Genomic DNA, 47,375 nt, shown 5'->3' on the forward strand with positions numbered 1-47,375 from the left:
CTAGGTTGTACCACGGCCGTGGCCGATGTGTGACCCGTTGCCTTCTCGGCGGGCTCAGCTCAGCTTGCGCGGATGCGCAAAGACGATACGAAAGCAGCTGCCTCCCTCGTCTCGCTCTCGGTAATCCAGCCGCGCCTGATTGCTTTCGCACAGTTCGCGAGAGATATACAGCCCCAGCCCCGTGCCCTTGTTCTCGGTAGTGAAGAACGGCTCGAAGATGTTCTGGACCTGCTCGGCCGGCACGCCTGCACCATCGTCGAGTACCTCCAGTACGGGGAGGTCGCTCGTCTCGTCTCGGAAGAGTGCCAGCCATACCTGTGCCTGGTCATGTTTCTGGCCACTGTAGCGCAGGCCGTTCTGCACCAGATTGGTCAGCACCTGAATCAATTGATTCGGGTCCATGCGGGTCTGCAATGAGCTGCCCTGGGTCTCCACGTGGACAAAGTGCCGAGCGGGCAGTGTCTGGCGAAATTCGCTGGCGAATCGATGCACCCAGTATTTCAGGTCCAGCAGTTGCGGCTCGGCCTGGCGTCGGCGCGAGAGCTGCAGCACGTTCTCGATCACCAGGTTCATGCGCCGCGAGTGATCCTGAATGATCTGCGTCAGCCGCAAATCCGCAGCGTCCAGCAGCTCTGATTCCTGCAACAATTGCGCGGCATGGCTGATCGCCCCGAGCGGGTTGCGGATTTCGTGGGCGATGCTGGCGGTCAGCCGCCCGAGCGACGCGAGTTTCAGCTGCTGGGCCTTCTGCGCAATCTGCGAGATGTCTTCGAGAAACACCAGCGTGTCCTGCTTCACGCCATGCTGCAGCGTAGCGAAGCTCGGCTGCAGCGTGGCGCCGTCAGGCGTGGCCTTGAAGTTGCGCGGCCGCAGGGTCGGATTGTCACGCCAGCGTTGCAGGCCCTTGATGATGTCCGGGCAGCACGGCGCCAGTCGTTCCCCAGTCAGTGACTGTTGTCCGAGCAGCTCGAGGGCGCCCTGATTGGCAAGCAGCACACGTTCCTGTGGATCGAGGACAAGGATTCCGGTGCGCATGCGCTGCAGAATCTGGGCGTTCAGCGCTTCGAGGTTGGCGACCTCTTCGGCGCGCTGGCGGGCAAGGGTTTCGCTGACTTGTAGCCGTCTGGTCAGACCCTGCACCAATAGTGCGGCGGCGAAGCACAGTGTGCCAAGTGCGGCGGCCTGGACGTACTGACTGCTTGCCGCGCTGTCGCTTAGGCTGAGGTAGAACGTCAGATAGATAAGGCCGGTTGCGGCGACTGCGGCGATGAAAAAGCCGACACGGCCGTGCAGCAGGATATTCGCAATGGCGACCGCGACGATCAGCAGGTTGCCGATCCCGCTGGGTGTGCCGCCTGCGAAGTAGAACAGTGCGGCGAGTAGGCTGACATCCGACAGCGCGAGCGCCAGTACCGGTAGTTCTCGCTTGGGATTCTGCAGCAAGACGGCGGCGAAGATGTTGAGGATCAGATAGAGCCAGGCGCCGTAGTGGAACGCCGTCGGGTTGGTCATGCGCATCAGATCATGGTGCAGGTCGCTGCTGATGAGCAGAACCAACACCAAGCCGATTACGACGCGATAGAGATGATAGAGCCGAAGAATTCGTCGGCCCTGGTAACCGAAAAACGTCAGGCGTTCAGTTCCCACCCGACTTGCTGTCCTGTTCCAGATGCGCCTGGCTGCAGTACCAGCGGTCATGGCTCTGCAGTGCTTGCTCACGGGGCAGATGTACGCCGCATTGAACGCAGCGCACTGTCATGACAGTGGTCTGTTGGGGCTTGCCTGGGGCTGCGGGCTTGCTGGTCAGGCGACGCCAGAGCCAGAACGCAGCCGCAATGAGGATGATCCAGAACAACAGTCGAAACAGACCCATATCTCTACTTCCTGGCTAAGCCATGCGGGCCTGCCGATCTGGCAGGCTGCGGTAGGGTACTCAGTCGAACAGGCCGAAGGTCAGATAACTCCACCATGAGCGGTCTTCGTCTTGCTCTTCCTTTGCGGCTTCGGTTTCCGCTTCTCTCAGTACGGGTCGCAGTTCATCCGGGAGATCCTCGGCGGCATTCTCATACTGACGCACCACGTCGCGGTTGGATTGCGAGCGGTCTGGGGCTTTGTTTTCCGTTTCGATCAGGCCGAGGGTGACGCGGGACAGCCAGCTGCGATTGTCGGCTTCCTGCTGGCGCGGCACAAATTCTCCCTCTTCCAGGCTGGGATGTTGCGGGTAGTTGAGCTTGAGCGTTTCCAGGCTGGTGTCAGCGAGCTCCTCGAGACCAAGGCGTTGATAGGCTTCGGTCATGACGGCCAGGCCGTCGCCAACAGCAGGCGTGCCCTGGAAGTTTTCCACTACATAACGACCGCGATTGGCCGCGGCCACGTAGGCCTGGCGGCGCAGATAATAGTCGGCGACATGGATCTCGCTCGCCGCCAACAAGTTACGCAGATAGATCATCCGTGCCTTGGCATCTGGGGAGTAGCGGCTGTTCGGAAAGCGAGTGGTCAGCTGGGCGAACTCGTTGAAGGAATCGCGCGCAGCGCCGGGGTCACGCTTGGTCATGTCCAGCGGCAGAAAGCGCGCCACCAGGCCGCGATCCTGGTCGAAGGAGGCCAGGCCCTTCAGGTAGTAGGCGTAGTCGACACTGGGATGCTGCGGATGCAGGCGGATAAAGCGTTCAGCTGACGAGCGCGCGGCTTCCGGCTCAACATTGCGGTAATAGGCATAGATCAACTCGAGCTGTGCCTGCTCGGCGAAGCGGCCGAAGGGGTAGCGGGAGTCGAGAGCCTTCAGCTTGTTGATCGCACTGGTAAAGCTTTTATTGTCCAGGTCGGCCTGTGCCTGCCGGTAGAGTTCCGCTTCGCCGAGGTTTTCATTGATGGTTTCGTTGGACGAACAGGCAGCGGTAAGGGCGAATATGGCGATCAGCAGCAGGTGTTTCACTTGCATGGCGGCTTGCGTCCCTGTGACGGCTGGCTGTCTTGCGCTGAGCCGTCCTGTTATGATGAGCGCCCCGGCTGACCGGGACAAAGACGCAGTATTTAAACACAAGCGTGTTGCTGAAACCAAAGGCTGCACCCGTGTCGCTGTCGAGGGGCTGCTCAGACTCAGGATCTGCCCATGGGCGTCCTGCCTGTCGATCAGAGTCGCTCCCCTTCCTCATGGAGCGGCTCATCGCCGGTCGCAATCGGTCGAATCGCACGGTTGCCTCTCCAACTATTGAAGCGCCCTTTTATTATGTCCACGATCACCACCCAGGCCATTCATCTCTGCGCCGAGGTGCCCTACGACCTCGGTGGGCAGCGCCTCGATCAAGTTGCGGCACAGCTGTTCTCCGAGCATTCCCGTTCGCGTCTCGCTGCCTGGATCAAGGAGGGTCAGCTCACCGTAGACGGCGCTGTCCTGCGTCCACGGGATACAGTGCATGCGGGTGCCGTTCTGGAGCTTTGCGCCGCGCAGCAGGCTCAGGGCGAATGGGTGGCGCAGGACATTCCGCTGGATATCGTTTTCGAAGACGAACACATTCTGGTACTGAACAAACCGTCCGGGTTGGTGGTGCATCCTGCCGCCGGGCACGCCGACGGCACCTTGCTCAATGCCTTGTTGCACCATGTTCCCGATCTGATCAACGTGCCGCGTGCCGGTATCGTGCATCGTCTGGACAAGGACACCACCGGCCTGATGGTGGTGGCCAAGACCCTGCAGGCGCAGACGCGTCTGGTCGAGCAGTTGCAGGCGCGCAGCGTCAGCCGCATCTACGAGGCGGTCGTCATCGGTGTGATCATCACTGGTGGCACCATCGATGCGGCCATCGGTCGGCATGGGCAGCAGCGTCAGCGCATGGCAGTGGTCGAGGGCGGCAAGCCTGCCGTGAGTCACTATCGGGTGCTTGAGCGCTTCCGGTCGCACACCCATGTTCGGGTCAAGCTTGAAACCGGGCGTACGCACCAGATCCGTGTGCATATGACGCACATCGGCTATCCGCTGGTGGGTGACCCACTTTACAGCGGGCGTTTTCGGATCCCGCCGGCAGCGAACCCGACCATGGTGCAAACGCTGCGCGATTTCCCGCGCCAGGCATTGCATGCGCGTTTTCTGGAGCTCAACCATCCGATCAGTGGCGAGCGGCTGAAATGGGAATCGCCGTTGCCGGATGACCTTGTCTGGCTGCTGACGTTGTTGCAGCAGGATCGCGAGGCGTTTAGCGGGTGACCGACTGGCCGGAGAGCTGGATCCGCCCTGACTGGCCCGCGCCTCGCCGTGTGAGAGCGTGCATCACTACGCGCAGCGGTGGCGTGAGCCAGGCGCCTTTCGATGGCTTCAACCTGGGCGATCATGTCGGCGATGTGCCCGAGCGGGTGGCTGCAAATCGACAGTACTTGCAGCGGCTGCTCGGTTGCGAGCCTGCCTGGATGAGCCAGGTTCATTCCAATAACGCTGTCGAAGCCGATCCGCGCGGTTGCCCCACCGCCGATGCCGGCTGGACGGGTGAAGCGGGTATTGCCTGTGCGGTACTGACCGCCGACTGCCTGCCGGTATTGTTCTGCGACCTCGACGGGGCGCGTGTCGCGGCTGCCCATGCAGGATGGCGTGGGCTGGCTGCCGGCATGTTGGAGGCTACCGTGGCGGCCATGGCGGTGCCTGGGCCGCAATTGATTGCATGGCTCGGTCCTGCAATAGGCCCTTCGGCATTCGAGGTCGGCGGCGAGGTGCGTGATGCGTTCATCTCTCGCCACCCCGCTTGTTTCGAAGCCTTTACCCCCAGCCATCGCCCAGGCCACTTCTTGGCCGACATCTACCAGCTCGCCCGAATCCGTCTGGCTGCATGCGGCGTTACGGCTGTCTTCGGCGGCGGTTTCTGTACCCTCAGCGATCCCCGTTTTTACTCCTATCGCCGTGCCGCCCGCACAGGGCGCTTCGCCAGCCTGATCTGGCTGGAATAGACAGCAGCCAGCGACAAGCGACAAGCGACAAGCGACAAGCGACAAGCGGCAAATTAAAAGCAGAGCCGAGAAAAGCGCTGGAGCTGGAGGAGTCAGTATTGACGCTGGCAGCCGTCATGCTGATTCGCTTGCAGCTTGCAGCTTGCAGCTTGCAGCTTGCAGCTTGCCCGACTTGAATCTCCAACAATCAACCTCATCTAAGGACCATCTCGCAGGCTTTCGTTCGAGTGCGTTTCAATGCACGGCCTGCCTTTACCTAGAAAGGTGATTACATGCGTATCGATCGTTTGACCAGCAAGCTGCAGCTTGCACTTTCCGATGCCCAATCCATTGCTGTTGGTTTCGACCATTCGTCCATCGAGCCCTTGCATCTGATGCAGGCGCTGCTTGAACAGCAGGGCGGGTCGATCAAACCGCTGCTGATGCAGGTGGGCTTCGACATCAATGGGTTGCGCCAGGCGCTGAGCAAAGAGCTTGATCAGTTGCCGAAACTGCAAAACCCGACCGGCGACATGAACATGTCTCAGGATCTGGCGCGTCTGCTCAACCAGGCTGACCGCCTCGCGCAGCAGAAAGGCGACCAATACATCTCCAGTGAACTGGTACTACTCGCTGCACTGGATGGCAGCACCCGTCTGGGCAAGCTGCTGCTCGCCCAGGGGGTGAGCAAGAAGGCTCTGGAAAACGCCATCAGCAATCTTCGGGGTGGCGAGGCCGTCAACGACCCCAACGCCGAAGAGTCGCGGCAGGCGCTGGACAAGTACACCGTCGACATGACCAAGCGCGCCGAGGATGGCAAGCTCGATCCGGTGATTGGTCGCGATGACGAAATCCGCCGGACCATCCAGGTGCTGCAACGGCGCACCAAGAACAACCCGGTGCTGATCGGCGAGCCCGGGGTCGGCAAGACCGCTATCGTCGAAGGCTTGGCGCAGCGCATCATCAACGGTGAGGTCCCGGACGGGCTCAAGGACAAGCGGTTGCTCGCGCTGGACATGGGCTCGCTGATTGCGGGGGCCAAGTTTCGCGGCGAATTCGAAGAGCGCCTGAAGGCGGTACTGAACGAGCTGAGCAAGCAGGAAGGCCGCGTCATCCTGTTTATCGACGAGTTGCACACCATGGTCGGTGCGGGCAAGGCCGAAGGCGCGATGGACGCTGGCAACATGCTCAAGCCAGCGCTGGCGCGTGGCGAGCTGCATTGTGTCGGGGCCACCACCCTTGATGAGTACCGTCAGTACATCGAGAAGGACGCCGCGTTGGAGCGTCGCTTTCAGCGTGTGCAGGTCGACGAACCGAGTGAAGAAGACACCATTGCCATCCTGCGCGGCCTGAAAGAACGCTATGAGGTGCATCACGGCGTCTCCATCACTGACGGCGCAATCATCGCGGCGGCGAAACTATCGCACCGCTACATCACTGACCGGCAGCTGCCGGACAAGGCGATCGACCTGATCGACGAAGCGGCCAGCCGCATCCGCATGGAGATCGATTCCAAGCCGGAGGAGCTCGATCGTCTTGACCGGCGTCTGATCCAGCTGAAGATCGAACGCGAAGCGCTGAAGAACGAGGACGACGAGGCCACCAAGAAGCGTCTGGCCAAGCTCGACGAGGAAATCGTCAAGCTCGAACGCGAATATGCCGACCTCGAGGAGATCTGGAAGTCGGAGAAAGCCGAAGTCCAAGGCTCTGCCCAGATGCAGCAGAAGATCGAGCAAGCCAAGGCCGAGCTGGAGGCTGCGCGGCGTAAGGGCGATTTGGCGCGCATGGCTGAGCTGCAGTACGGCATCCTGCCTGACCTCGAACGCAGCCTGCAGATGGTCGACCAGCACGGTAAGACCGAGAACCAGCTGCTGCGTAACAAGGTGACCGATGAGGAAATTGCCGAGGTTGTCTCGAAGTGGACCGGTATCCCTGTTTCGAAAATGCTCGAAGGCGAGCGCGAAAAGTTGCTGAAGATGGAAGACCTGCTGCACCAGCGCGTGATCGGGCAGCACGAGGCAGTGGTGTCGGTGGCCAATGCGGTTCGCCGGTCGCGGGCCGGGTTGGCCGACCCGAACCGTCCCAGTGGGTCGTTCCTGTTCCTCGGCCCGACCGGTGTGGGCAAGACCGAGCTGTGCAAGGCTTTGGCCGAATTCCTCTTCGACACCGAAGAGGCCATGATCCGCATCGACATGTCCGAGTTCATGGAGAAGCATTCGGTTGCACGCCTGATCGGAGCGCCGCCGGGCTACGTGGGCTATGAAGAGGGCGGCTACCTGACTGAGGCTGTGCGTCGCAAGCCCTACTCGGTGATTCTGCTCGATGAGGTGGAGAAGGCGCATCCTGATGTGTTCAACATCTTGCTGCAGGTGCTTGAGGATGGTCGTCTGACCGACAGTCATGGGCGTACGGTGGACTTCCGCAACACCGTGATCGTGATGACGTCGAACCTGGGTTCGAGCCAGATTCAGGAGCTGGTCGGCGATCCCGATGCGCAGCGTGCGGCAGTCATGGATGCCGTGAGCCATCACTTCCGGCCGGAGTTCATTAACCGTATCGACGAAGTGGTGGTCTTTGATCCGCTGGCTCGCGATCAGATCGCTGGCATCGCGCGCATTCAGCTGGGCCGCCTGCGGCAGCGGCTGGCCGAGCGCGAGCTGAGTCTGGAGCTGAGCGACGAGGCCATGGATAAGCTGGTTGCAGTAGGTTACGACCCGGTCTATGGCGCGCGGCCTTTGAAGCGAGCCATTCAGCGCTGGATCGAGAATCCGCTGGCGCAGCAGATACTCTCTGGTGCCTTCGAGCCGGGCTCGAACATCTCGGGGAGGGTGCAGGATGACGAGATCGTCTTCGCCTGATCGACGGGTGCTGGCGCCGTTCCGTCGAACGCTGCCAGCGGCTCTGTCGCCCGCACAGCGGGTCGGACTGTCGCATCGTGCAAATCATTGTACTAAATCGTATTTTTTCTGTTGACAGGCGCGCCGAGAACCGTAAAATGGCGCGCCTCTGAGGGGGGAAAGCAAGCAGTAACGCAGACCACCTGAGGAGCTGGAAATGAAGTTCCGCGATAGCTCAGTCGGTAGAGCAAATGACTGTTAATCATTGGGTCCCAGGTTCGAGTCCTGGTCGCGGAGCCAAATTCCATATCGGGGTATAGCGCAGTCCGGTAGCGCGCCTGCTTTGGGAGCAGGATGTCGGGAGTTCGAATCCCCCTACCCCGACCATTTCTGGGTCGTTAGCTCAGTTGGTAGAGCAGTTGGCTTTTAACCAATTGGTCGTAGGTTCGAATCCCACACGACCCACCATTTTCAAAGCGGATGTGTGTTTTTTCAGAGTCGAGTTAAGCGGTATCTACTCAATAGACATGCAGCCGTCTGCGGCAGACATTAGTTTCGATGCCGCATGATGTCAATATGCACCGGTTTTTTCGGTGCATATACCGGGGTATAGCGCAGTCCGGTAGCGCGCCTGCTTTGGGAGCAGGATGTCAGGAGTTCGAATCCCCTTACCCCGACCAGCCTTCATAAAAAACGCCTTAAGGGCGTTTTTTTTGCTTTACGCAAGCACCTCTCCAAAATTTCGCCTTCGTGTTGGCGAGCTCATGCTCCTCGTGTCGAAAACAAGGCTGGGCTAGAATCCAGAATAACCGACGAGCGGTCAGAGGCCGTTTTTTGTAGGCCCGGCTGCGTAAACCATCGCGCCTGAAGTGCTGGCGGTTGTGTTTTTGAACGGTGAGGTTAAAAGCGCGTTGATGGCGCTAAGCTCTGAGGGAGGGGGCGTTTCTCTGCTGATCAGCTCATTCGGCCGCCCAACACGGGCCGCGACGTAGCTCAATATCTGTTCTAGCTCAAATCCGCATGATAGGCCTATCGCCTTTGACATCTGCTCCAAGGCTTTAGGCGGAGGTAGCTGCGCCGTAGAGTCGTTCGATAATCGATGAGATTCTGTATGGGGCAGTGGCTTGATGGATGTATCTTCTCGTCGAACGCGTCTTAGCGCCCCTTGCACCACGCTGCGCTCATGAAGAACCTCTCTCATGTGTCCGTAGTCCACCTCGATGTAGCTCATTGTCGTGGCCAGGTTCGAGTGGTTTAGCAGGTTTTTTGTCAGGTGGATATTGCGCTCGGGCTGCTTCATCAGATCAGAGGCTAACGTGTGTCGAAAGCGGTGTGGTGTGATACGAGCCCCCATCTTCGTTGTGAGCTTTGTATACATCGCCTCGACTTGGTCCAGAGTCATTTCCTTCCCACGGTAGTACCTAGAGAAACGGTTTACATTGAACAACTGATCGTCCGCGCAGAAGCCTGCACGTTTCGCCTTGTCCAGGATGAGTCGTATGTGAGGTGCCAGGCCCGGCATGATAGGCACTGAGAATTCTCGATGCGTTTTTTCCGTTTCTCCCCGTATCAAGATCATTTGCGCGTCCCAATCAATGTCCTTGTAGCGCACATGCAATAAAGCATTGAGCCGAATACCGGTGTAATAAAACACCTCGAAAACTGCGAGCCAGAACCATGCCGGGGTTATTTGGCTACGCTGGTGCGTACAGCGCTCTTCCCCCTCCATAGCATTAAGCCAGTTGCGCGCTTGCTGGATCACGTCGCCATCAATTGTCTTGCTTGCTCGTTTTGCCGGCGTAACGCAGGTTTCCTTGAACGGGTTAGTTTGGGTATGAGTTAACATTCCATGCTTTATGGCATATCCCCATATGGTGCGAAGGTGACTCGAGTACGTGTTCCAGCTACGCTTTGATTTGTCCTTCGTCAGAAAGGTTTTCCTCCATGACAGGACTGCCCTGTGATCGATCTCTTCAATCGGGGTCGCGCCGAAATGCTTGAGTAGCGCTTTGGTCGAAGCGTGATAGATCTTCGCAGTGGCTTCCCTGAGGTCACGAGCAAAGATGTAATCCTCCGTCAGTTGCAGGGGAGTAGTCATTTTGTGGGCTCCATTGATTCTGATCTGAGCGACAAGCTGAGGTTGTCGAAAGGGACTTCCGTGAAAATCGTTCGGGGATCCCGAAGCAAATAACCCTTGAGCTGTCTTGATTTGCGGGGGCCAACCACGTCACACGTCCAGATGTTCAAGCTTTTGTCCGTTTTTCGATGAAGCTTCTGTTTCTCGAAGCTGCGTTGGACTAACTGCCAGGCGGTGACCTGCTGTGCTTTGGCTAGCCGCTCAATCTGGGGGTGTTCTAGGACGTAACGCTTGAAAACGCCTGGGGTGACCAGTAGGGCCGTTCCCGCCACGGTGTGAACCAGCGCTTTGGCGTCATTGATGACGAGGGTGTGTGAGGCGACGCTATTTTTAAGCCATTCGACAAATCCCTGGCCTAGCTCGACATGACTATTCGGCACTGGGCCGACCTCCTGTATGGCTTCTGGGAATACACCTCCTGACTCGTGGGCTTGAGAAGGCTGGAAATTCTCCGGCGCCGAGAGGTCTGTATTGGCCGGAGATACGTGTGGGTTGTTTTGGTTATTAGAATCGTATGGTGGCTCAGCGATACTACCAAGAAGGGAGAGCAGTGCGTCAATCTCATCGGGATCGCTTGCAGGAGGGAGAAGTGTTGTCGCAGAGTTCGTTGGCGTGAATGGTTCGGCTGGGGCAACCTTGGGTTCGATGTGCTTAAGCGTCGTTTTATTGGGCTCTGCGATCAGTATGTTCTCTGATGGCTCCTCTGGCGGTTGGCCGACCTCTACCTCAACAGTGCCTATGTACGGGTCAGGCCGGTCATTGGGATCATTCCAGATCAGTGCCGGCGAGAGCTTCAATAGCGTGAGCGTGTTGCGCCAGCCTCGGCCATTATCAATCGTGGCCTTCCAAATGGCCTTGTCTTGAGCGTTCGTCTGAATCACGCCCTGATCCTGCAGCATGTTGAAGAAAGGGGCATTTGAGCTGGGAACACCCTCAACCCCTTGGGTAAGCAGATAAGCGCGTAACTGATCGGAAATAGGCTTGCTGACTAGCCACAAAGCCTCTTGTGTCAGCCATCCATCTGACGGCCCATCGGGCTGATTTAGCTTGTACGTGTCACGGACCAGATAACGTAAGCCGTCAGCCAGTTGCCGCTGCAGCGACTGTTTCGGTGCGGAGAGGGCGCGGGCAGGATTGCCGCCGAGCTCCTGGGCAACGGACGCTTGGTCGGCCTTGACTACAATTTCGCCCAAAATACCTGCGTGTTCGTACTGGCCGGCCAAGATGAAGATCAACTGCGACCACAGTTCGGGGAAGCCACTGAGCCAGTCTAAAATGTCCTGAGAGAGGATCTGCGTGTAGATCAGTGCGGCGGCGGCGCCGTGCAGTTGGTAGTTGCGGCCTTTCACGTATCGAAAGCGATAAGGACGGTTGATTGGGCCATGCCACGGGTGCCAGGTTTTGCCGCCTTCCAGTTCAATGTGCACGTCGACGGCGATCTTGCCGAGGTCGTGTATCAGGGCGCCATAAGCTGCTGCGGCAGTCCATGCCTCAGCCTGTGCTGATTGAGACTCCGGTGGTGCGCCTATGGGGAGCAGGTAGGTCTGTCGAATCTTCAAGGCATAGGCGACGATTTCAAGCCCGTGATCCAGCATGCCGCCGGGGTGTGCATGGTGATGGTTTTGCGAAGCAGGAAGCTGCTGGACCAACTCTGCGTAGCGCTCAAGTGGACGCCGGTAAAGTTCGGCAAACTGTGAGCGGGATAACGATGCACGCTGCCAGATGTTCTCCAGTAGTTTCTGGCGGCGCGGCGATGCCAACAGTGTTTGGCTGGAGGCCGGCTGCATAAAGCCATTAGGGGAGGGGCCCTGAGCGGGTCGCGCTTTACTACGACGGAAAATAGAGAACATCGCCTGCTCCAGAAAAGATTCATGGGGCGGGCTTTTCTCCTATCAGCGGGGTCGTGAACAAGGGAAAAGTATCATTGGCCGTCGCGAGTATTTCTTTTGGCAGAGTGCCACTTTATTGGAGTGACAATTCTGGAGGGAGTGCTGGCACTCAGAGGCTCAAGTTCCCTAAGTGGGTAAAAAACCGGGCTTTACGAGGTATAACGCCCGTGCCAAGTCTTAGCCGTGACAGATGACGTGTCACGGCTCCGTGCCGCAAAAGGCGCTGATGCCTTCGAGGTATTCGTGTCCAACTTCCCCGGCGTCGAGATTGAGCCTGCTCTTGCGGGCGGTTTTTACGGCGTCGCTTTGGGACTTGTGAAACTGGATCGCGAGGTTCGTGGCGAAGTGCTACGCGCCGGTGTTGCCGAGTCGGCGAATGACGTCCTCGTTACCCATAATGAACTGAACTGGGCTTAACTGAAAGGAACCCCGACATACCGATGATTGATAGCCAACCTGGGGATTCCATGCGCACTTGGACACCCAGTCCACGCTGACTTGGACACTCATTCCACGGCCACTTGGACACTCATTCCACGGCCACTTGGACACTGATTCCACAAGCACTTGGACAGTGATGTTCCACTGATCCGATCCATGCTCAGGCAGGCAGCAACGCAGGATTATTCACTACCATCGACCTCTTTTCTCGAAGCGAAGAGGTCATCGTGGAGCGTATATCCATGCGTAAAATCCGAGAGGTACTACGTCTAAAGTTCGACGCTGGCCTGTCCGTGCGCAAGATCGCCGCCAGCCTGCGCATCAGTAGCGGCAGTGCGGGCAATTACTTGCACCGTTTCAACGCTTGCGGGCTGAGTTGGCCGACATTGTTATCGGATGCCGAACTGGAGCGATGCCTGTTCCCTCCAGCACCAACAGTTCCCAGCGATCAACGTCCGATGCCTGACTGGTCTTGGGCGCATGCCGAGTTACGCCGCCCCGGCGTCACTTTGGCCCTACTCTGGCAGGAATATCGACTCGCTCACCCGCAAGGCTTCCAATACAGCTGGTTCTGCGAGCACTACCGCCTCTGGGCCGCCAAGGTCGACGTTGTCATGCGCCAGGAGCACCGTGCCGGCGAAAAGCTGTTCGTCGATTACGCCGGACAGACCGCGCCCATCATCGACCGACAGACCGGTGAAATCCGTCAGGCCCAGATCTTCGTCGCCGTCCTCGGCGCGTCCAGCTACACCTTTGCCGAGGCCACCTGGTCGCAGAAACTGCCCGACTGGCTGGGCTCGCACGCCCGCTGTTTTGCTTTTTTCGGCGGCACATCGCAGATCCTGGTGCCCGATAATCTGCGCAGTGGCGTCACCAAGGCGCATCGCTACGAGCCGGACATCAACCCCAGTTACCGCGATCTCGCCGAGCATTACGGCGTAGCCGTACTGCCCGCGCGTTCGCGTAAACCCAAGGACAAAGCCAAGGTTGAAGTGGGTGTGCAAGTGGTCGAGCGCTGGATCCTGGCAGTGCTGCGCAACCGCCAGTTCTTCTCGCTCGGAGAACTCAACACGGCAATCAGCCTGCTGCTCGAACGCCTCAATCAAAAGCCCTTCAAGAAGCTGCCCGGCTCACGCCGCTCGGCCTTCGAGACCATCGACCAACCCGCACTGCAACCGCTACCAGAACATCCGTATGTCTACGCCGAATGGAAAAAGGCGCGGGTGCACATCGACTATCACGTCGAGGTCGAGGGCCATTACTACTCGGTGCCGTACCAGCTGGTGAAGCACCAACTCGAAGTGCGGCTAACCGCTAAGACCGTCGAGTGCTTCCACGCCAACCAGCGGGTGGCCAGTCACCTGCGCTCGCTGCACAAAGGCCGCCACACCACCCAAACCGAGCACATGCCCAAGAGCCACCGGGAGCACGCCGAATGGACACCGCAACGGCTGATCCGCTGGGCCGAGCAGACCGGGCCTAACACCGCTGGCGTTATCGCCTACATCCTTGAGCGCCGAATCCATCCTCAGCACGGCTTCCGCGCCTGCCTGGGCATCCTGCGCCTGAGCAAGCAGCACGGCGAAGAGCGGCTGGAAGCCGCTTGCCAGCGAGCGCTGGCACTGGGCGCGTGCAGCTACAAAAGCCTTGAATCGATCCTGCGCCAAGGGCTGGAAAAGCTACCGCTGTCCCAGCAAAACCTGCCGCTACTGCCCGACGAACACATCAACCTGCGCGGCCCTGGCTACTACCACTGACCTGAAAAAGGAGCACCAAAATGCTGCCCAACCCGACACTCGACAAGCTGCAAACCCTGCGCCTGCACGGCATGATCAAGGCGCTGAGCGAGCAACACGCCACGCCCGATATCAATGATCTGAGCTTCGACGAACGCCTCGGCCTGATGGTCGACCGCGAGCTGACCGAACGTGAAAACACGCGTCTGAGCAGCCGCCTGAAACTGGCACGACTGCGCCATAACGCCTGCCTGGAAGACATCGATTACCGCAGCCCACGCGGCCTGGACAAGTCCCTGATCCTGCAACTGGGCAGCGGCCAATGGCTGCGCGACGGCCTGAACCTGATCATCGGCGGCCCAACGGGCGTAGGCAAAACCTGGCTCGCCTGCGCGCTGGCTCACAAGGCCTGCCGCGACGGTTACAGCGTGCGCTACCTGCGCTTGCCGCGCTTGATGGAGGAGCTGGGCCTGGCTCACGGCGACGGCCGTTTCGCCAAACTCATGGCCGGCTATGCCAAGACCGACCTGCTGATCCTGGACGACTGGGGCTTGGCGCCGTTTACCGCTGCGCAGCGGCGCGACATGCTTGAACTGCTGGACGACCGCTACGGCAACCGCTCGACGCTGGTCACCAGCCAGATGCCGGTGGACAAATGGCATGCGCTGATCGGCGACCCGACCTTGGGCGATGCGATCCTCGACCGGCTGGTGCACAACGCTTATCGGATCGAACTGAAGGGCGAATCGATGCGCAGACGCGCAACGAAATTGACGGCGACAGAGACTTCAGACTAACAATGCAAACCTGCGTCGCTGCGCTCCGACTGCCTGTCCAAGTGGACGTGGATCAGGTGTCCAAGTGAGCATGGAACGAGTGTCCAAATGATCGTGGGCTGAGTGTCCAAGTGTCGTGGAATCCGCAACCAACCCCTGGCCGAGCAACTGACCCGAATCCATGCCACCATTGCCCACTGGACGCCCTCGTTGAGGGTCCGAGGGCAACATGTGACTGACAGCAACGCCGAACACGTCGAGCGGATGCGCGGCATCGAGGGCGCCGAAGGCCAACAGTAGTCCTGCTGGACTATCACCGAACGAACGCAAGGGCGGAGGGCACAGGATGTACAACTACTTTTTTAGAGTGCTGCTTTGTGCGGTGATCCTCATCGGCGGCCAGTACGGCCTTATGCAATTAAGCCTGGCCGTCAGGGGGCACGCCTTCACCACTTGGCCTGATTGGTCGATGTTGGTGTCTGGCCTGGCGCTTTTTGGACTGGTTGGGTTGGTGTGGTGGTGTAGCAAACCAGTGTCTAAGTAGGGGTTGCACGCCCAAACCCTAGTTTTTTCCGTAAGGGCTTCAAACCTAGCAAATACGGGGCTGTCGGAAAACAAATGATATCCGATACTGCTGAGCTAAACACGGTGAAGGCACCTTTTCAGGGTTAAAATGATTTTTGGCTACTCAAAAAAATCAAACTAGAACAGTGTGTTACTGGCGAAGTGAGTGAATTTCCCCCTTATCTCGGCATAACCCCGTATTTGCTCGACGTTGCTACCTGGTGACGCGGCATTCGTCGGCTCACGTTGACGGAAACCAGGCTACACGCTTAACTGTTCATCCATACAGCATATTTCAGGCCAGCGTATGAGCGTGACCCTTCTTGGTCCAATTGTCAGCGGCGGCGTATCGCTACCGCTTTATTCCTCTCAGGTATCAGCGGGCTTTCCCTCCCCGGCTGCCGACCACCTTGAAAAACTGATATCACTGGATGAATTGTTTGATATTCGTGCACCGCACATGTACCTGGCCAAAATTCTTGGCGACAGCATGCAAGGCGCAGGCATTTTCAGCGGCGACCTGGTGATCGTTGACCGCAGTAAAACGGCGCGTCATGGCGATATCGTCATTGCTGCGCTCAACACTGAGTCGGTATGCAAGCGTCTGCATGTGCAAAACAACCAAGTGGTGTTGATGGCGGAAAACCCCAAATACCCGCCCAGGTACGTGATGGAAGGCGACGAGCTGATGATATGGGGAGTGGTCAACTACAGCGTGCGCGACCATGAGCGGTAAAACACCTCAAGCCGCAGGCTTACCCGTGTTTGCGTTGGTCGATTGCAACTCATCCGGACCCTTACTAACCGTTAGTATTGATTTTATTCTTACAATTCAATGCTTTACTGTTTGTAACTATTTATAGATTTTTCGAGGTCCGTATTCTACTGAATCCAGCCAATGGCAAGGATCTGCATTGCGCTACTCGAAATGCTGCTTCCTTCATCGGCAGCAGTCGACGCAAAGCTGCCGGCCATGACGGACAGCAATCGACCCGGAGCTGCCGGCTGCGGCAGGCAGAAACCGGCCAGAAGCAGCCAATTCATTAACTGAATAATCTAATCTGCCCCCCTTTTCACGGCGTCCTGAATGTTGCTTGGGTGCTTCACGTGTCGCCAGGAACGCGCTGCGGTTCTATTCCGGCATACCACATGCTGCGGGCCGATTTCAGCCGAGCGCGACGCCAGACTGAGCAGACCAGGCCTGACCGTGCATAGCGACAGCCATTGCCAGCCGCCCGATAGTTATTCTGCGGCTCATCGTGATCTCCTTTTCGAGCGTTTCCTCTTGCGGCGTGCCTGTGTTGTGATAAGTTAGTAATTGATTACTTACTTCTGGAAGCGCAAGTGATGAGCGGACACCCTAAGCATCTACCAGCCGATGAGCGGCGTGTGGCCACCATCGAGGCAGTCGTCGACCTGGCTGCCGAACAGAATCCCAGCGACATCACAACCACTGCCATCGCGCAGCGCATGGGGCTAACCCAGGGCGCACTGTTTCGTCACTTCCCGAATAAGGACGCCATCCTGCAGGCGGTGATGTCCTGGGTCACGGAACGCCTGCTGGCTCGGGTGGACAAGGCCGCAGAAGGCGCTACGTCACCGCTCGCAGCCCTTGAGGCGATCTTCAAGACGCACATTGACTTCGTGGCCGAACACCCGGGTGTGCCGAGGATGCTCTTCGGGGAATTGCAGCGACCGGGAGAGTCCCTACCCAAGAAAATGGTACAGACATTGACCCGCCAATATGGCGAGCGGTTGCGTCGACTGCTCGAAGCCGGCAAGGCGCGAGGCGAGCTGCATTCAGAACTGGATGTGGACGCGGCCGTCGTCTTATTCATCGGCACAATTCAAGGGCTGGTGATGCAGTCGTTGCTGGCGGGCGATGTGGCGCGCATCCGCCGTGACGCGCCTGGGGTGTTCGCCATCTACCGCCGTGGTGTCCGCCACTCGGAGGCCGGGCAATGAAGATCAACGGCCTTTCCAACAAAGCCAAACGTACCCTCGTCGTTGCCGCCATCGTCGCGATTGCAAGTGGTTCCGGCTTCTTCTGGATGCAGCGCGCAGGTACTGATGACAGTCAGCTGCGCTTGTACGGCAACGTTGACATCCGCGAGGTGCAACTGGCCTTCCGCCAGCCTGGGCGCGTGACTGAAATGGCTTTCGATGAGGGCGATGCCATACGCGCCGGCGAACGCATGGCGGCGCTTGATGCGCAACCCTATCGGGAAGCCCTTGCGGCGGCGCAAGCCCAGGTGCAGGTTGCACAGGCGGAACTGGCCAAGCTGCGCCGTGGTCTGCGGCCGCAGGAAATCACCCAGGCGCGCGGGGCTCTCAGGCAGGCACAGGCGCTCGCCACCGAGACCGAGCGTAATTTCCAGCGCCAGAATGGCCTACTGGCATCGGGCGCCAGCAGCCAGCGTACGGTCGACGCCGCCCGCACGGCACGAGACCAGGCAGCCGCTGGCGTCGAAGCAGCCAAGGCGGCCCTGTCGCAAGCAGCCGAAGGCTTCCGCAAGGAAGACATCGCCGCGGCGGAGGCTCGCCTCGCGGCCGCGCAGGCTGCCGCAGCGCAAGCCACGACAGCCCTGGCGGACACCGAGTTGATGGCGCCCAGTAGCGGAACCGTCATCGCACGAGTGCGTGAGCCCGGCAGCATGGTTGGAAGCCAGAGCGCGGTCTACAGCCTGAGCCTGGACAAGCCGGTTTACGTGCGCGCCTACGTGGGCGAGTCGGACTTGGGGCGCATCGCCCCCGGAACTGTGGTGCGCGTCAAAAGCGATTCATCTGAGAAGCTCTATCGCGGCCAGATTGGCTTCATCTCGCCACGCGCCGAATTCACACCCAAGACGGTCGAGACGACGGATTTGCGCACGGATCTGGTGTACCGCCTGCGCATCGTCATCGACGAAGCCGATAGCGACGGGGCCTTGCGCCAGGGTATGCCGGTGACGATCGAGGTCGATGCGAAAGCCGGCACCAATATCCCGGGGGAGCGTTGAAATGCAGACAAGCCCTGCCATCACCGCCATGCCTGCTGGTGCGGGCGAAGACGCTGCCGTCGTCATCGAAAACGTGGACAAGCATTTCGGCGACGTAAAGGCCCTGCGGGGCTTGAGCGCGCGCATCTACTATGGGCGGCTGACGGGTCTGGTCGGCCCCGACGGGGCCGGCAAGACGACGCTGATGCGGATTCTGACCGGCCTCCTGGTGCCTAACGCCGGCCGCGTCACCCTGGCCGGCTTTGACGTGGTCAAGGACAACGATGCCATTCACGTCGCCAGCGGCTACATGCCGCAGCGCTTTGGTCTGTATGAAGACTTGTCGGTGATGGAGAACATGCGCCTGTATGCGCAGTTGCGCGGCATGGATGCAGACCGCAATGCCGACCTGTTTGCCGAACTGCTCGATTTCACGCGGCTCGGGCCCTTCACCAAGCGCCTCGCCGGCAAGCTCTCCGGCGGTATGAAGCAGAAGCTGGGCCTTGCCTGTGCGCTCATGGCGCGGCCCAAGGTGCTGCTGCTGGACGAGCCCGGCGTGGGTGTCGACCCGGTCAGCCGCCAGGACTTGTGGCGCATGGTGCAGGCGCTGACCGATGAAGGTATGGCCGTGGTCTGGTCCACCGCCTATCTCGACGAGGCCGAGCGTTGCGAGAGCGTGCTGTTGCTGAACCAGGGACAGCTCCTGTTCGATGGTCCGCCGCAAGCACTGACCGCGCAGCTCGAAGGCCGCAGCTTCCGGCTAGAAGACGTTGGTGCCGAGCGCCGAGCGGTCCTGACCCAGGCACTCGATCTGCCCAGTGTCAGCGATGGCGTCATTCAAGGCGCCGGCGTGCGCTTGGTGCTGCGCGACGGTGCACAATCCCGGGAGATCCAGTCGCTGGCGAATCAGGCACAAGTGCGGCTGGCACAGGTGCCTGCGCGCTTCGAAGACGCCTTCATCGATCTGCTCGGTGGCGGCCCCGGCGGCACTTCGACGCTGGCCGAGCGTCTGCCGCCGGTTGAGCTGGGTTCCGACATTGCCGTGTCGTGCCGCAATCTCACCAAGCGCTTCGGCGAATTCACCGCTACCGACAACGTCAGCTTCGAGGTGCAAAAGGGCGAAATCTTCGGTCTGCTCGGTCCCAACGGCGCCGGCAAGTCCACCACCTTCAAGATGCTGTGCGGCCTGCTGAAACCCACTGCTGGCGAAGCGCATGTGGTGGGTCACGATCTGCGCCGCGCCACCGGCGCAGCCAAGAGCCAGCTCGGCTACATGGCACAGAAATTTTCGCTTTATGGACTGCTGTCGGTGCAGCAGAACCTGGAGTTCTCGGCCGGGGTGTACCAGCTGGACGGGAGCACGCGGCGCGAGCGCATCGCCGAGATGATCGAAACCTTCGATCTGGGTGACTGGCTGTCCGCCACGCCCGATTCCCTGCCGCTGGGGCACAAGCAGCGCCTGGCATTGGCCTGCTCGCTCATGCACAGGCCCCCGGTGCTGTTTCTGGACGAACCCACTTCAGGGGTAGATCCCATCACCCGGCGCGAATTCTGGACCCACATCAACGGCCTGGCCCGCAAGGGCGTGACCATCATGGTCACCACCCACTTCATGGACGAGGCCGAATACTGCGACCGCGTGGCGCTGCTCTCACAGGCACAGTTGATAGCGCTGGATACGCCCGACGCGCTCAAACGTTTGGCGATCAGCCCCGAACGGCCCGACCCGACCATGGAGGACGCCTTCATTCACTTGGTGGAGTCGGCAGACCGCGAGATGGAGGCCGCCACATGAACGGCGCCACAAAGCACAAAGGCGGGAGTGGACCACAGCAGACCGACTTGCGCCGTTTTGATCTGCGGCGCCTGATGGCCCTGGTCACCAAGGAAAGCTACCAGGCGCTGCGCGACCCCTCGACGCTGCTGATCGCGTTCGTGCTGCCGGTGGTATTGCTGCTGCTGTTCGCCTATGCGGTGTCGTTGGATGCGAAGGATGTCCGTGTTGGCGTGGTCCTGGAGTCGCCCGGCGCATCGGCACAGTCGCTGGCCGCAGCGTTTTCGGGCACCCGCTTCCTGAACACGCACTTCGTTCATGACCGGCGCGAAGTGGCCGATAAGCTGGTCTCCGGCGACCTGCGCGGCTACGTGGTGATTCCGCAGGATTTCGAGCAGCGTCTGGCCCAGCGTGGCTGCGAGCCGCTGGTACAGATCATCACCGATGGCTCTTACCCCAATACGGCCAATTATGTCGAAAATTACGCCCGCGGCGTGGTGCAGTCCTGGCGTGCCGGGCTGGACGTTGCAGCACCGGCGCAGTCCATCGTGCTGGAGCCGCGCTACTGGTTCAACCCCGAGCTTGAGAGCCGCCGCGCGTTGATCCCCGGCGCCATCGCTATCGTCATGACCATCATCGGCACCATGCTCACCGCGCTGGTGGTGGCGCGCGAGTGGGAGCGCGGCACCATGGAGGCAGTGCTGTCCACGCCCGCCTCGGTGGCCGAAATCCTGATCGGCAAGCTGCTGCCGTACTTCGTGCTCGGCATGCTATCTACGCTGGGCGCGGCGGCTCTGGCCGTGTTCGTATTCGGCGTCCCGATGCGCGGCTCCTTGCCGGCCCTGCTGCTCCTGTCGGCGGTGTTCATGGTGCCGGCTCTGGGTCAGGGTCTGCTGATCTCGACGCTGGCGCGCAACCAGTTCCTCGCGGCGCAGATCGCGCTGTTCACGGGCTTCCTGCCGGCCTTCATGTTGTCGGGCTTCCTGTACGAAATCGACGCCATGCCCGCACCGATCCGGGCCATCACCCTGCTGGTTCCGGCCCGCTACTTCGTCGACTCGCTGAAGACCGTGTTCCTGGTCGGTGACATCTGGGCGGTATTCCTGCCAAACCTGGCGGCAATGGCGGCAATCGGGGCGCTGTTCTTCATGATCGCCAAGCGCGCCACGCGCAAGAACCTGGAGTGAAACGATGTTGACTTCCGCATTCTCGTTCACCCGCCTGCGCGCCCAGTTCATCAAGGAAGTGTTCAGCGTCCTGCGCGACCCGCGCAGCCGCATGGTCGTGTTCGTGCCGCCCATCCTGCAGTTGCTGATCTTCGCCTTTGCCGCGACGCTGGAAGTGCGCAACGTCGATATCGCCGTCTACAACCAGGATGCGGGGCGCTGGTCGCACGAACTGGTGCAGCGTCTGGACAGCGCAAAATTCATCGCCCGCGTGCGGCACGTGGATAGTCAACGGCACCTGCACGAGCTGATCGACCGGGGCGAGGTGATCGCCGCGCTCGCCATCCCGGTGGATTTCTCGCGCTCGATTGCTGCCGGCGATAGCGGCCGCGCGCAGGTGCTGGTCGACGGTCGGCGCAGCAACTCGGGCCAGATCACCGTGGCCTATCTTTCCACCATCGCCGCCGAGGTCGGCGCCGAGGTCGTGCCCGACGCCCAAGCACCAACGCCCGTGGTCGTGCGTCACTGGTTCAACCCGAACCTGGTCTACCGCTGGTTCATCGTGCCCGGGCTCGCCGGCATCCTGGCCCTGTTCAGCGCGCTCTTGATCACCTCGCTGTCGATTGCACGCGAACGTGAACTCGGCACCTTCGACCAATTGCTGGTGTCGCCCACTTCGACGCCGGAAATCATCATTTCCAAATCACTGCCGGCACTCGCAATTGGCACCGTGCTGGGCCTGTTCATGATCAGCGCAGGCGTATTCCTGTTCGGCATCCCGTTTACTGGCTCGTTTGCACTTCTGCTCGCCAGCCTGGTGCTGTTCATCCTGTCGGTGGTCGGCATCGGCCTGATGATTTCCGCGGTCAGCATGACCCAGCAGCAGGCCATCCTGGGTGCGTTCGCCATCGGCGTGCCGGCGGTGCTGATGTCCGGCTTTGCGACGCCTGTGGAAAACATGCCTGTCGTCCTGCAATGGCTGGCCCAGGCCATTCCGCTAACCCACTTCCTCATCATCGTCGAAGGCAGCTTTCTCAAGGCCATGCCGCCCGGTGACATTCTCGCCAGCCTGTGGCCGCTGGCGGTCATCGCCCTTGCCACGCTGACGATGGCCACCGTATTCGTCCGAGGACGCCTGCAATGAAATCCAAGACCCGCACTCCCTTTCTTCGCGCAACCGTCACCGGCCTGACCCCTGGGCGCGTGCGCCCGCTCGCGCTGGCCCTGTCCTGCGTGCTGCTGACTGCCTGTGCGACCGTGGGCCCCGACTATCGCGAGCCGCCGCCGGTCGACGTCGGCAGCGGCTGGACCTTGCCGTTGGCAAGCGAATCCCAGTCCGCAGACTTGAGCCACTGGTGGTCTGCACTGGACGATCCGATCCTCGACCGCCTGATGGCCACGGCGCTGGCACAGAACCTGGATCTGCGCCAGGCTGCGGCACGCATCGATGAGGCACGCGCCCTGCGCGATCGCGTGGCCGGCGAGGCATTGCCCACCGTCGGCGCTGGCGCGAGCGTCAACCGGCGCCGTCAAAGCGAGAACGGCCCCTTGCCCATCGGCTCCATTCCCGGTCTTGACGCCACGCAGACCATCTACGATGCGGGCTTCGACGCGGCCTGGGAAGCCGATTTGTTCGGGGCCAAGCGGCGCGCTATGGAAGGCGCCAGCGCCCGCCTGGAGGCGACCGAAGCCGAGGCACAGGGCGTACGCATGCGCATCGTGGCCGAGGTCGCGCGCACCTGGTTCACCGCCGCCGGCGCCCGCTACGAGTTGCACACACAACAGGCCACGCTGGATACGCTGCAGCAGACCTTGGAATTGGTGCGCCTGCGGCATGCCCTGGGCGACGCGTCGGCCGCCGACGTGGAGGCGGCGTACGCCCAATGGACAGCAGTCAACGCGCTTATCCCGGATATCCAGGCGCGCCAGCGCGCCGCGGTGCTCAGCCTGGGCGTGCTGTTGGGCACACCGCCGGAGCGGGAGCTGGCACTGCTTGATGGCCCCTTGACGCCGAGCACGCTGCGGGCGCTGCCGGTGGGCGAGCGCGCAGATATGCTGCGCCGACGCCCTGACGTGCTGGCTGCGGAACGTCGCCTGGCAGCGAGTTCTGCCGACATCGGCGTGGCCACAGCCGAGTTGTTCCCCAAACTCTCCATCGGTGTCGGCGGCGGGTTCCAGGCGCTCAGTACGGGCAATTGGTTCGATGCATCCAGCTCGCGTTTTTCCATCCTGCCGCTGATTTCCTGGCGCCTGTTCGACGGTGGCCGCGTGCGAGCCGAAATTCGGGCACGCGAGGCGGCCGAGCGGCAGGCTGCGCTGGCCTACGAGCAGGCGGTGCTGGCGGCGCTGGGCGATGCCGAGCGCGCGCTGGGCGACTATCACGGCGGGCTGGACACACTGGAGCGCCGCGGCATGGCACTGGATGCCGCGCGCGTGAGCTACGGCCACGCCAAGGCCCGCTACGCCGCGGGCGACATCGCCCTGGTCGAACTGCTGGCAGCCCAGCGCAGCCTGCACGAGGCCGAAACCGCAGCCGCGCGGGCGCATACCAACGCCGCCGTGCAATTGGTGGCGCTGTACAAGGCCCTTGGGGGTGGCTGGGGCGAGTCCATGGCTGTGCAGCAGCAAGTCAGCTGGCTCGCCACGGTGCTCGAGGATGGCTAAGCGCTGCGTTGGCTGGATTGTTTAGCGAATGGGCGATGAACATCTCAAGGATTTCGCGCCTCTCCACCATGCGCGAGTTGTCAACGTAGCGCCTTGCGTACGAAGACATCGAGCTTCCCAAGCCTGAATGCTTCTTGCACGAACATAGCAACCGTTCGTCAGACCCAAAGTCTTCATCAACAACATCAACGGAGAAACTCGTGAGTCAGCCCTTAAAACTAGGATCGTTCTTCGCCGTCTCGCTTTCCGTGATTTTGGCAACCTCCGCCACGTCACTTGGTGCGCAGTCCGTAGAGACGGCAAAGCCAATGGAGCTTCGGACCATAATGAAAAGACTTGACCATGATATGCAAGCCGTCACGGGCGCGATCTCCAAAGAAGATTGGTCATTGGTTGCCGAGTTGGCACCAAGAATTGCCAAGCATGCCGAGCCACCTATTTCGGAAAAGATGCGCATCCTCGCCTGGCTTGGAACAGAAGCCGGAAAGTTTCGAGGCTTTGATGGAAGGGTGCATGATGCCGCGACTGCCATGGGTGAAGCTGCTAAGCGGAGTGACGGCCAAGCAGTCATCGTGGCCTTCGCCAAAACACAGCAAAGCTGCCTAGCCTGCCACCAAAGTTTCCGTCCCTCGTTCGTTAAACATTTCTATGGGGAGCAGTAGCATGGGCGCACCTGTGCGGTCTGTAATAGCTTCGAGCCGGCGACGTGAGCCGCTATCCTCTGGCCGATCCCGGCCGGCGGACAGCGCATAATTGACGGTGCCATTTGAGCATTATCAGTAGCGGGTTTAGAGAATGACTGCTATCGGGATTACGTCAGAATATGCACGCGGCCAGATCAACCACCTTGGAGTCGCTCTGCTTTGCCTTTAGAACTCGGTTCTCGGCTATCAAAACCTCGTTGATGGAGGCTAGGCTGGCGACCTTGGCGCGCAGCTCCTCGATCTCCTGGCGAAGCGCGCGATTCTTCTCACGCTCCGCGCGGAGATCCTGGTGCTTCACATCGCGTTGGGCGCGACTGGAGCGCCCCTGAGCATCGCGGATCGCCTCGGCGATTATGGGGTAGTGGTTGTGGATCAGCGCCGTCGAAACGCCCGCCTCGCGCGCCACAGCGGCGATAGTGACCTTGGTTTCCCCAGTATGTGCCCGACCACGCTGGATGCGGGCGAGCGCGAGTTGCAAATCCCGCTCGCGGGCGTCCGAGGGCTTGCGTTTGGTCGTCATACTACATTCGTCTCCGGGGTGTATCCAAGCTGCCCGAGCACGTCACGGCAGCGCTCCAGGTCGCGCAAGACTCGCTGGCGGCCACCGTCACCAATGTCGTTGCAATCCAGCAACCCCTTCAGGTTGTCGTAAAGACGCTGGTATATGCCAATGTGGCTGCGCCCAATCACGGCATTTTGACAGTCGCCGCAGCGAGTCCGCTCTAATGTGTTGCCGACGCAACCGTCGTTGCTGGCGGTACACCAGGCGTGGCCATTGCTGCGGATCGCGGTGCTCTCGGCAATTGAGGTCACCATCGATGCATGGCTCTTGAAGATGGCGAGGTTTGCCGGATCGCGCCGCCAGCGTTTGATCGAGCGACCGTAGCCGCCGGCCAACGGTTCGTCCCCCATCCAGGTGTCAACGACTCCGAACTTGATGTCTTCGAGTTCTGCCTGGATGTCGTTGTACAACTCGATGTCGAGGTGCTGGCCCCAGTCCTGGTCCATGGCGTAGCCCAGCGTCATGTCCATGGACCAGTGCGCGTAGTGCTCGCGCAGGTAGCGCAGGTCGCCGAACTGGCTGTGCGCCGCGTAGTTGGCGAATTTGCGGCGGAACTGATGGCTGGCGAGGTTCCAGTCCAGCCCACCGCCCTGCGCGAACGCCTTGAGGGCATTGTTCCATGCGATGCCCGACAGGGTGCGAACCTGATTGCCCTTTGCAGGGCTCACCCCGAGAAAGAGCGCATGGTGATGCTTATGCGCCTTGGCGATTTCTGGGTCGCGCGGGTTGACCCTTCGCCGCTCGGCGATCTCGGCGGCGATCATAGCCTGATACGGCTCGGCCCAGCGCTCCATCAGGCGCAACACGCGCACGGCGACCTCGGGGATCATCCAGTCGTGGACCCCGGTGTCGGTCTTATCCGACCTGGAACGCATCCAGTGATAGATCGTTCCCTCGTCGTCCTCGGTGCGGTGGTGCGCGCCCGACTGGACGTTGGCCAGTTCGTGGTTGCGGCAACCGGAGGTGCTGGCCAGCACGATGTAGCAGGCGGTTCGTAGATCAAGGATCGCCTGATTAAATGCCCCCAGGCCGCCTTCCCAGCCAAAAGCGGCGAGGTGGCGGTTTTTAGCCTCTATGACTGTTCTGGTAACCTGCCTTCTCCGTTCTGCTGCGACGGCATCGAGGGCATCGCGTAGATCGAGCAGGGCCTTGCCGTGCTGAACCTGCTCATAGGCTCTCTCGAACAGGGTGCAGAACACCTCATCCGGCATCAGCGGCGTTTTGCCGCCCTGCTTGCGAGCTGTGCCGCTGCCGGCCATCGCATTCGCCGAGGTATCAGGCCAGGGATGCTGAGGGACTGGGTCGTGGGTGTACTGGCTCAACTCATGAAGCGCCTCGACCGCCATGAAGCGACGCTCAAGGGCGCTCTGAGACAGCGGTTTACCCTGGCTTCGGCGCGTCTGCCGGTACGCCCGACACTCGGCAACGTAGTTCGCGCAGACCATGGGGGTCACCGCGCCGAAATGACCGAGCTTGAGCGCGTTTAGATGCCGTAGGAAGGGCAGCGCATTCTCAAAAAAATTGCGCAAAGTGCTCGCTCTGGGCCGCTTATGCCCCGCGCGGCCGCGCCGCAGGTAGCGGTACAGCAGGGCCTTCATCACCTCCTTAAACGCACAGGGCACGCGGCTGAAGTCCTGGTGCCGCAAGTTGTCTGGCACGTTGCTGGTAAAGCCGTCCAGTTGCCAAATGTCGTCGCCATAGCGGCTGAGGATGACCCAGTGCCCATCGACCTGGATGGCGCTCACGATGAGTGCGTCGCGGTCGCTCTCGGGTAGCTCGCGTACTTCCCCCGGCTGTGACTCGATGTTCGCCCAAGGCAGCGTGACCACGTTGTTGTCGCTCATGCAAAGATCTCCAGCTTCTCCACCACATCGGACGACCAGAACGGGTGCGGCTCGCGGCGCGCACGCTCGCGGGCGGCTTCGACGGCCGCCGGCTTGAAAGTCCCGCGCCGCAGCCCCTCGGCCACGATGTAGTCGTCAATCAATCGAGGAATGTGCGCGTATTCCTGCGCCCAACGCCGCTTGTCCATGCGCGTGCGCTCCGCGAATACACGGAAGTAGAAGCTGAATAGGCGGTGCAGATCTTCCCCCGTCACCGCGTAATGCTTGCAGCGCAGACAGTTGAGGAACGAGAAACACGCTGCCCCTTCACGTTTCGGTGCGTACTGGCCGTTTACCGGGTCGCCACAGCGCCCCATTGGGGTCGTCTGGTAGGTCGCGCCGATGCTGCGGGTCAGTAACTCTTGAACCAGTATCTCGCCCATGAACTGCCAGTTGCGCCTCGCGTCACCGCTAGGTGCCAGATAATTTCTCCCGGCCACCTGCGGCGTGTTGCCAAGCGCGAATGCCGTGGTCGCCAGGTCGCCCGCTAGCAACTCGAAAATTCGGTTGGCGAACGTTTTGCGTAGGCGAGAGACGTTGATGCGCAGCGGCTGGCCGTCGATATCGGTGAGCCCGTGGTCGGCCACGAGTTTCTTGATCGCCAGCTTCAACGTCCCGTCAGTCAGTGCATTGACCCTGCCGAGGCCTGGGCCGCGGTGCACGCGATACAGCCACACACGCTCCTTGAGGTCGTCCGGGGCCTCCGCGCGCAGCGGTTCGCTGTGGGCAAGGACGCGCCGGATCAGGCGCTCGACATTGGTCTTGACGGTTGGCGTGGACTCCAACAGGTGTGCAGCAGCGCTCTCGGCGCGCAGCGCCACCTTGTGGCTGGTGTGCCCGCGGCGCTTCCAAAGGACCAGGAATACGCTGTTATCCTTGGGGTGGGCGCGCAGGCAATCGCGCTCCATCTCCAGCAGCGGCGTGGAATTGCGCCCGGTGTGCAGCGCTACGGTCAGCAGGGCATAAGCCAACAACTCGCCGGTTACCGGGGCGTCGTCGTGCCAGATCGGCATGACCGCCTGCCTGAGCGCGGTGGTGAACGCCTGCCGCTGACGCTTCGGCAGCGGCGTTTCGCCCTTATGCTTGCCTCTGTTTGGGAACGGGTTTCGTGGGAAAGTCGCATCGTCCCCCGTGGTGACCAACGAAATCAGCCCACGCCGGCCCAACGCGTGAAGGACGGACTTCGTGCTGGTGTAGTGGCTCCTCTGACTAGGGGTGGTGATGCCCAGTCCGGCGAGGTGGCCAAGAAACCCGTCAATTACGGCGCGATCAATGTCGTCCAGGGTCAGCCCGCGCCTGAGCGCGGTTGCGCGCAGCACTATGTAGTTGAGGAAGTGACGTAAACCACCTTTACAGATGCTCGCTACGGAACTGGCCTCGAGCCCGCCGTCCTGCCGGGCCAGGAAGCGCTCAATCTGCCGCTGGCAAGCGTAGGTGATCGAATCGATGCCCGTGCCGTACCAGGGTGCGAAGTCGAAGCCCCGGGAGCGCGTGGCATTGCGCCCGAAGGCGACCGTAGTCGTGGCCGGCGGAATCGCCTCGGGGAGAACGACGACACGACCCGCCGAGTCGCGGTTGTGCTCGACCTGCGGGACGCTGAGGTCGGTCCTGTTGAATACCTTACGTTTGCCCATCAGACCGATCCCAACCCTTCGTTCAACTCATCGTCGTAGGCCAGAACCGCGTCGTCGGCCAGTTCGTTGACCAGGTGCAGGTACACCATCGTTGTCTGAATGGAGCTATGACCGAGCTGCCGCTGCACGAACACCAGCGGATCCACGCTGCCGCGGTTGCGCTGGAGCGTGACCAGGGTATGGGTGGCGTAGGTGTGGCGCAGCATGTGGGTATGGACCCTGATACCGGCCCGCTTGCCGATTTCCCGGACGATGCGCGCGATGCGCTTGCCATCATCGGCGAAGGGCTCACCAAACTGGTTCAGGAACAGCGGCTCGTGATTGGTACGGGTGCGGCTCAATGAGGCCCGCTCACCGCGAACCTGCACTACGTAGCGATGCAAATCGGCAAGGAAGCGGCGACTGATGTAGATGTCGCGCGGCTTGCTGCCCTTGGTGCGCATACCATGGCCATCGTGTGGATCGAGGTGAATCCGGATGTTGCGCTCGTGCCTACCGGCTTTATCCGGATCGAAGATGTAGGCAAGCGGGAAAGAGGCGATTTCCTCCCGGCGCAGTCCAGTCTGAAGCCCGAGCCGAATCATCATTCGGTGATGCGGATTTTCCTGCGTCGCCAGCAGCGCCTTGATCTCATCCATGCTCAGAAACTTCGGCAGCGCCCGATGCTTGCGCGGCATGATGTCGTTCACCATAGCCTTGCCGCCGCTGGCATCGACGTGGGCAAGGAAGCCGGGAGCGCGTTTGACCGTCCGTTCCTCATAGCCAAACGGCAGTCTGCTCACCCATCCCTGCTGCTGTGCATACTCGTAGAACTTGCACACATAGTGCAGCCGTTGACGGGTTGTTGATGGGGCCAACTTGCACTCCACCAGGCAGTAGTCCCGGTAGGCCGCTACGACACTCTTGGCCTCGCCACGGTCCACGTCGCGCCAGTCAAGGTCATGCGCCTGGAGGAAACTGAAAAAGTCGTACAGCGCACGCCCCGTGCTTGGCCATGACTTCCGTGACCCAATAGCTCCACGCAACAGGTAGTGGCGAAAGAATTCATTGGCGGGGACGCAACTGTCGAGCGTGTCCCAAAGCAGGATCGGAAAGCCTGGATAAGGACGACCGGCAATCACCAAATCCTCAGTAGCCCACACAAGCTCCATCAACCTACCCCCAACCGCTGACCTATCCCTATTGCTGCTAAAGCTATTTTTTAAATCATTGTTTATAAAGCTACTTAACTCCTAACCTTTAGCAAGCCCCGGAACAATAGTTTTTACGCCAGTTGCGAACGTGTTTTTCGTCCCGACTTGGCCAGTACGCCGATTGTAGTTTTGAGCAATAACGACTCCTGCGTCATTGCACGCAGCTACGACGCCAAACCCTACGTCAAAATGGGCGCACCGTATTTCCAGATTAAAGACACGTTGAGGCGTTATGGCATTGTGCCATTTTCTTCAAATTATTCGCTGTACGGTCAGCTATCAGAGCGCGTAATGACTCTAATAGAATCAATGGTTTGCGACAGTGAAACGTACTCCATAGACGAGAAATTCTGCACGCTGACCGGTATGCCGGGCAATCTCACCGAGTTTGGGCGGGAAATCCGCGCCAAAGTGCTCAAACACACGGGTATTCCGGTTGGTGTGGGCATAGCCCACACCAAGACTTTAGCCAAACTGGCAAACTACACGGCAAAACGTTTTCAGGCACAGACAGGCGGTGTAGTGAACCTGTGCGATGCCTTCAAGCGCGATTGGGTGCTGCGCAACACGGCCGTCGAGGAAGTCTGGGGGATTGGGCGGCGCATGACAGCGCACATGCATGCCCTGGGCATACATTCCGCTATGGACTTAGCAAAGGCGGATCCTGTGCTACTGGGCAGAAAATTCAGTGTAGTCCTGGAGAAAACGGTGCGCGAACTTGCCGGCACCTCTTGCCTCGCCCTGGAAGACGCGGCCCCTGCCAAGCAAGAGATTTGTTGCAGCAGAATGTTTGGCAAACGACTCGATAATGCGCCGCAGATCAAAGAAGCGGTGGCCACCTATGCACAGCGGGCGTCAGAGAAGTTGAGGGCTCAGCATTCGTTGTGCAAAAAGATCCGCGTGAGCATTCGCACGGGAATGTTTAATCCTGACGAGGCCAAATACGTCAATGGCGTATTGGTGGAGCTACCTTACCCAACCAATGACGTTCGACTGATTACCAGGGCCGCTACCGAAGCCGTGGATAGGCTTTATCGTCCAGGTTTTCGTTACAGCAAGGCCGAAGTGTTGTTGATGGATTTGCGTCAGCCGGGCGAATTTACCGATGACTTGTTTGCGCAGACTCAACCGGTCACGGCGGACAGAGTGATGACGGTGCTTGATCAAATCAATGCTCGCTGGGGACGTGGCACATTGAGGGCGGCGTGCGTGCCAGCGAACCCTGAATGGGCGATGCGTCGGGAGTTGATGAGTCAGAGTTACACCACGCGCCTCGATCAGTTGTGGAAGGTCAAGGCTAACTGATTTTCCGTAACACCACTGTAAATTCTATTGGTAAGTGAGAAAATACCGAAAAATTACAATGGTATGCGCAAATGACAAAGACGAAACTGAGCCAACCTGTTCGTGAAATCGGGATCAGGAGTCGCAGCGTGACGGGGATCGTGCCAATGTTTGGTCACTACGAGTCCACATTAGAGCGAGACATGATGGAGATCATTCGCTTCGACCCTAACGTCCAAAGCTTCCTGCCTCAGCCCCTGACCATTGAGTATAGAAACAACGACGGCCAGAAGCGCAGCTACACCCCTGACGGGCTCATTCACTACAAGGAAACGCCTGGGTATCTCGCCCCTACGCTGTTCGAGGTGAAATATCGAAAGGACTTTCGTGAGCAATGGAAAGTGTTCCTACCCAAGTTCAGGGCCGCGAAGGCGTACTGCATAGATCGAGGATGGTGCTTCGAGGTTTTCACTGAGCGAGAAATTAGAACGCCGTACTTGCAAAATATCAAATTTCTATGGCCTTTTCGGGATCGAGTCTCTTCTCTAGAATCGAGCAAACTTATCTTGATAGCGCTTAGTGGACTAAAAGTTGCTGATCCTAACGTATTACTCGGCACACTATGTCACGACGCCAACGACCGGGCTCAGATGATTCCAACCCTTTGGCACCTGATCTCCATTGGGGAAATTGGCTGCAATCTGAACGAGCCTCTGACCATGAGCTCCCGTATCTGGACGGAGAGGTGGGAATAGAATGAAAACTATTCGGCCGGGCCAACTTGTTTATTGGCGAAATACTGCGGCGATTGTCATTGAGCTGAAAGGGCTAACCGATGCAGTTATACGGACTGTTGATCATTCTAAACTCGAAATCGCTCATGTCGTTGATCTGGCGCTAAGCCCGAGTTCAAGTGAGCCTACACGGGCGTCACACTTGTTTAGCACGGATAAAAAATGGGACGAAGTCGTTGAGCGCTTTGAGATGATTCGTCCGTTACTGGAATCAGCAAGGCGTCAGTTGATAGATGTTCAGCTGGTTGCTAATGCAGCTGGCAAAAGCGTGCCGACTATATATAGATGGTTAAAACGTTTTGAAGATAGCAGTTTAGTTTCCTCATTACTAAGGCTATCTCGTTCTGATAAGGGTAAGCAGCGCCTCAGTGAAAATGTGGAGCAGATTGTAGATAGGCAGATCAATAGTTTCTTTTTGAAAAAAGAGCGACCTTCAGTTGTCAAATTGTACAATGAAATCAAGATCGACTGCCAAAACGAAGGGCTAACGCCTCCGCATATAAATACGATCTATGCGCGGATCGCTAGGATCGAACCGCGGGAAGAACTTAGCAAGCGGTACAGTGCGAAACATGCTCGGGAAAAGTATGCCCCCCACCGAGGTCGATTTCCTGGCGCAGACTACCCAAACGCTGTCGTCCAAATTGACCATACTCCGGTTGACGTAATCGTTGTTGACGAAGAACATCGATTGCCAATTGGACGCCCCTATTTGACTCTCGCAATTGATGTCGCTACCAAAATGGTAACGGGTTTCCGGATGACTCTGGATCCTCCAGGAGCGCTGTCCGCAGGTCTATGTATCGCCCATGCAGTGCAGCGTAAAGACAACTGGCTTGCTAAGCGTGACCTGTTGGCTGAGTGGCCAATTTACGGGAAAATGAACAAGATTCATTTGGACAATGCTAAAGAGTTCCGCGGAAATATGTTGAAACGCGCATGTGAACAGCACGGCATAATTCTTGAGCATCGACCCAAGGGCCAGCCCAATTATGGACCGCATGTGGAAAGGGCATTTCGAACCTTTATGGGGGAATGCCACAGTATTCAAGGCACGACCTTCTCCAATGTGCAGGCCAAAATGGAGTATGACTCTGAGGGTAAGGCCTGCATGACTCTCGAAGAGCTTGAGCTGTGGTTCACTGTGTTCGTGGTCTATTGCTACCACCACCGCAAACACAAAGGTATCAACGATATTCCTCCGATCAAGATGTATTACCAGTTTGTGCATGGTACTGCCACACAGCTTGGTATTGGCGTTATGGCGCCAATTAAAGACGAGGAGACATTTTGCCTAGATTTCACGCCCTACATGGAGCGGACTATTCAGCAAGGGGGCGCGCTCATCAACCATATTCATTATTACGCACCAGTACTACGGCGGTGGATCGGGGAGATAGACAAACGTACTAAAAGAGGGCGAAAATTCATTTTCGCATACGATCCACGCGACATCAGTGTTGTGTATTTTCTCGATCCAGAAACCAAGACATACAGCCCCATTCCTTACCTCAATAGCACTCGTCCGGCGATCAGTCTGTGGGAGTTACGTGCTGTGTTGGCTCGTATTAAGGACGATCCAGTCAATCATGTTGATGAGGAAATGATATTTAAAGGGATACGGATGATGCGGGAGATCGAAGCCGTGGCTATAGAGAAGACGCGCCTAGCTAAGCAGCGACGAGCGACAGAGAAACGAAAGATTCGTATGGCAGAGCGCCGTAAGGGGTGGTCCGGCGTTCATAAGACGAAGATTGCACCTGAGACAGCAGCTTCTGAAGCCGAACTCTTTACTTCAGATTTAATTGACGATGACATTCAACCTTTCAGCGATATTCAGCTGAGCTAGGAATTTATCATGACAGGCTATGCTCATCTTCACCCTGGGACCGTTGAGTGCATTGAGCTTGATGTAGAGGCACGTATCCGATGGTTGAAGAGAAAGCGCTGGATCGGCTATCCGCGAGCTATTGACGTTTTGGGGAAACTTGAAGACTTACTTGCCCATCCTCGCGAAACTCGGATGCCCAATATGCTACTTATTGGAGGGACAAACAACGGTAAGTCGAAATTGATTCAAAAATTTTCCGAATGCCATCCTGCCGAAGAGAACCCTGGAGGTGACCACATTATCGCTCCAGTACTTCAGATCCAGACTCCACCTTCGCCATCGGAAGCCGGTTTCTACTCGGAGATACTTCTGTCCTTATTCGAAAAGGTCCCGGCTTCGTCAACTGATACCAAGCGTGCGCGCGTGGTCCAAGTGCTGAGAGGTGTGCAACTAAAAATTCTGATTATTGATGAGTTGCATAACATGCTGGCTGGAACATCGGTCAAGCAGCACCAATACCTGAATATGCTGAAATACCTCGGGAACGAGCTGCAGATCTCGATTGTGGGGTGTGGGACCGGGGATTTACTGCGGGCTGTGAGCATCGACCCTCAGATACAGAATCGATTCATCCCTGAGTTATTGCCGAGATGGGAAATGAATAAAGAGTTTCGCCAACTGCTGATGTCATTCGAGCGGGTGCTACCGTTGCGAAAACCGTCGGCATTGCACGAGACTCAATTATCAGGAAAGGTGTTGGCAATGTGTGAGGGGACTATTGGTGAACTTTCCTCATTGCTGAATGCAGCGGCGGAGCACGCTATTAGGAACGGTTCTGAACAGATATCTGCCAAAACTTTGAACGACTGTAAATATGTATCACCAAGTGACCGAACACGCTTGGCGGCAAGGATCTAATAATGCTTCCAATGCATCCGCAACCAAAACAGGATGAAATACTGTCCTCGTGGTTGGTGCGGTTAGCGTTTGCAAATGGGTTCCCGCTACATACTTTTTATTCAAGTCTGCTTAGCTACAAAGCACCGATCTGGAGTCGTGATATAGATCGTCATCCTTCGATGGAGCTTTTGAAAGTACTAGAAAGTCATACGCACAAATCTATTATAGCTCTTCAGACATTAACCTTTAGTTCGTATGAGGGGGTTCTTTTTGAGCAATTGCCAATGAACGGAGATGCACCCTGGCTTCTCCCTGCGGGAGTGTTCCACCGCACTCGGCTTCGCGCCGGGATGCAGTTCTGCCCTCTTTGCATACAGAATGATCCTGTCCCCTATTATCGACGTTGTTGGCGGCTGGCACTGTATTCCATCTGTGGGCATCACAATTGTTTGATGCACCAATCTTGCCCGTTTTGCCATTCACCGGTGATATTTCATCGTCACGGTATAGGCCGAAGCAAGGAAACTCCTGATGATGCGCTCCGACTTTGTCATCATTGTGGGTTTTATTTAGGTGGGGCTGATCAGATATGTTTTGAATGGCCAGATGTGGAATCCAGAAATTTGCTCTGTATGATTCTCAATATGTTGGGGGCGGGGGGCGAATGGCGTGGCGCTGCGCCCTATGGAATTATTTTTTTTCAGGGACTACGTATTCTGGTTGGGGCCATTAGCGGTCGGAATGGTCTCCGATTGCGTGAAGTGCTTAGCAAGACTCTAAACGTAAGGATTGAGCCGGTGCCACATAAGGATTTTGAATATCAAGAAGCTACGGTTCGGCTAAAGCTGCTGCTTGCAGCGATGTGGATGCTGAAGGACTGGCCTGATCGGTTTTTGCGAGTTTGTAGCAGCGCGCATTTTACACGATCCCGCTTAACTGATTACTTTCCGACTATGCCGTTTTGGCTTGCTAGCGTGGTGGACGAACATCTGGACACACGGCCTTATCTACCGAGTGCGGGCGAAGTAGTGGAGGCAGGTAATTACTTAATGGCTCACAATCGGAATGTTACATGTACGTCCCTTGGAGAGCTGCTCAACTTAAGGAGAGACGTTTCTAGTAGTGCCTTGAAGACCTGGAAATTGCAGTTGGATTGAGTGACGTTATTTCGGCCTCGAAGGTTACGTTAGTGGTTATGACTGGTTTGAATCTGCTACCGCTGATGGAGATGACGGTGGAAATAAAGAACTAGTGTGCAGTCTCAGAATAAAGTAATTTCCAGCTTGTGAGTTTCTCCATAAAAACAGATGAATACGACGTGCTCGTATGGTATGCCCCTCAAGGGTGAAAGCACCTAATTGATCCTCTGAAATGGAGTGGTTCATGGCTCCTTAGGACCCTGGATCTAGGCTGAATGACTTTTTCAGAGGGGGCTTTCATTGGCCAAAGTCAGAAAACGGTCATCGGCGGTCGTTCAATCGTAAGCGTCCGCCCAAGTCGCCTTCCGAACCTGACCTGATGTGCCCCTGAGAGCAGGTTTACAGGCTTTCTGAGATGCCTGTCTGCAGGGCCCGTTTTCATCGGCAACGAGCGCAGCTTTCTGGATCAGAAACGGGCCGGTTCGGCGCCCTGACTTTTCTTCAGGCGCCCGCTCCGACTCAAGGTTGTCGTCTAGGCGGGCAAGCCTAAGAAGATAGTAGGCCTCGATGTCGGGAATCCCCGGTAAAAAAGAGAAAGTGCTCGTTGTTTGGGAACGATCTGGCTAGAAATATCCTACAGCGCTATGGCAGCATGGCACTAGGGCTAGGAGGAACGGAATGCCATCTGACATTGAGCTGTACTGCTATTGCTGCGAAGAGCCCAAGGTGGGGGACGAACACGTGCCTCCCCAAAGCTTTTTTGCGAAAGGTAATCGTGCGGGACTTATTAAAGTTCCCTCTTGCAAACTGCACAACCAAGATAAATCTGCCGATGATGAATATATTCGATCAGTTCTTCTTTCGTCTATTGAGTTAGACGGAAATGAGGCGATTGCTTCAAATTTTGAAGTGCATTCGCGTGCTTTAAAGCGTAGTGGCGAGAGACTTAAAAGCAAGCTGCTGAACGATGCTGATATTGAGATTTTTCTGAAGCTACAAGAAGAGTTCAAGGATGATCCTTGTGCTGGGGTGAAGATATTCTCGGAGCTAGAGAAGTCCGGAATCTGCACTGGGCTCTTAGGGCTTTTGTCTAACGACTATCGCGATGAAGTAGTCGTCGCCAGCGACGGAGTTGAGCATAAAACTATATCTTATAGTTTTGACAAGTTAAGATTCCTAGCTTACTTTAAGCTGATGGCCAAAGCTTTATTTTATCATGAGACCAAATGGCCTTGGCTCGGGGAAGTAGTGCTTATTCCTCATAATTTTGTAAGTCGGGACGCCACTGAAAATGAAATAGCGCTTCACCGTAACCATTTGAATCTCATAGATCGTGAGTCATCCCAAGGCGCGCACAAAGAAGTGTTTTACTACGGAATGTTCACGCACCTTAAAAATGAACGGACGATTGACTATTATTCTGTTAATTTCTGTCTCTACGACCATTTCAAGTTTACAGCTATAATGACGTCGGAGAATTTTATCTCTCACAAAGAGAGAATCTGAGTGATGAACAGCCGAGAAGCGTGGTTTCCTGACTGCACTCGTCGTGCATTGAATGATTGGACACCAGGTCTAAGCGCCTGAAGAACCATAGCTAATGCCAGGCCCGTTAAACTTGCCTTGGTTCAACCGGCTAGCCGCCAGCCATATTCCGAAGCCGTCATGCATCAGCATTTTCATGCGATTGGGCAGTAGATAAGTACAGTAAGGCTGCCCCGCACCGAATGCCGCATTCATCGCCTGCGCGCATGTCCATCTATTCGGTGGAGAGCCAGAAGGAATGTAAGCGCTCCATAAACCCCACCTTCAAATGACCCAAGTACGACCTGATGCTGTGCTCCCGATTTTCTTTCTGGAGCCAGCCCATGATGCGCCCCGATCCCAAGGTTAAAGCCGTTTATCTTTATCCCAAGCCAGTGGATTTCCGTAAATCCATCAATGGCTTGGCCGCTCTGGTCGAGCTGGATATCAAGGTGGCGGTGTTCGACCCAGTATTATTTGTGTTCCTCAATCGCACGCGTAGCCAAGTGAAAATTCTCTACTGGCATCGCAACGGTTTCTGTCTGTGGCTCAAGCGTCTAGAGGCCGAACGCTTCAAAACTAAGCCGGATGCGGGCGATGAAGCCATTGAGTTGACGGTGCGTGAATTGAACCAACTTTTGGATGGAATCGATCTCTGGGGTAACCAGCCGCACAAGCTGCTGACGCCGCGCTTCGTCACCTGATTCGGTATAATCCACGGCATGATTTCCATGCCCGAAACCCTCCCCGACGATCCTTTTTTGCTCAAGCAGTTGCTGCTGTCGGCGAGCGTGCGGATGTCGGAAAAGGATGGACAAATTGAGCGTCTGCGCGAACAAAACGCCCTGCTGCTCCAGCGTCTGTTCGGCCGTAAGTCCGAGCAGAGTGCCGATCCTGACTCACCGCAGCTAGAGTTCTTCAACGAGGCTGAAAACCTCACCGACACTGCGCCTGAAGCCGTTGCCGATGACGTCGAGGAAGAGGTTGTCGCTCCGGTTAAGCGTCGTGGCAAGCGTAAGCCGTTGCCCGCTGAACTGCCGCGTGTCGAAGTCGTCCACGAGCTGCCCGAGCACGAACTGACCTGTGAGTGTGGTTGCCGCAAACAGGTCATCGGTGAAGAAACCAGCGAGCAGCTGGAAATCATCCCGATGCAAGTCCGGGTGATCAAACACATCCGCAAAACCTACGCCTGCAAGACCTGCGAAACCGCGCCGATCACTGCCGATAAGCCGGCGCAGTTGATCGAGAAAAGCCTAGCCAGCCCCAGCGTGCTGGCCATGCTGCTAACAACAAAATACGCCGACGGCATCCCGCTGTACCGCTTTGAGAGGATGCTCAGCCGGCACGGTATCGACATCCCGCGCCAGACCTTGGCGCGCTGGGTGATCCAGTGTGGCGCGCTGCTACAACCGCTGCTCAACTTGATACGCGACCAGTTGCTGGACTACCCGGTACTGCACTGCGATGAGACCCGTGTGCAGGTGCTCAAAGAGCCGGGGCGTGAGCCGAGCAGCCAATCGTGGATGTGGGTGCAAACCGGCGGCCCGCCAGACAGGCCAGTAATCCTGTTCGACTATACCACCAGCCGTGCGCAGGACGTGCCGCTGCGCCTGCTCGCGGGCTACCGCGGTTACTTGATGACCGACGACTACGCCGGCTACAACGCCGTGGCCGCGCAAGCCGGGGTTGAGCGCTTAGCCTGCCTGGCGCATGCGCGACGTAAATTTATTGAGGCGCAGAAGGTGCAGCCCAAGGGCAAAACCGGACGGGCCGACGTGGCGCTAAACCTGATCAACAAACTGTACGGCATCGAGCGCGACCTAAAAGACGCCATCCCCGAACAACGTTATCAGGGTCGCCAGCAACATAGCCTGCCGATCCTCGCTCAACTGAAAAACTGGCTGGAGAAAACTCAGCCGCAAGTTACCGCACAGAATGCCTTGGGCAAAGCCGTAAACTACCTGGCCAACAACTGGAGCCGGCTGGAGCGCTACGCCGAAGGCGGCCACCTGCCGATCGACAACAACGCCGCCGAGCGAGCCATCCGGCCCTTCGTCATCGGCCGAAAGAACTGGCTGTTCAGCGACACACCCAAGGGCGCCACTGCCAGCGCGCAAATCTACAGCCTGATCGAAACCGCCAAGGCCAACCACCAAGAGCCTTACGCCTACCTGCGTCACATCCTCGAACGCCTGCCTCAGGCCAATTGCATCGAAGGCTACGAAGCGCTGCTGCCGTGGAACTGCAAACCCACAACGCCACTTTAAAACGCAAAACCCCACCAGCGGGAGGTGGGGTTTATGGAGCGCTTACGAAGGAATCGATGCGAATCATCGCAGAAGATTTCGAAGAAAGGTCGCGCAGGCAGCAGCATCGTCAGTGGGTCAGTTCACTTTGGCGTCGCCGCGCGGATGCTGTATTTCAACGAGTATGTTCGATGATGGTGGGTGCGATTTTGCTCCGGGCAGCTGCATGGGTAACGGAATGAATGAAGGTTGCAGATCCGTGTTTTTCTGCGCTTGCAGGCGAATCGATTTGTGGACGAGGTTTGTATTGCGGTTATGGCTGAGCGCGATGCTGACAATCGAAGCGCCGGGCTGAGCAGCCAAGCGCCAAATGGCATATCATAAAAGCCAGCGCAGAGGTTGGTACCGGCATCCGCAGCCCTAATACACGACTGGATTTGACCATCCCGTTCCTAGACTACAGAGACCCAAATGAAACAAAATATCATTGTCCAAAAAATTTGGAGCCTTTGTAATATATTACGGGGTGATGGGGTTACCTATTACCAATATATCTCTGAACTGAGCTATTTGTTATTTCTAAAGATTGCTCAGGAAAATGGTTCAGAAAGGCTAATTCCCGAAGGATTTCGATGGGTTGATTTGGAGTCCCACGAGAAAGACGGCTTGCTTGGATTCTACCAAGAAATGCTTACCCATTTGGGTGCTACAGCAGATAATGAAGTAATAAGAGCGATATATGCGTTCCCTACAACAGTGTTCTCTCATTCTGAAAATCTAAAAGCAGTGGTAGATGGAATATCCAAAATAGATTGGCATAAAGTTGATCAGGATGGATTTGGCGATATATATAGCAGTCTAATCGATAAAAGTGCGCAAGATACTCGATCGGGGGCTGGGCAGTATTTCACGCCGCGACCATTAGTGGATGCAATCGTAAGATTAATGCAGCCAGCAGTTGGTGAGCAAATTCAGGATCCATCCGTAGGTAGTGGCGGGTTTTTGGTCGCTGCCGATGAGTATGTCCGTGCAAGAGTATCTAAAGATCAATATAAAAAAAATCCACCGAAATATCAAGGCGTAGAAATAGAGAAAAACACACGCCGCATTTGTTTGATGAATACTTTTTTGCACGGCTTAGATGCAGAAATAATATACGGCGATGCGCTTACCGATGATGCGATGGATCTAAACGCTGCTGATCTAATACTTGCTAATCCGCCATTCGGGAGCAAAGCAGGTAGCAAACGGGCGTTAAGAAACGATATTCCGTTTCCGAACTGCAATAAGCAGTTAGCTTTTTTACAGCATATCTATTTGGGGCTTAAGAGTGGCGGGCGTTCTGCCGTAGTTTTACCGGACAATATTTTATTTGAAGGGGGAGTAGGCCGAGCTGTAAGAACTAACCTCATGGACACCTGTAATCTTCACACAATTCTGCGCTTGCCGACAGGTATTTTTTATGCGGCAGGTGTGAAGACTAACGTTTTGTTTTTCTCGAAACCCAAAGGTTCTGACGCATGCACCAAGGAAGTATGGATATACGATATGCGTGCGAATATGCCGAGATTTGGCAAAACGTCCCCTCTTGAGCACAAACATTTTGAAGATTTTATAACTTGCTTTGGTGATGACTCCCATGGGCAATCTCCTCGTAAGGACCAAGGTGAAAGCGGATGTTTCCGTCGTTTTACACGAGAGGAGATTGCCGAGCGCGATGATAATCTCGATATCTCCTGGCTTAATGACGATAGAGGAGGAATCGAAGACGGGCTGATTGAACTCGAAGATATCTCTGCCGCCATTCTTGCCCACCTTCGTTCGGCCCTCTTCGAAATAGAATTCGTTACAGACGAACTCGCCGAACCAATCGAGGCAGAAGAATGACACCGGTAGGGTTGCTCGGTTGTAAAACAAGCCTCTTTATTTTTTCAGGCACTGCAACGAAACGGTGTATCTCTGGAGTTGAATGGCCTAGGTGCAAAATTGGCGAAACTGAGGACGTAAAGGAGGGGGCTCGGGATGCGTGATCTACCGAACGGCTGGGCCGAAGTAACCTTTGAGGATGTAGTAGAAGTTAACCCTCGAAAATCAGTGGACCTGAATGCCGAAGACCCTGTTACGTTCGTTCCAATGGCTGCTGTAAGTGAGTTTTCAGGTACCATCGTTCGCAGCACAGTTAAGCCGCTAAGGGAGGTAAATAGAGGATTCACTCAGTTTGCTGAAGGTGATGTAATTTTCGCCAAAATTACCCCGTCAATGGAAAATGGGAAGTCGGCAGTAGCCGTAGGTCTCGAAAATGGCATTGGTTTTGGCTCCACAGAGTTTCATGTGTTTAGAAGCCATGGAGCCGTTTTACCTGAGTATCTATGGAATTTCATACGCCAGAAATCTTTTCGAGAGGACGCCCAGAAGGTTATGTCTGGAGCGGTAGGCCAGCAGCGAGTTCCAGCGTCATATTTGAAGTTGTGTACGCTTCCTCTAGCCCCACTAGAGGAGCAGAAGCGGATAGTCTCGAAGTTAGAGCATATACTTTATCGTACCTCTAGTGCGCGAATTGACCTCGATTTTATTCCCGCCTTAATAGAGAAGTACAAGGCTCGGCTCCTGTATTTAGCCTTCCGTGGAGAATTATTAGCTGTTTTGCCTAGTGTCTCCCCGCAAACGGAGCGGAAAATTTCTAAGTTGAAAGACCTAGTTGAAAGCTTACGTTACGGAACTTCACGGAAAAGCTACGAGAGTCCAATAGGCGTTCCAGTATTGCGAATTCCCAATGTTGTCTCGGGAAGGATTGATCTTTCTGATCTAAAGTATTCAGTTCTTGACGATAACGAGCTATCCGCCCTGCGACTTCAAGCGGGAGATATTTTAGTGGTTCGCTCTAACGGGAGCACAAGCTTAGTTGGACGTCCCGCTGTTGTTTCCGAAGAGTCCGTAGGTATGGCCTATGCGGGTTATCTAATTCGGCTTCGACCGGATATTAAAAAAGTCGTACCGAAATTTTTAGCTCTGATGTTACAAGCCCCGCCGATTCGAGAGATAATCGAGTCAGGCGCACGCTCAACAAGTGGCGTTCACAATATAAACGCGACAGAGCTTGGAACGCTTCAGATTCCCTTATTTAGCCTCGAAGAGCAGGAAAGAATTGTTTGTGAAATAGAAACTGCTTTCGCATGGCTAGACCGAGTTTCTGCCGAACATGACGCAGCGATCAAACTACTGCCTAAGCTTGATGCAGCTATCCTTTCGAAAGCTTTTCGTGGTGAGATTGTGGGTCAAGTCCATAGCGATGAGCCGGCACTGATAACTATTTCTCATATCCGCGCTGAACGCGAAATTGCTCCGAAGAGGCAGATGCCAATGCGCCCAAAGGCTAAAATTACTAAAAATCCGAAAGAGCTTCTTTTGCAAGATAGCCAAAGCTGGCCAACAGAAGGATTACCTTTCGAAGAGATAGCAAAACGCAAACTTATGAAGCACGATGAGATGCGTGATGCAATATTCGCCTTGCTTTCCGGAGATAAACCTTTGCTACGACAGGTTTTTAATGCGGAAGCCAAATGCATGTATCTTCAGCGGGTGAGCGAATGAGGTTACGGCGACTAAAAATCGAAAGTTCCTCGGCGAGCGGGGGACTATTCGATGGACTTGATGTTTGGTTCGGGCGTGGCGGCGATGGTAAATCGGCTAATCCCTTAGCCCCCCTATGCCTGATTGGGCCAAATGGCTCAGGTAAATCGCAGTTTCTTCAACTTCTAGCAGAAATATTTCAAGAGGCATGGCATAAACATAAGCCTGCTGAAGAACGTAAAAGTGCTAACGAGGATATCCTTTTTGAGCTGACTTATCTTATTAGTCCTTATGGTATAGGTGCTCCTGAGGAGGTAAGGCTTGTACGGACTAAGAAGGGCCGTAGTACGGGGCCGATAGAGCTGTATCGAGGTGAGATAGAAGAACCAATTAAGGCTGGTTCGGAGGAGTTTGAGAAATATCTGCCATCAATAGTAATCGGCTATACTTCTGGTGATAACGAAACGCTTAGTCTTCCATTTTTAGTAAGTCGAAGTGGATATGCCGGGGACGTAGCTCGTGCCGCCTTCAGTGATGCCATTCAAAATACAGTACCTAACAATCGATTGATGTTGATTGATTACGGTACTAATCTTGAGGTTCTATTTTCCAATCTCATTCTGGGACCGAAAGATGCACGTGAGGAGATACTGCGGCATGCAGGCCTTTCGGACATTGCTTCTTGCCGCTGCGTTGTCCGTCTCGCGCATTCAGTGATTAATAGAGCATCCAAGAAAAGAATTGCGATTACGGGGCGTAAAGGCGTTCAGTTGACAGATGAGCTTGAGGATATCATTAAATCATTACAGCGCACTGCTACTTGTTGGGATGAAGACAAAGATACTGAGACTTATACATTCGACTTCTTTATTAACGAAGAAACTCGTAAAGCGTTTTCTTGTTTTTGGGATGATGCATTTTCACTCTACCGTGCCCTACACAAACTGGCATTATTAAATGACCTTGCAATTCCTAGACCTGCACGCCTTCGATTGAATCGTGCGGTCAAGGAACGGCGTTTTGCTTCGCGATTGCCAGAGCCGCAACTGGAAGACATGGTTTTCAGTTTTGAAGAAGTTCGGTTCTGGCCAGTAGGTGATGCTAAAGACGCTGTAGATTATGTGTCTCTGTCGGATGGCGAACACCAGCAAGCGCTTATTCTTGGCGCATACGCAATGATGACAGATACTAACGCGATATTTTTGCTTGATGAGCCTGAGTCTCACTTTAATCCTCAGTGGCGTGTAAAGTTCGTTCAGCGTCTTATGGAACTTACTGGCTCACGCGCAAATCAAGAAGTTCTAATTACATCTCATGCCCCCTTTGTTCCCTCGGATATGCCAAAAGAACAAGTTCTTATCTTTTCCAGGCATAGCGGGAAAATTGTTGTAGAGGAGCCTCAGATAGAAACATTCGGAGCAACTTTCGATCGAATATTAGAAGCTTGCTTTAAAATTCGCCCTCCGATTTCGAGAATTGCGGAAGAAAAGATCAATGAACTCCTTAAGTCTGAGAATATTGGCGAAATCGAGCTCACTCTTACTGAGCTTGGTCAGTCGGTAGAGAAGGCATTTCTAGCAGATCATTTGCGCAGATTAAAGAATAAAGGTTCTTGATGCTATTTTCATATTCACATAATGCGCTTGCAGAGAACTGGCTTAACTCGACAATTGTTGACGTTTTGGGGACAGGCATGCAGACAATCTTAGCGGGAGGGAACGCTCCTGCATGGTCAGACGCATTACCGATTGCGCACAAAACTGAACTCAAGGGGCGCTCCGGCATCCGTAAGCGTGTCCAAAAGCTTTGGACTAAGTTTGCAGCTCTTAATCAAGCCGATCAACTAGCTTTGCTGGATGCTCTCAACCAGCAAACATTTCTACCTAATATTTACTTTAACGACGCTGTATGTCGAGGAATCGACGGCTTTGATGAAAGTGTAAGCGTTGCTGCCGTGGATTTGTTTAGATTCATCTTTGAGGAGCAGCTGACCACTATAAAAGTAGGGGGTATATGTTTAAGGGATATCCATTACGCAGCTATATATGCAGAGTTCCCATCGCGTATATGTCCGTTTTGTGGTATCGGACATTTCAGAGCTCCAGGTGCGCCTAGACATGCATTAGATCATTATATGCCTATTTCAAAATACCCATTCGCGGGTGGAGATTTTCGCAATCTTCCGCCGATGTGTAGTGAATGCAATTCTGACTTTAAAAAAAGTACTGATATTCTGTTTAATCAAAACGGTCAAAGACAGCGCTGTGTTGACCCATATGCCGGCCCTAACTTTGCGATCAGTTTGGCTCAAAGTGTGCCATTTGGTGGTGCTATTATCAGCGGAATTTCTCTACCTCGATGGGTTATTGATTTTAGGGGTGGGCCCCAAGAGCAAGCAGAAAACTGGGATCGTATCTTCAAAGTCAGGGAGCGTTATGAGCGAGATGTGTTGAATGCTGAGTTTAGATCTTGGCTCGAACACTTTGCACTTTGGTACACTAGAGGTAATCACGGTGGAGGTTTGGGGGCTCAAATCGCGGCTTCTATCCCCGAATATTTGAGCACTGTTATACAAGATGGACTGGCAGATAAAGCGTTTTTGAAGGCTGAAGTCTTCCGTCTACTGCACAGTGAGTGTGCTCATCCAGATCGTGGGGTGGATATGATGGGTTTTTTAGAGATTTTGATTTCGTGTACATAAAGTTTTAAACTTCATACATTCAATATAAAATTTTCAATGTGTTTTCCTTGAGGGGCACCGCAGGATTGACGCTCTGAAATTATTAGTCGCTCATTGATCCCGAAAGAGTGCGGTGCGATGTTCCATTTTCTGCGCTTCTAATAGCCTGCATGTTAACCGTGGCTCATATGAGTAGGCGAGGTTATACGGTAACTCGACTTTAAAAGTGATCTGAGTCATGAATTTTTTCTACAATGAATGTATACATTCCCCCGCTATGATTATCGAAGGTGTCAATGCCGTAGCCTGACACGCGTAGTTTGGTATTTCCGCTAGTCGGGATTTTCGTGGTTATTAGTAGGTTGCTTTTAAGAGATCTTGATTGATTGTTTATGTGTGTTAGTTTTAAATTTTTGTAAGGTAGCTGAGCTGCTTCTATTGTATCAAGTGTTCTAGAAAGTAATTTAGTGCTGAGTAGCTCATTTTCCGTTAGTTTTTTTCTGTTGCTAGGTAGCGAGATTGATTGAGACTTTAATACTCTGGAAATCCATGAGGGGAATTCGTGCGATATCGCAAATTTTGCGTATTGAGCTGTAGGTGCCATATAATGTCGAAATATCTCAGTGCATGGAATTATTACCCTGGTCTGGTCGTTTTCAAATTCAATGTAAGTGATATGTGACAGCATTCTAACTTTGGCTTTTGTTTTTGTTCTTTTTTTTATCTCTAGGAAATTTATTATGTCTTTCGGACAGCGGCTCTTGGAGGCCGATACTTGTCGTGTCGTATAGGTGTCCAAGTTTATCCAGTGCCCACCATAAGTGTGTGCAGAAATTCTCTTTCCATTTTTCCATAGGGATCCTGGAATCAGGTGTCTTATTTCCTCGATAGGTAGCTGGAGGAATTTATATTTCTTTGATTCGAGTCGAGTCTTTATGTCGATTACTGATTGGAAGAAGAACGTTGCGTTCAGAATGTCGGCAGAGTGTCTTTGAACTATTTCGCCAACGGCAATCACCTCCCATATCAAAGAGTCAGTAGCTAATTTCGCGATATATTTCATTTTGTGTCCCCCCCCCCCCCCTTTGATATTGCTGTTTTGTGGCCATAATATTTTTAGCAGTTTGGACGGTTAATGAGTAAATGGTACCTGGTCGATTTTAAAAATTTGCATGTCACGTTAGTCGTCGTGATTGTGATGATTGCTTCTATGTCTTATGATTTATATATTATAAGATTAATCATTTCAACACACTTTGATTTGAATGGCTACTTGGAAACTTTTAGGATATTTATGACTAAGTCGATTGTGATCGAAGAGTCGCAACTTGACAATGCGGTGAAAATTGCTAGATCGATGAGTCCTGAAAATGGAAATCGAGATGCTGCAATGCTTCTTTCGTGCTTTGGTACTGGTTTAACGGTGACGGAAATCGCTCGGATGCAGGTGACTGACTATTTAGCAGAGTCAGGCTCTGCTTTGTTGGAATCCCACGTACGTGCCCAGATAGCCTACAACGGGCGCTGTCGACCGTTGTTTTGGACTAATAAAAAA

At 56.0% G+C, this 47,375-nt stretch carries 36 protein-coding genes, 4 tRNA genes and 2 pseudogenes; 32 read left to right on the forward strand and 10 right to left on the reverse strand.

Features of this window, described 5'->3' with window-relative positions; translation table 11 throughout:
- Positions 1-54: 54 nt before the first annotated feature.
- From NA637_RS10940 to NA637_RS10950, 3 genes are read right to left on the reverse strand one after another with little or no spacing between them, the layout of a single operon-like run.
- Positions 55-1,647 carry a sensor histidine kinase gene (locus tag NA637_RS10940; RefSeq protein ID WP_256072291.1) on the reverse strand — a complete coding sequence of 531 codons (1,593 nt, stop codon included), beginning with the start codon at positions 1,645-1,647 and terminating at the stop codon, positions 55-57.
- The gene (locus NA637_RS10945; RefSeq protein WP_256072292.1) at positions 1,637-1,873 is read right to left on the reverse strand and encodes a PP0621 family protein; all 237 of its coding nucleotides are present in this window, start codon (positions 1,871-1,873) and stop codon (positions 1,637-1,639) included. Before NA637_RS10945 ends, NA637_RS10940 begins: the two co-directional genes overlap by 11 nt.
- Before the next feature lie 60 nt (positions 1,874-1,933).
- The gene (locus tag NA637_RS10950) at positions 1,934-2,941 is read right to left on the reverse strand and encodes an outer membrane protein assembly factor BamD (RefSeq protein ID WP_256072293.1); all 1,008 of its coding nucleotides are present in this window, start codon (positions 2,939-2,941) and stop codon (positions 1,934-1,936) included.
- 288 nt (positions 2,942-3,229) lie between these two features.
- On the opposite strand from NA637_RS10950, the gene rluD reads away from it, so the two are divergent.
- The 7 genes from rluD to NA637_RS10985 all read left to right on the forward strand — a co-directional run bounded on the left by rluD (position 3,230) and on the right by NA637_RS10985 (position 8,431).
- On the forward strand, positions 3,230-4,204 hold the full coding sequence (rluD, locus tag NA637_RS10955) for a 23S rRNA pseudouridine(1911/1915/1917) synthase RluD (RefSeq protein WP_256072294.1): 975 nt from the start codon (positions 3,230-3,232) through the stop codon (positions 4,202-4,204).
- A complete protein-coding gene (gene pgeF, locus NA637_RS10960) occupies positions 4,201-4,935 on the forward strand; it encodes a peptidoglycan editing factor PgeF (protein WP_256072295.1) in 735 nt (244 codons plus the stop codon). Before rluD ends, pgeF begins: the two co-directional genes overlap by 4 nt.
- A 272-nt stretch (positions 4,936-5,207) precedes the next feature.
- Positions 5,208-7,772 carry an ATP-dependent chaperone ClpB gene (gene clpB, locus NA637_RS10965; protein ID WP_256072296.1) on the forward strand — a complete coding sequence of 855 codons (2,565 nt, stop codon included), beginning with the start codon at positions 5,208-5,210 and terminating at the stop codon, positions 7,770-7,772.
- Positions 7,773-7,975: 203 nt separating this feature from the next.
- Positions 7,976-8,051, forward strand: a tRNA-Asn gene (locus tag NA637_RS10970).
- Positions 8,052-8,061: 10 nt separating this feature from the next.
- Positions 8,062-8,138: transfer RNA gene (locus tag NA637_RS10975), tRNA-Pro, on the forward strand.
- Positions 8,139-8,143: 5 nt separating this feature from the next.
- A tRNA-Lys gene (locus NA637_RS10980) sits at positions 8,144-8,219 on the forward strand.
- Between the two features lie 135 nt (positions 8,220-8,354).
- A tRNA-Pro gene (locus tag NA637_RS10985) sits at positions 8,355-8,431 on the forward strand.
- 140 nt (positions 8,432-8,571) lie between these two features.
- Here NA637_RS10985 and NA637_RS10990 read toward each other — a convergent pair.
- Together NA637_RS10990 and mobH are read right to left on the reverse strand one after the other, a co-directional pair.
- Entirely contained in the window at positions 8,572-9,849 is a 1,278-nt protein-coding gene (locus NA637_RS10990) for a site-specific integrase (RefSeq protein ID WP_169897549.1), read from the reverse strand.
- Positions 9,846-11,738, reverse strand: coding sequence for a MobH family relaxase (mobH, locus tag NA637_RS10995; RefSeq protein WP_169897550.1), 1,893 nt, complete (start codon positions 11,736-11,738; stop codon positions 9,846-9,848). Before mobH ends, NA637_RS10990 begins: the two co-directional genes overlap by 4 nt.
- Before the next feature lie 282 nt (positions 11,739-12,020).
- Between mobH and NA637_RS11000 the strand changes: the two genes are divergently transcribed.
- The 12 genes from NA637_RS11000 (at position 12,021) to NA637_RS11055 (ending at position 24,538) form a co-directional block, all read left to right on the forward strand.
- Positions 12,021-12,194: a hypothetical protein gene (locus NA637_RS11000; protein ID WP_256072297.1), complete on the forward strand. Its 174-nt coding sequence runs from the start codon at positions 12,021-12,023 to the stop codon at positions 12,192-12,194.
- A 266-nt stretch (positions 12,195-12,460) separates the two neighbouring features.
- On the forward strand, positions 12,461-13,975 hold the full coding sequence (istA, locus tag NA637_RS11005) for an IS21 family transposase (protein ID WP_034000381.1): 1,515 nt from the start codon (positions 12,461-12,463) through the stop codon (positions 13,973-13,975).
- A 20-nt stretch (positions 13,976-13,995) separates the two neighbouring features.
- Entirely contained in the window at positions 13,996-14,751 is a 756-nt protein-coding gene (istB, locus tag NA637_RS11010) for an IS21-like element ISPre4 family helper ATPase IstB (protein ID WP_034000379.1), read from the forward strand.
- Between the two features lie 102 nt (positions 14,752-14,853).
- The gene (locus NA637_RS11015; protein WP_256072298.1) at positions 14,854-15,030 is read left to right on the forward strand and encodes a hypothetical protein; all 177 of its coding nucleotides are present in this window, start codon (positions 14,854-14,856) and stop codon (positions 15,028-15,030) included.
- A gap of 571 nt (positions 15,031-15,601) precedes the next feature.
- The gene (locus NA637_RS11020) at positions 15,602-16,030 is read left to right on the forward strand and encodes a LexA family protein (protein ID WP_169897553.1); all 429 of its coding nucleotides are present in this window, start codon (positions 15,602-15,604) and stop codon (positions 16,028-16,030) included.
- A 611-nt stretch (positions 16,031-16,641) separates the two neighbouring features.
- Positions 16,642-17,259 carry a TetR/AcrR family transcriptional regulator gene (locus NA637_RS11025; protein WP_102617806.1) on the forward strand — a complete coding sequence of 206 codons (618 nt, stop codon included), beginning with the start codon at positions 16,642-16,644 and terminating at the stop codon, positions 17,257-17,259.
- Positions 17,256-18,293: a secretion protein HlyD gene (gene hlyD, locus NA637_RS11030; protein WP_102617805.1), complete on the forward strand. Its 1,038-nt coding sequence runs from the start codon at positions 17,256-17,258 to the stop codon at positions 18,291-18,293. The genes NA637_RS11025 and hlyD overlap by 4 nt, the downstream gene beginning before the upstream one ends.
- A 1-nt stretch (position 18,294) precedes the next feature.
- Positions 18,295-20,067: an ATP-binding cassette domain-containing protein gene (locus NA637_RS11035; RefSeq protein ID WP_102617804.1), complete on the forward strand. Its 1,773-nt coding sequence runs from the start codon at positions 18,295-18,297 to the stop codon at positions 20,065-20,067.
- Positions 20,064-21,233, forward strand: a complete 1,170-nt coding sequence (locus NA637_RS11040) for an ABC transporter permease (RefSeq protein ID WP_102617803.1) — start codon at positions 20,064-20,066, stop codon at positions 21,231-21,233. The genes NA637_RS11035 and NA637_RS11040 overlap by 4 nt, the downstream gene beginning before the upstream one ends.
- Before the next feature lie 4 nt (positions 21,234-21,237).
- Positions 21,238-22,356: an ABC transporter permease gene (locus NA637_RS11045; RefSeq protein WP_102617802.1), complete on the forward strand. Its 1,119-nt coding sequence runs from the start codon at positions 21,238-21,240 to the stop codon at positions 22,354-22,356.
- Complete coding sequence (locus tag NA637_RS11050; protein WP_256072299.1) at positions 22,353-23,876, forward strand: efflux transporter outer membrane subunit; 1,524 nt, start codon at positions 22,353-22,355, stop codon at positions 23,874-23,876. Before NA637_RS11045 ends, NA637_RS11050 begins: the two co-directional genes overlap by 4 nt.
- A gap of 200 nt (positions 23,877-24,076) precedes the next feature.
- The gene (locus tag NA637_RS11055) at positions 24,077-24,538 is read left to right on the forward strand and encodes a cytochrome c (RefSeq protein ID WP_102617801.1); all 462 of its coding nucleotides are present in this window, start codon (positions 24,077-24,079) and stop codon (positions 24,536-24,538) included.
- 154 nt (positions 24,539-24,692) lie between these two features.
- On the opposite strand, the gene NA637_RS11060 is transcribed toward NA637_RS11055, so the two are convergent.
- Genes NA637_RS11060 through NA637_RS11075 form a run of 4 tightly spaced genes read right to left on the reverse strand, consistent with a single transcriptional unit; the run spans position 24,693 to position 29,810 of the window.
- Entirely contained in the window at positions 24,693-25,100 is a 408-nt protein-coding gene (locus NA637_RS11060) for a TetR family transcriptional regulator (protein WP_102617800.1), read from the reverse strand.
- The gene (locus NA637_RS11065; protein WP_102617799.1) at positions 25,097-26,986 is read right to left on the reverse strand and encodes an integrase; all 1,890 of its coding nucleotides are present in this window, start codon (positions 26,984-26,986) and stop codon (positions 25,097-25,099) included. Before NA637_RS11065 ends, NA637_RS11060 begins: the two co-directional genes overlap by 4 nt.
- Complete coding sequence (locus NA637_RS11070; RefSeq protein WP_102617798.1) at positions 26,983-28,659, reverse strand: hypothetical protein; 1,677 nt, start codon at positions 28,657-28,659, stop codon at positions 26,983-26,985. Before NA637_RS11070 ends, NA637_RS11065 begins: the two co-directional genes overlap by 4 nt.
- Entirely contained in the window at positions 28,659-29,810 is a 1,152-nt protein-coding gene (locus NA637_RS11075; RefSeq protein WP_256072300.1) for a tyrosine-type recombinase/integrase, read from the reverse strand. Before NA637_RS11075 ends, NA637_RS11070 begins: the two co-directional genes overlap by 1 nt.
- Before the next feature lie 105 nt (positions 29,811-29,915).
- Here NA637_RS11075 and umuC point away from each other — a divergent pair.
- The 12 genes and pseudogenes from umuC to NA637_RS11135 form a co-directional block, all read left to right on the forward strand.
- A pseudogene (gene umuC / locus NA637_RS11080) lies at positions 29,916-31,157 on the forward strand (translesion error-prone DNA polymerase V subunit UmuC); the annotation flags it as partial.
- Between the two features lie 71 nt (positions 31,158-31,228).
- A complete protein-coding gene (locus tag NA637_RS11085) occupies positions 31,229-31,891 on the forward strand; it encodes a heteromeric transposase endonuclease subunit TnsA (RefSeq protein WP_060763907.1) in 663 nt (220 codons plus the stop codon).
- 1 nt (position 31,892) lies between these two features.
- Positions 31,893-33,779, forward strand: coding sequence for a Mu transposase C-terminal domain-containing protein (locus tag NA637_RS11090; RefSeq protein ID WP_200646150.1), 1,887 nt, complete (start codon positions 31,893-31,895; stop codon positions 33,777-33,779).
- Positions 33,780-33,788: 9 nt separating this feature from the next.
- Positions 33,789-34,679 carry a TniB family NTP-binding protein gene (locus tag NA637_RS11095; protein ID WP_060765301.1) on the forward strand — a complete coding sequence of 297 codons (891 nt, stop codon included), beginning with the start codon at positions 33,789-33,791 and terminating at the stop codon, positions 34,677-34,679.
- 2 nt (positions 34,680-34,681) lie between these two features.
- Entirely contained in the window at positions 34,682-35,818 is a 1,137-nt protein-coding gene (locus tag NA637_RS11100) for a TniQ family protein (RefSeq protein ID WP_200646149.1), read from the forward strand.
- 660 nt (positions 35,819-36,478) lie between these two features.
- The gene (locus tag NA637_RS11105; protein WP_200646148.1) at positions 36,479-37,306 is read left to right on the forward strand and encodes a hypothetical protein; all 828 of its coding nucleotides are present in this window, start codon (positions 36,479-36,481) and stop codon (positions 37,304-37,306) included.
- A gap of 362 nt (positions 37,307-37,668) precedes the next feature.
- Positions 37,669-38,028 carry an IS66 family insertion sequence element accessory protein TnpB gene (gene tnpB, locus NA637_RS11110; RefSeq protein WP_076965370.1) on the forward strand — a complete coding sequence of 120 codons (360 nt, stop codon included), beginning with the start codon at positions 37,669-37,671 and terminating at the stop codon, positions 38,026-38,028.
- Between the two features lie 18 nt (positions 38,029-38,046).
- Entirely contained in the window at positions 38,047-39,591 is a 1,545-nt protein-coding gene (gene tnpC / locus NA637_RS11115) for an IS66 family transposase (RefSeq protein ID WP_076965371.1), read from the forward strand.
- A 450-nt stretch (positions 39,592-40,041) separates the two neighbouring features.
- Positions 40,042-41,457, forward strand: coding sequence for an N-6 DNA methylase (locus NA637_RS11120; protein ID WP_200646147.1), 1,416 nt, complete (start codon positions 40,042-40,044; stop codon positions 41,455-41,457).
- 135 nt (positions 41,458-41,592) lie between these two features.
- A complete protein-coding gene (locus NA637_RS11125; protein ID WP_200646146.1) occupies positions 41,593-43,161 on the forward strand; it encodes a restriction endonuclease subunit S in 1,569 nt (522 codons plus the stop codon).
- Complete coding sequence (locus NA637_RS11130; RefSeq protein ID WP_196492167.1) at positions 43,131-44,756, forward strand: restriction system-associated AAA family ATPase; 1,626 nt, start codon at positions 43,131-43,133, stop codon at positions 44,754-44,756. Before NA637_RS11125 ends, NA637_RS11130 begins: the two co-directional genes overlap by 31 nt.
- A gap of 77 nt (positions 44,757-44,833) precedes the next feature.
- On the forward strand, positions 44,834-45,841 hold the full coding sequence (locus NA637_RS11135) for a hypothetical protein (protein ID WP_155718457.1): 1,008 nt from the start codon (positions 44,834-44,836) through the stop codon (positions 45,839-45,841).
- A gap of 199 nt (positions 45,842-46,040) precedes the next feature.
- On the opposite strand, the gene NA637_RS11140 is transcribed toward NA637_RS11135, so the two are convergent.
- Positions 46,041-46,883 (reverse strand): hypothetical protein, encoded by an 843-nt coding sequence (locus NA637_RS11140; RefSeq protein ID WP_200646145.1) that lies wholly within the window; start codon positions 46,881-46,883, stop codon positions 46,041-46,043.
- Positions 46,884-46,955: 72 nt separating this feature from the next.
- Between NA637_RS11140 and NA637_RS11145 the strand changes: the two are divergent.
- A pseudogene (locus NA637_RS11145) lies at positions 46,956-47,375 on the forward strand (hypothetical protein); the annotation flags it as partial.

Origin of the sequence: Stutzerimonas stutzeri (genome assembly GCF_024448935.1) — a bacterium.
Classification (GTDB): Bacteria; Pseudomonadota; Gammaproteobacteria; order Pseudomonadales; family Pseudomonadaceae; genus Stutzerimonas; species Stutzerimonas stutzeri_AO.

Excerpts from the sequence above, each read along its gene's own strand:
- NA637_RS10945 (WP_256072292.1), bottom strand. The coding sequence starts at position 1,873 with ATGGGTCTGTTTCGACTGTTGTTCTGGATCATCCTCATTGCGGCTGCG.
- NA637_RS10950 (WP_256072293.1), bottom strand. The coding sequence starts at position 2,941 with ATGCAAGTGAAACACCTGCTGCTGATCGCCATATTCGCCCTTACCGCT.
- rluD (WP_256072294.1), top strand. The coding sequence starts at position 3,230 with ATGTCCACGATCACCACCCAGGCCATTCATCTCTGCGCCGAGGTGCCC.
- clpB (WP_256072296.1), top strand. The coding sequence starts at position 5,208 with ATGCGTATCGATCGTTTGACCAGCAAGCTGCAGCTTGCACTTTCCGAT.
- NA637_RS10990 (WP_169897549.1), bottom strand. The coding sequence starts at position 9,849 with ATGACTACTCCCCTGCAACTGACGGAGGATTACATCTTTGCTCGTGAC.
- mobH (WP_169897550.1), bottom strand. The coding sequence starts at position 11,738 with ATGTTCTCTATTTTCCGTCGTAGTAAAGCGCGACCCGCTCAGGGCCCC.
- istA (WP_034000381.1), top strand. The coding sequence starts at position 12,461 with ATGCGTAAAATCCGAGAGGTACTACGTCTAAAGTTCGACGCTGGCCTG.
- istB (WP_034000379.1), top strand. The coding sequence starts at position 13,996 with ATGCTGCCCAACCCGACACTCGACAAGCTGCAAACCCTGCGCCTGCAC.
- NA637_RS11020 (WP_169897553.1), top strand. The coding sequence starts at position 15,602 with ATGAGCGTGACCCTTCTTGGTCCAATTGTCAGCGGCGGCGTATCGCTA.
- NA637_RS11025 (WP_102617806.1), top strand. The coding sequence starts at position 16,642 with ATGAGCGGACACCCTAAGCATCTACCAGCCGATGAGCGGCGTGTGGCC.
- hlyD (WP_102617805.1), top strand. The coding sequence starts at position 17,256 with ATGAAGATCAACGGCCTTTCCAACAAAGCCAAACGTACCCTCGTCGTT.
- NA637_RS11035 (WP_102617804.1), top strand. The coding sequence starts at position 18,295 with ATGCAGACAAGCCCTGCCATCACCGCCATGCCTGCTGGTGCGGGCGAA.
- NA637_RS11040 (WP_102617803.1), top strand. The coding sequence starts at position 20,064 with ATGAACGGCGCCACAAAGCACAAAGGCGGGAGTGGACCACAGCAGACC.
- NA637_RS11045 (WP_102617802.1), top strand. The coding sequence starts at position 21,238 with ATGTTGACTTCCGCATTCTCGTTCACCCGCCTGCGCGCCCAGTTCATC.
- NA637_RS11050 (WP_256072299.1), top strand. The coding sequence starts at position 22,353 with ATGAAATCCAAGACCCGCACTCCCTTTCTTCGCGCAACCGTCACCGGC.
- NA637_RS11060 (WP_102617800.1), bottom strand. The coding sequence starts at position 25,100 with ATGACGACCAAACGCAAGCCCTCGGACGCCCGCGAGCGGGATTTGCAA.
- NA637_RS11065 (WP_102617799.1), bottom strand. The coding sequence starts at position 26,986 with ATGAGCGACAACAACGTGGTCACGCTGCCTTGGGCGAACATCGAGTCA.
- NA637_RS11070 (WP_102617798.1), bottom strand. The coding sequence starts at position 28,659 with ATGGGCAAACGTAAGGTATTCAACAGGACCGACCTCAGCGTCCCGCAG.
- NA637_RS11075 (WP_256072300.1), bottom strand. The coding sequence starts at position 29,810 with ATGGAGCTTGTGTGGGCTACTGAGGATTTGGTGATTGCCGGTCGTCCT.
- NA637_RS11085 (WP_060763907.1), top strand. The coding sequence starts at position 31,229 with ATGACAAAGACGAAACTGAGCCAACCTGTTCGTGAAATCGGGATCAGG.
- NA637_RS11090 (WP_200646150.1), top strand. The coding sequence starts at position 31,893 with ATGAAAACTATTCGGCCGGGCCAACTTGTTTATTGGCGAAATACTGCG.
- NA637_RS11095 (WP_060765301.1), top strand. The coding sequence starts at position 33,789 with ATGACAGGCTATGCTCATCTTCACCCTGGGACCGTTGAGTGCATTGAG.
- NA637_RS11100 (WP_200646149.1), top strand. The coding sequence starts at position 34,682 with ATGCTTCCAATGCATCCGCAACCAAAACAGGATGAAATACTGTCCTCG.
- NA637_RS11105 (WP_200646148.1), top strand. The coding sequence starts at position 36,479 with ATGCCATCTGACATTGAGCTGTACTGCTATTGCTGCGAAGAGCCCAAG.
- tnpB (WP_076965370.1), top strand. The coding sequence starts at position 37,669 with ATGATGCGCCCCGATCCCAAGGTTAAAGCCGTTTATCTTTATCCCAAG.
- tnpC (WP_076965371.1), top strand. The coding sequence starts at position 38,047 with ATGATTTCCATGCCCGAAACCCTCCCCGACGATCCTTTTTTGCTCAAG.
- NA637_RS11120 (WP_200646147.1), top strand. The coding sequence starts at position 40,042 with ATGAAACAAAATATCATTGTCCAAAAAATTTGGAGCCTTTGTAATATA.
- NA637_RS11125 (WP_200646146.1), top strand. The coding sequence starts at position 41,593 with ATGCGTGATCTACCGAACGGCTGGGCCGAAGTAACCTTTGAGGATGTA.
- NA637_RS11130 (WP_196492167.1), top strand. The coding sequence starts at position 43,131 with ATGCATGTATCTTCAGCGGGTGAGCGAATGAGGTTACGGCGACTAAAA.
- NA637_RS11135 (WP_155718457.1), top strand. The coding sequence starts at position 44,834 with ATGCAGACAATCTTAGCGGGAGGGAACGCTCCTGCATGGTCAGACGCA.
- NA637_RS11140 (WP_200646145.1), bottom strand. The coding sequence starts at position 46,883 with ATGAAATATATCGCGAAATTAGCTACTGACTCTTTGATATGGGAGGTG.